The organism is Alphaproteobacteria bacterium, assembly GCA_040905865.1.
Taxonomy (GTDB): domain Bacteria; phylum Pseudomonadota; class Alphaproteobacteria; order UBA8366.
On record JBBDQU010000066.1, the window covers coordinates 1 to 56205 of the forward strand.

A 56205-nucleotide genomic window follows, 5' to 3' on the forward strand; every position below is an offset into this window, starting at 1 on the left:
GCCTGGTCCCAAGCGGAAAGGGGCCGCAATATTGCGTTTTTCCGCAGCCTGTTAAGACCGGCCGGTGGCGGGGGAAAGACCGGTGAGCAAGGCTTTCACCAGGGAAACCGAGGTCGAGGAGGTCGAACCCGATGCCGGACCGGCGATCCCGAAGGGCGTGAAGAATTACATCACGCCGGAAGGTTTCGAGAAGATGCGGGCGGAGCTGAAGCAGTTGCTCAGCGAAGAACGGCCGAAGGTTGTCGAGGTCGTATCCTGGGCGGCGGGCAATGGCGACCGGTCGGAAAACGGCGACTATATCTACGGCAAGAAGCGGCTGCGCGAAATCGACCGTCGTATCCGTTTTCTGCAGAAACGGATGGAAATCGCCGAGGTTGTCGATCCCGCGAAACAGACCAGCCGCGACCGGGTTTTCTTCGGCGCGACCGTGACCTATTGCGATGAAAATGATCGGGAACGCACGGTGCGTATCGTCGGCATCGACGAGGCGCGGCTGGAAAACGGCGAGGTGAGCTGGGTGTCGCCCGTCGCCCGCGCGCTGATGCGGGCCGGCGAAGGCGATGTCGTCCGGATGAAGACGCCGAATGGCGACATGGAAATCGAGATCCTGACGATCCGTTACGGAGACGGGTAGCGCCGGGTTACAACCTGTCGGCGCCCGCCCGCGCCGCGTAATAATCCCAGGCGCGTTCCATCGCCAGCGGCCCGATCAGCGCTTCCGGCGTTTTTTCGATCTCCCCGGGGCTGAGATACGTCACATTGCCCAGCGGCATGGTCTGTAGCTGCAGTTTTGCATTCACATGGGTATAGACGGCGGCGAGCGTCACTTCCCGGATGCTGGCGCCGGTCACGGTACAGCCATGGCCGCGCATCAGCACGACCCGCGCATCGCCCAGCGCCCGCGCCATGTCGCGCGCCTGTTCCATATCGGTCACCAGCAGCGACGTATCGCCGAACCGGTCCGCGATATCCCATACGGGGACATGGGCGCCAATGACTCCGGTCGTGTGCACCAGCGGGCGCAGCGGCGTCTTCGTCACTGTGAAGGGGATGATTTCATGCGCGTGGTTATGGATGACCGCATGCACATCCGGCCGGGCTTCGTAAATGGCGCCATGGATATGCCGTTCGGCATAGGGTTTGCGGTCGTCCTTGCCGATACTGTCGCCGGTCAGGTGAAATTCCATGATGTCGGCGGCGGTTACCAGCGACGGGCTGCGCGACCGCGAAATAAAATACTGGTCCGGTTTTCCGGGATTTCGCGCGCTGACATGGCCAAAGGCATCGGCGATGCCTTCATGGGCCAGAATGCGGTTCGCGATCACGATATCGCGCTTGATTTCGGTAATCCTGAACATCCCGGTCGCCTCAAGAGACGGGCCCCGCTGGCCCGCCCGGCGCGGATGCTACCCCATCACCAGCCCGCCATCCACAAATAGCGTCTGGCCGGTCATGAACCGGCTCCATTCGGAAGCGAGGAACAGGACCGGGCCGGTCACGTCCTCCGGCGTCGCGATGCGGCGCAGCGGGGTCTGTTCGATGATGGCGTCCTTTACCGCTTCCTTCGTACCGCGGCTGGCATCGGTCGGATAGACCAGCCCGGGGGCGACGCAGTTGACGCGGACACCCAGGGGTCCCAGTTCCGCCGCCAGCGTGCGGCTGAACCCGACCAGCGCGGATTTGGCGGTGGTATATTCGTGATAGGGGACGACCGCGCGCGCGATGAGGTCGGTTGCGATATTGACGATGCTGCCCGTCGCCCGCCGCGTCATCACCGGCGACACCGCATGGCACAGGTTGAAGGTGGATTGCAGCGCGCTGTCGACCTGGTCGCGGTAATCGGTCCAGTCCAGTTCGTCGAATCTTTTACGGTTATCCGGATCGAAGGCGTAGGGACGGAAGGCATTGTTGATGACGGCATCGATCCGGCCGAACTCCTCCGCCACCGTATCGACCATTCGCTGCATGGCGGTTCCGTCGGTGACGTCGGCCTGAATTGCCAGGGCGTCGCCGCCCGCCGCCTTGCAGGCATCGACAGTGCGGTTCGCGGCATCCGCGTTCCGCAGGTAATTGACGACCACATTGCCGCCTTCCGCGGCGAAGGCCCTGGCGACGGCCGCGCCGATGCCGCGGCTGGCGCCGGTGACGATGACAGTCTGCCCGCGAAAATCCATCGTTTGCCGCCGCGCCGGACTATTTCGGCAGCAGGTCGGTGCGCACGACTTTGGTGATGTCGATGTCGTTCTTGATCAGGCCGAGCAACTTGAACGTCGCCGCCCCCTGCTCCAGCGGCTCGATATCGAACGCGCCGAGGCCGTGTTTCGCCGTCGTCGGCGAAATCGCGGACCGGTTTCGCAGCTTGATGATTCCCAGATTGACCTCTTCGTCCTTGCCGTTGATCGCGCGGGTCATCGCGATCTTCGCGGCCTCCACCGGTTTGGCGATCATCCAGGCCGCGCTGTCCCTGTATGCTTCCAGGAAACGGCGCAACAGATCCTTCTTCGTGTTGTACATTTCCTCGGTGACGACAAACAGGTCGCTGGGCAGGTTCAGATAATCGCGTACCTCGATTACATTGACTTCGCCCAGGCCCTTCATCCTGCCGACAAACAGGCCCGTATCGGTTGCCGACGTGGCGTCGACCTGTCCCTGGACGACCGGCGCGAAATTGAGCAGGCCGGTGACCTCGATAGTGACGTCCTCTTCCGACATGCCGGCCTGCGCCAGCAGGAGCTGCAGGTTCTGGCGGGTGCCGCTGTTCAGGCTGTAAACACCGACACGCTTTCCTTTCAGGTCCGCCGGTTTGGTGATGTTGCGGGATTTCGGGGAAACCACATTGAAGACGTTTTGCGGGTAAATATTATAGATCGCGATCAGCTTTTCACCCCTGTCCAACGCGATAAACAGGCTGGCGGGATCGGTGAAGGCGATGTCCGCCTGTCCCGACAGCATGTTGACGATGGCCGAACCGCCGCCGGTACCCGGCACGTAGACGAGATCGATTCCCTTCGCCTTGAAGAAGCCCTTGTCCGGTTCCGCCAGCAGGTTGGTGATTTCGCTGATCGCCGGGCTCCAGCCGGCAACGGTGACCGTGTCGAGCGCCTGGGCTGCCGCCGGCCCGGCCAGCGCCAGCATGGCGGAACAGACGATGAGGAAGGGGGTGCGCAGCAGCTTGCGGATCATTGTTCGGTTCCTGTCACATGTTTGCGAAGCAGCCATTTTTCGAACCAGATTGTCGCCTGAAAGAGGAGCATTCCAAGTATCGTTATGACGATCAGTACGGCGAACATCAAGGGCGAGTCCATCATCCCCTGCGAGGCGATGATCAGCGCGCCCAGCCCTTCACGCCCGCCGATGAATTCGCCGACCACCGCGCCGACCAGCGACAGCACCACAGCGACCCGGAACCCGGCCATGATCACCGGCAGACCGGCAGGGATTTTCAGCCGCAGCAGGGTCTGCATTCGCGTCGCGCCCAGCATGCGAAACAGTTCTCGCTTCTGCGGGTCGACATGCTGGATCGCGGTCAGCGTGTTCTCCAGCAACGGAAAGAAACAGATCAGCGCCGTGATGACCACGATGGAGGTCATGCCGAAACCGAACCAGATGATAAACAGCGGCGCCAGCGCCAGCTTCGGAATCACCTGACTGGCGATGATATAGGGATACAGGATTCGGCGCAAAAAGGCGGATTCGCCCAGCACGACGCCGCAGACAAACCCGACGATGCAGCCCGTGGCGAGCCCGAGCAGCATTTCCGCCGCCGTCAGCCAGATATGCGGCAGCAGGTAGCCGCTGGTCAGCCCGCTCCACAGCGTGTCGAGCACCGCCGACAGCGACGGCAGCACCAGTTCGGGAAAGCCGGAAACGCGGGAAAACACTTCCCAGCCAATCAGGAAGGCGACGAACAGCGCGGCGGAAATCAGCCTGTGTGTCATGCCGGTACATCCATCGCATGGCGGACATCCGCGCACAGCGCGGTGAAGTTCTGAGTGAACCGGATTTCCCCGTCGCGCGGCCGGGGCAAGGGGATCGTCAGGTCGCGGATCAGCCGCCCGCGATCCATCACCGCAACCCGGTCGGCCAGATACACGGCTTCACGGATGTCATGGGTCACGAACATTACCGTCGTGTTGCGCAGCCGGAACAGGCGCAGCAGGTCGTCCTGCAGTTCCTCGCGCGTGATTGCATCCAGTGCGGCGAAGGGTTCGTCCAGCAGCAGCACGGGGGGCTCCAGGATCAGCGCCCGGGCAATGGCGACGCGGCTCTGCTGCCCGCCGGAAAGCTGCGTCGCGTTGCGGTCGCCCAGTCCCGACAGTCCGACCAGCGTCAGCAGCGCCTCCAGCTTCTCCCGGTCTGCGGCGCCCGGCCGCCGTTTCAGCGAAATCGGCAGCAGGATGTTTTCCGCCACCGTCAGCCATTCAAGCAGGGTCGGCCGCTGGAACACGAACCCGATCTGTTCGCCCGGCTCGCGCACCGTCCGGCCCTGCAAGGTAATCGATCCGCTATCGGGTTGCAGCAGCCCGGCGACAAGTTTCAGCAGGGTGGTCTTGCCGCAGCCGCTGCGCCCGACCAGGCAGTGGAAATCGCCCTCGCCGATGGACCAGTCGAAACCGTCGACGATAAGTTCCGGCTTGCCGTCCGAATCCCGGTAGGTATGGGTGACGCCCCGCAGGCTTACGAAATCCATCTCGCCCGCGTCAGTCGGTATAGGGGGCGAAGGCTTCGGCGGCGGTCTCCGCCGAGCGTTCGACTTCGACCATGCTGATCAGGTCCAGCAGGTTAAACCGTCCGTCATGATGCCAGCCTGCTTCGGGCGCCGTCATGCTGCCCAGCGCGCAGATGCGCGTCACCCCTGCTTCGCCCAATATACCCGACAGCCGGTGCAGCTCTTCCGGCGCGGCGGCAATGCCAGCCGTCTGCAGGAAGGCTTTGAACGGCGCAACCAGCGGCGCGACCTCGTCCAGCGCATCGACCGCGACAATGCGGATCGTCCGGTTCAGCCCGCTGGGGTCCAGGGTCGTCGCGGCGTCGCTGTACACCGCGCACCAGCTACCGGTTTCGCCGGCAATCACATCCATTTCCGGGCGGGACATCGCCTCGGTTTCCGCCGCGTCGCGCCAGGCGGCAATGCCGCCGGCTTCCGCGATGGTCAGTTCCCGGCGCGGATACTTTGCCTCGAACCCGGCCAGCGCATGGGCGACATATTTTGTGAATTCGCGCGGCGATACCCGGCCGCCGCGTTCCACGAAGAACAGATGCGGCGAATAACAGCCCTGCTGGTCGTAGCGCACCACGTCATAGGCCGCCTGCCGCGCCACGCCCGGCGCCTTGCGCGTGTCCAGCGCGGCGCGGGAAATCATGCCGAAGCTGACCTTGTGCCCATGCGGCAGGTAACGCGTCGTGACCGGGATCCGCCGGCGCAGGTCGGACAGCGCCTCATTGCCGCCATAGGCGATCACGGTATCGGCCTGTTTCAGCAGCGCTTCCTCGCGTGCCGCGTCGCCGCCCTTCCACCATACGATGGCGAGGCAATTGGCGAGCCTTGGTTCCACTTCCGCCAGCAACCGCGCGAACCAGCCGGCGAACAACGGCTCGCCGCTCGGCAGTTTGCCGATGTTCCCCGCCTTGACCAGCAATCCGGCCACCAGGCTCCACAGCGGCAGGCCCGGCACATTCCCGGCCCAGACATGGACCAGCAGGCCGGGACCGACGGCTTTCGTAAAGCCGCCCTTCGGCGCGGGCTGGAATTCGTCCAGGACTTTCGGATTGGCGAAATCCTCGGCGATGAATTTCCGCAATTCCGGCTTGCGGAAGGTTTTCAGGTAACCGGTCAGGCCGAGCCGAACCATCTCCGCGTCATAGCCGCTGACCAGCGGCAGCAGCGCCTCGCATTTCCGCCGGTACGGATCGTTGCGATCCAGCAGCCGGGCGATGGCGCGGTCGATTACCTCGACGATTTCCGACACCGTCATGGCTTTCAGCACGTCACGGCTCGCCTGTTTCACCCGGGTGGCCAGCGCATCCATCTGCGCGTCGTCCAGCACGGGCACCTCGACCGCCAGCGCCGCATTGCCGCGCGCGAAGTTCAGCACCCGCCATTCGACGTCGGCCTCGGCAATGCCCGGAAGATACCCTGCCCGTTCGGTCAAACCGGTTATCCCCTCGCGGCTTCCAGAAAGGCGTCGACCGCCATGGAACAGCCCTTCGCTTCCGCGCCCTGCACCCGGCCCAGCAGCAGGAACCCTCCGTCGGCCGCGATCCCGGCGTCTTCGGTCAGGATGGCGGAAACGCAGTTGAAATGGGCCAGGTCGCAATGCACGATCACCCCGGTCTCGCCGCGCGGCAGTTCCGCCCCGGTCAGCGGGTTGATGATGCGGCTGCGGATCCAGTGCGGTCCGGATTTCACCGACGGCACGACTGCGTTGCCGTTGTCGTAGAACTGGGTGCTCAATTCGGTCATGCCGTACATGTTGATGCAGTTGCCGCGCGGCACGCCGAACGCCGCCGATAGCTGATCGTAGAAGTCATCCATTTCCAGTTCGCGCGACTGCCCCTTGAACCCGCCGGTATCGAGGATTCGGCTGCCGACCGGCAGTTTTGCACTGCGTCCCGATTCGCGCATTTCGTCCATCAGGTGCACGAAACTGTAGGTCGCGCCCAGCAGCGCATAGCGTTCGCCAGTCGTTTCCGCATGGTCCAGCGCGGCATACAGCGTGTCCGTATCCAGCCCGTCCGGCCCGATCAGGGAATGGCTGTCGACCGTGCCGAATTCGCGCTTTGCCAGCGCCAGGTAATGCGCCAGCGACGAATTCGGCATCATGCTCTCGTCCGGAAACAGGATGCCGATGCGTATTTTCGCGCGCCCCGCCATGAAGCGTTCGCGGAAATGCGTTACCATCGATGCGTCATAGACCCGCAGGTCCGGGTGGTGGCACTTGCCGCGCAGCTCGCCCCGGGTCGTGCCGCTGGTCATGAACACCGCCCCGGCGTCTTCCGCTGCGCAACAACTCAACGTCAGGTCCTTGTAGGCGTTGATCGGTACCGCGGGAATGTCGCGCCAGTCCTTCACCGTCCGCGCCGTCCGCCCGCGCTGCTGGCAGAACCGGCGATAGGGCTGGTTATTCTCGAACTGGTAGGCGAAGACGGTCAGCGCCATTGCGTTGAACGCATCGTCATCCGCGCCATCGCGGTCGATGAAGGCGAGCAACGCCTCAATAATTTGCGCTTCTGTCATGCGGATCGAACCTGTTGGCGGGAAATTGGCGCTAGATCAGATTCACAGGTTTGAATGGAACCGCAACCGGTTCCATTCAAACCTGATGTGCTACAGTACCCACTATCGGGCGGGAGGCTGCTCAATTCAAGCCGCCCAGCAATGGCACAAACGCCACGGGCAGGTTGCAGCTTTCGCGGACCTTGCCGGTTTCGGCGTCCTTTTCCATCACGACGAGCGACTGGGTCATGTCCTGACGGCCGAGCGGGATGACCATGCGGCCGCCGGGGCGGAGTTGATCGAGCAGCGCCGTCGGCAGTGTCGCCGCCGCCGCCGTGACAAGGATTGCGTCATAGGGCGCCTCCGCTGGCCAGCCATTGCCGCCATCGCTGTAAATCACCGTGACATTATCGTAGCCCAGCCGTTTCAGCAGCGCCTTTGCGTCGCCGGCCAGCGATGCGATCCGTTCGACCGTCACGACGGTTTTGGCAATTTCCGCCAGCACCGCCGCCTGATAGCCGCAGCCCGTGCCGATTTCCAGCACATGCGATTGCGTCGTCAGGGCGGCAAGCTCGGTCATGATGGCGACGATGTAGGGCTGGGAAATCGTCTGCCCCTGCCCGATGGAAAGGGGCCGATTCTGATATGCCAGGTGCCGCAGGTCGTCCGGCACGAATTCTTCCCGGGGCACCGTTTCCAGCGCGGCGACGACCGCCGGGGAAAGCCGGGTTATGCCCACGTAGCGTCGAGTCGCCGCCACCTCCCGCGCGATTTCGTCCAGCAGGTACCGGCGCGCCTGTTCGTTTGCATCGGTCATGATGGCGCTTTCCGTAGTATCGAGGCAAAGGTCTTGCGACTCACGGCATCGTAACACATATAGCGGTAGGTTTTGACAAGGGGGTGGATATAGAACGCCATGGCAGCAAAAGAAAAACCCGCAAAGAGCGCGAACAAGTCGGCGGGCGGCAAGAAGGCCGCCGCCAGCGGTGAAACGCATTCGTTTCAGGCGGAAGTCAGCCGCCTGCTGGATATCGTCGCAAACGCGCTGTACAGCGAAAAGGAAATCTTCATCCGCGAACTCGTGTCGAACGCGGCGGATGCCTGCGACCGTCTGCGCTACAGGGCGATTACCGAACCGTCGCTGACCGAAGGGGACCCGAATTTCCGCATCGCCATCGAGGTCGACAAGGACGCCCGTACGCTGACGATCAGCGATAATGGGCTCGGCATGACCCATGACGAGATGGTGGAAAACCTCGGCACCATTGCGCGGTCCGGAACGACCGCATTCGTCGAGCAGCTTTCCGGCGATGCGAAGAAGGATGTTTCCGTTATCGGGCAGTTCGGCGTCGGGTTCTATTCCAGCTTCATGGTCGCCGACAAGGTGGATGTCATCAGCCGCCAGGCCGGATCGGACGAGGCCTGGCAATGGTCGTCGGACGGCAAGGGCGCCTTCACCATGTCGGAGGCGCAGGCCGATGGGCGCGGCACCCGTATCACCCTGCACCTGAAAGAAGACCAGTCGGAATATGCCGATGCCTACCGGGTACGCAGCGTGGTCAAGACCTATTCCGACCATATCGCCTTCCCGATCACGGTAAAGGACGTCAAGGCCAAGGACGACGCCGACAAGGCTCCGGAAGCGGTCAATACGGCATCGGCGCTGTGGACCCGCCCGGCCAGCGAGGTAACCGACCAGCAGTACAATGAGTTCTACCACCACGTTTCCCACACGCCGGGCGACCCGTGGACCAGGCTGCATTTCCGCGCCGAGGGCGTGATCGAATATTCCGGGCTGCTCTATATCCCGGCGAACCGGCCCTTCGACCTGTATACACAGGAAAAGGCGTCCAAGGTGCGTCTCTACGTGAAGCGCGTGTTCATCACCGATAATTGCGAGGAGCTGGTGCCGCGCTGGCTGCGCTTCCTGCATGGCGTGATCGATTCCGCCGACCTGCCGCTGAATATCAGCCGCGAGATGCTGCAGAACAATCCGGTGCTGACGCGCATCCGCAACGGCATTACCAGCCGCGTGATGCGCGAACTGGAATCGAAGGCGGAAAAAGACGCCGAAGCCTATGGCGCCTTCTGGGACAATTTCGGCGCGGTATTGAAGGAAGGTCTGTATGACGGCACAGGCGACCGCGAGGCGTTGCTCGGCCTTACCCGCTTCCGTTCCACCCATGGCGACGGGCTGGTCTCGCTGAAGGACTATGTCGGCCGGATGAAGGAAGGCCAGACCGCCATCTACTACATCACCGGAGACGACCTGGATGTGGTAAAACGCAGCCCGCAGCTCGAAGGCTTCCGGTCGCGCGGGGTCGAGGTATTGCTCATGACCGACCCGGTGGACCAGTTCTGGGTGCCGATGGTCGGCCGGTTCGACGACAAGCCGTTCAAATCCGCAACCCAGGGCGGCGCCGACCTGTCATCGATCAGGAAGCCGGACGGCAAGGACGACGATAAAGCCGAGGACGCGCCCGCCGAGGAGGATATCGGCCGGTTGACCGCCGCGCTGAAACTGGCGCTCGGCAAGAACGTGAAGGATGTCCGGTCCTCCGACCGGCTGACCGAAAGCGCGGTCTGTCTCGTTGCCGGGGAAGGCGATCTCGACATGAACCTGGAACGCATCATGAAGCTGCACGGCCAGGTGTCGGAACGCGCGCCGCGGATTCTGGAAGTGAATCCGTCGCATCCGCTGATCCGCCAGCTCGCCGAGCAGGCCAGGGCGGATTCCGGCAGTATGGAGGATTCGGCCTTCCTGCTGCTCGACCAGGCCCGGATACTCGAAGGCGAGCAATTGCCGGACCCCGCCGCATTCGCGCGGCGGATGTCGGCGGCAATGGCGAAAGGATTCGGCGCGTGACCGGCTGACGGCCGTCCCGTTCGCGGTATGCCGGTTCCCCGGGTACCGTTTTTGGCGTAGACTGTTCCGCCAATACGTGACGGAGTCGCCATCATGCGCCTTACCCGTATCGGGTCATGCCTTGCCGGCGTGGCGCTGTTACTGTGGTCCGGCATTGCATCCGCAGACCCGGACTGCACCTGCCGTTATCGCGGCGTATCCTATGCCGTCAGCAGTTGCGTGTGTATCGATACGGGCGAAGGCCCGCGCCTTGCCTGTTGCGGCATCGTTCTGAACAATACGTCCTGGTCGTTTACCGATCAGGCCTGCCCGGTTACACGGCGGGATCCGCCGGGCGGCACCGGATCCGTGGCGCTGTCGCGAATGTCCGACTCCCCGCGTCAGTCGCGCGGAAAGGTGACCGCTTCGATCTTGTTGCCCTCCGGGTCCAGGATGAAGGCCCCGTAATATTCCGTCATCGCGCCCTGCCGGGGCCCCGGATCGCCGTCGCTGGTCCCGCCGCCGGCCAGTGCGGCGGCGAAGAATGCGTCGACCGCTTCACGGCTCGGCGCCCGCAGGCAGATATGGGCGCCCGTTTCCGCCGGCTCCGACGATTTGCCGGGCCGCGTATTCAGCCAGAATTCGGGATACTTCTTGCCGAACCCGACGGTCCCCTCCCGGTCCACAAGGCGGGTCAGCCCGATGGTCGCCAGCAACGTCTCGTAATAGGCCGCGCATCTGGCAAGGTCATGCACCGCAATCGATACATGGTCGATCATCCGGCGGCGCCGTCAGACGTTGCCGCGCGCAGCGATCCGGTCGGCTCGCGCAATCAGGCGCTGGGCGCGGATCACCACCGGGATGTCGATCATCTTGCCGTCCAGCGACCACGAACCCCGTCCCTCTGCAATCGCCTTCTTGTCACCCTCGACGACCCGCCGGGCATAGGCGACCGCTTCCGGTTTCGGGCTGAATTCCTCGTTCAGGACCGCCACGTTGGCCGGATGGATGCAGGATGCGCCCTCGAATCCGAATTTCGCCGAATGGCGGACCACGGCGCGATAGGCGTCCGCATCGCTGAAATCGGCGACGGTGCCGATCAGCCCCATCGGCGTCAGCCCGGCGGCCCGGGCGGCGAGCAGCGACTGCTGCTTGGGGTACTGGTAGACCTCCGGATCCGGTTCGAAACCGCAGTCGAGCGCGAAATCCTCCCCGCCCAGCAGGACGGTCGCGACGCGCGGGCTTGCCCTGGCGATGGCGTCCATGGAAAAGAACGCATTCGCCGTTTCCACCATCGGGATCAGCCGCGTCGTGCCGACGCGCATCCCGCGCTTGGCTTCCAGGCTGTCGACCAGTTCCGCCAGCAGCCTGACGTGGTCGGCGCTTTGCACCTTCGGCAGTTTCAGGGCCGTGACCAGCGGCGAAATGGCTGCCTCGATATCACGCACCGCCAGTTCCAGTTCCCGGTTGATGCGGACCAGAACATCGGCGCCGTTGCGCGCGACCTTCACCGCCGCTTCCAGAATCAGCGTGCGGGCGTGGTCTTTTTCCGATGGCGTGACGCTGTCCTCCAGGTCGAGGATGACGCCGTCGGCGCCGCGCGTATGCGCCTTGTCCACGTAGCGGTCGACATTGACCGGTACGTATAGAAGCGATCGCCAGACCGGATTGTCGTTCACCGTTGCGTTCATATTATTCTCCCCAGTTTTTGTGGGCGTCACAGGACGCCACGTTCTTTCAGTGCCGCGACTTCCGTTGCAGAAATGCCGATACGACCCAGGATTTCCGCGTTGTGCTGGCCCAGCGAAGGCGCCGGGCGGGCGAATCCGCCCGGCGTGCGCGACAGTCGCGGCACGATATTGTGCATCGGGACCGTGCCCATGTCCTCGTCCGGCAGATCGACGTTGATCTCGCGCTCGCGGAAATGCGGGTCTTCCATGATCTGTGCGATGTTGTAGACGGGCGCCACGGTAACGTTCTCGCGGTCGAAAACCTCCATGCATTCGTCCAATGTCCGCGCGCCGATCCAGCCGCCGACGATTTCATCGACCTCATTGCGATTGGCGACGCGGGCGGTGTTGTTGTGGAATTTCGGGTCGCTGTTCATGTCGTCGCGGCCGATGACGCGGAAAATGCGTTCGGCCATCGACTGGATGGATCCCGACATGGCGAGCCATTTGCCGTCACTGGTCGCGTAAACATTGCGCGGCGATGAGGTGTTGGACCCGCTGCCAACGCGTTCGCGCACGTCGCCCGTCACCTTGTGCCAGGCCGCCTCCGCGCCGAGGATCGAATACATCGGCTCCAGCAGCGACAGGTCGATAACCTGCCCGTCGCCGCCCTTTACCTCGCATTCACGGATCGCGATCAGCACCGCCATGGCGCCATACAGGCCGGCGATCATGTCCGCCATGGCGAGCGGCGGCAGGACCGGCTCCCGGTCCTCGAACCCGTTGCGGTCGGCAAAGCCGGACATCGCCTCGACCAGCGTGCCGAAGCCGGGCCGGTGTTTGTAGGGGCCGGTCTGGCCGAAGCCGGACACGCGGACGAGTATCAGCTTCGGATTGCGGGCATGCAGTACGTCCGGGCCAAGGCCCATTTTCTCCAGGGTGCCCGGACGGTAATTTTCGATCATCACGTCGGCCTGTTCGACGAGGCGCAGCAGGATGTCCCTGGCGTCGGCTTCGCGAAGCTCCAGCGAAACGCTTTTCTTGTTGCGGGCATAGACCTTCCAGTTGACCGGGATATTGTCGGTCAGCCAGTGGCGCAGCGGATCGCCCTTGCCGGCGGGTTCGATCTTGATCACCTCGGCGCCGTAATCGGCCAGCTGCAGGCTGACCATGTTGCCCGCCACCAGTCGGGACAGGTCCAGCACGGTTTTGCCGTCCAGCGGCCCCTTGAAATTCTCGTCGAAACTCGGCACGTCATATCCTTTCCGCAGGTGATCCCGGCAATCAAGGCGCTACACACCGTCCGCCGCAAGCAGAAAATCCCGGAACAGCCGTACTTTGTTCATGCCGCCCCTGGCCCGTGGCCAGGTCAGGTAGTAGCGGCGGCCGCTCGGCACGCGCAGGTCGAATGGCGCGGTCAGCCGCCCGGATTCAATGGCCTGGCCGACCGCCAGAACCGGTGCGATCGCGATGCCCTGACCCTGAATGGCGGCCTCGACCGCCATTGCCGCATCCTCGAAGACAGGCCCTGCAAGGCTGTCGGCATCCCGCAATCCGGCCGCGGCGAACCAGCGCGGCCAGGCATCCGGGTGGCTGGTCGAATGCAGCAGCGTCGACCGCGCGACCGCCGCCGGCGTCCCGGGAACCGGAAAATCCGGGCTGCAGACCGGTATCAGGGATTCAAGGCCGATTTCGCGCGATTCCAGGCTGGCGCTGTCCGTATTCTCGCCCAGCACCGCGATGTCGATCCCCGATCCGTGCAGCGCCGCCGCGGTTTCCAGAACCCGCAGATGCACCGATAACGCCCGGTGGGTACGCTGGAAATCGGCCAGCCTGCCGATCAGCCAGCGGCTCGCCACTGATGTTGCGCCGACCGTCAGTACCGCGTCTTCCGGGCGGCGGATCATCCGCGCCGACGCGGATTCGATCCGGGCCAGCGCATCGCGGATATCGGATGCGTAGTGTTGCCCGGCATAGGTCAGCGCAATCGAGCGGCCGACCCGCTGGAACAGCTTCTGGCCCAGATGGTTTTCCAGGGTCGCAACCTGCCGGCTGACCGCGCCCTGGGTGACGCCGAGTTCCTGCGCGGCGCGGGTGAAGCTCAGCAGCCGCGCCGCGCTTTCGAAGGCGCGCACGGCATTCAGCGGCGTGCGAAACGGTCGGTCGAACGGATCCATGGAAATCCATGATATTTTCTCATAAGTTAGTCGCCAATCTTTTGCTTGTCGATGTACCCTGTGGTCGGACACATTCCCGGTTCCGGTTCCGAAAACGAGGGCTCGCCCATGCCGCCGCGCAAACGCACGACCAAACCCGACCGCATCGCCTTTATCGAGGCGCGCTGGCATGCGGATATCGTCGACCAGGGGCGCAACGCCTTCATCGCCGCGCTCTGCGCGCGGGGAATGAAGGAGGAATCGATCGACCTGTTCGACGTGCCGGGCAGTCTTGAAATTCCCCTGATGGCGAAACGCGTCGCCGAGACCGGAAAATATGCCGCCATCGTTGGCGCCGGACTGGTCGTGGATGGCGGTATCTACCGGCATGAATTCGTGGCGCAGGCGGTGCTGAACGGGATCGTTCAGGTGTCGCTGGAAACCGGCGTACCGGTCATTTCCATGGTGCTGACGCCGCACCGGTTCCACGAGCATGACGAACACAACCGGTTCTTCCGCGAACATTTCAAGGTCAAGGGCGTGGAGGCGGCGGCGGCCTGTATCGACATGCTGGCGGGGCTGGCCACGGTGAAATAGCCGCCGCCCTATCACTTTGCTTAGGTTCTTGTGGCAGATCCCGCGACCGAAGGGGGCGCCGCTCCGGCCAGCCCGATACCGCCCGCGACGGCGGCGGCGCCCGCCAGATGATAGAGATGCAGAGTCTCGCCCAGAAACGCCACCGACAGGGCGGCGGCGAAGACCGGCAGCATATGGGCCGTCAGCGCCGTCCTGCTGGGCCCGACCAGTGCAATCGCGCGATTGTAGCAGAGATAGGCGGCGATCGAGGCGAAAACGGCGATATAGCCGACCACTGCGAAGGATGACGGGGTCGCCGGCATGACCCGGATCGTCAGGTGCTCCCACAGGTAGACGGGCAGCGTCATCGCGACGGCCATCGCCATCATGCCGGTCAGCATCGTATTGGGATGCATGTCGGGGGGTTTGCGCTTGATCAGCACCGAATAGAACGCCCAGGACACAACCGCCCCGACCATCCAGATATCGCCCCGGGTGAATTGCAGGCCCAGTACCGTGCTGAGATCGCCTTTGGCGACGACGATCGCCACGCCCGCCAGCGACAGCGCCGTTCCGGCAATCTGCAGCGGATGCAGCCGGTCGCCCAGCATGAACCGCGCGACAACCGGGACCAGGGCGGGGGTCATGGCGTAGATCAGCGCGGCGTTCAGCGCCGTCGTCGTGTTCAGCGCGACATACAGGAAGGTATGGAAAATCAGGCCGCCCAGCAGCGCCAGCAGGGCCAGCCATCGCCAGTGCCGGCGGATCAGCGGCCATTGGCGGCGCGTCAGCGCGAGGGTAAACGGCAGGAACAGCGCGAAGGCCAGGACCCAGCGCCAGAAAGACAGGCCGACCGGCGGCACATCCGCATGGAACGCGCGCGCAACGACGATGTTGCCGGCCCAGAACAGCGCGGCGCAGGCCATTAGCGGATAGGCGATTGCATTGGGGTTGCGATCCGTCATGGCCGCACGCTAATGCCCGATTCGGTGTTCAGCAATCTCGGACCTTTCAACGAGGCCCCTGCAACGCCATATTGCCGGACAGCGCTACCGCAACCGACAGGCTTCAATCATGGAATATATACTGCAACTCGCCGCCAACCCTGGGGCGTGGGCGGCGCTCGCGACACTGATCGTGATGGAGGTCGTGCTCGGCATCGACAACCTGATCTTCATATCGATCCTCACCAACCGCCTGCCGGAAGCGCAGCGTCCCCTCGCACGGCAGATCGGTATCGGCCTGGCCCTGGTATTGCGGCTGGCCCTGCTTGGCCTTCTGTTTGTCATCGTCGGGTTGACGGCGCCCGTCTTCGAACTGTTCGGTCAGGAATTCTCCTGGCGGGACATGATCCTGATTGCCGGCGGGTTGTTCCTGGTCTGGAAGGCGACGACTGAAATTCATCACAATGTCGATCCGCAGGCGAAGGAAGGCGAGGCGAAGGTCGCCCGCGCCGCCTTTGCCATCGTCATCGCGCAGATCCTGGCGCTGGATCTTGTCTTCTCGCTCGACAGTATCCTGACGGCGGTCGGGATGACCGAACATCTGCCGATCATGTTTGTGGCGGTTATTGTCGCGGTCGCGGTCATGTTGTTTGCCGCCGGGCCGCTCGCCGCCTTTATCCACGACAACCCGACCGTCGTCATGCTGGCGCTGGGCTTCCTGATGATGATCGGCACGGTCCTGATCGCCGAAGGTTTCGGGGCGCACGTGCCCAAGGGTTATATCTATGCGGCAATGGCCTTCTCCGCCCTGGTCGAGGGGCTGAACATGATGGCACGGCGGGCGCGCCAGAAGCGGGGTGTTGCGGTCGACCAGGACTGATACGGTTTTCCTGCCGCGATAATCGCGGCGTGACGAATGGCCTGCGCCTGTTAAACTCCACCATCGGTATCCGGGGAGAGACGGGTTTGCGCACGCAGGTCGGCATTGTCGGCGCGGGACCGGCGGGGCTGTTGCTGTCGCAGCTTCTGCACCTGCAGGGGATTGCGTCCGTGGTGCTGGAGCGGCAGACCGCCGCCCATGTACAGGGACGTATCCGCGCCGGGGTACTGGAAGGCGGTACTGTCGAACTGGCGCTGCGCGCGCAATGCGGCGACCGTATGATCCGCGAAGGGCTGGTGCATGAAGGCGCCGGTCTGTGCTTTGGCGGCGCGCGCCACCGTATCGATTTCGCCGCGCGCACCGGCGGCAAATCGGTTCTGGTCTATGGCCAGACCGAATGGACCCGCGACCTGATGGCGGCCCGCGCCGCGCTGGATGGAACGGTCATCTACGAAGCCGAAGACGTCGCCCTGCAGGATATTGAAGGCGATGCGCCACGTCTGATCTGGCGCAAGGATGGCGCAGCACATGAAGTTGCCTGTGACTTTATTGCCGGCTGTGATGGGTTTCACGGTGTCAGCCGCCATGCGATTCCGGCCAGGGCGCGGCGGCGGTTCGAGAAAACATTTCCCTTTGCCTGGATAGGGCTGCTGTCTGATACGAAGCCGGTTTCCGACGAGCTAATCTACATCAACCACGATGACGGGTTTTCGCTCTGTTCGATGCGGTCCAGGACACGCAGCCGCTATTACCTGCAATGCCCGCTGGACGAAAAGGTCGAGGACTGGTCCGACGACCGTTTCTGGAGCGAACTGTCCCGCCGTCTGCCGGAAGACCGTGCAGGCGGGCTCGAAACCGGGCCGTCTCTGGAAAAGAGCGTCACGCCGCTGCGCAGCTTCGTGACGGAGCCGATGCGCCACGGGCGGCTTTTCCTCGCCGGGGATGCGGCGCATATCGTACCGCCGACCGGCGCAAAGGGCCTGAACCTCGCGGCATCGGATGTGCGCTACCTGTCTGAAGCCCTGACCGGGTTCTACCGGGACAATCGCACGGACCTGATCGACGCCTATTCGGCGACCTGCCTGCGCCGGGTGTGGAAGGCGCAGCGCTTTTCCCACTGGCTGACCGGGTTGATGCACCGGTATCCCGACGCCGGCGATTTCGACCGACGCCTGCAACTGGCGGAACTCGATTACATCTCCCGCTCCCCCGCGGCGCAGACCGCGCTGGCGGAGAACTATGTGGGGTTGCCCTTCGAATAGCCCAGGCGCGCCGGACCGCATGGAAGCCGCAAGCCGTACCCGGATTCGTGGCCTTCGATTCGTGGCCTTCGCTTGGTTCCCGGGGCGGGATATGGCATTCTGAGTGCCGGTAACAAAGCGGGAAGGCGGCGCCATGACAGACGACTCAGGCCACGATTCAGAGCACGGGGCAGACGACCTTCATCTGCAGATCGCGAATGCGCTGATCAATTTTGCGAATGACCGGATCGGGGAAGGCCATGATCCCATGGAAGTCGCCATGGGCATGCGCAATGCCGCGGCGAATTTTACGGCGTTTGCAGTAACGGGCCATAACAGCGCGGATTACACGATAGAAACCGCGGCCGACGAATTCCACCAGCTTCTGCATCATTACGAGGACCGGCACAAGGAACAGGCGCGTCCGATGACGTCGCTGGAGCAACTGGTCGAACGGGTGAAGAACGAGTAGTCGCCTTGTTCATGGCTGGCATGCCATACCATGTCTATGTACAAGCGGGATACTGGGTTATTGGTTCGATACGCCCCAAAGGCATGATTCGGGGGCCCGGAAATATTTTAGCCAACAGGCGGGGCAAGTAGTGATGACCGGCGTAGAAATACTTTTGAACGGCTTCCGGAAATTTCGCGAAACCTATTACGAAAAAGCGCCCGAGATATACCGGGACCTGTGGCGCAACGGGCAGCGGCCGCGGTTCGCCGTTGTCGCCTGTTCGGATTCGCGGGTCGATCCGGCGATCGTGCTGCAGACGGAGCCCGGCGAAATTTTTGCGGTGCGCAATGTGGCCGCCCTTGTGCCGCCCTATGAGGAAGCCGGCGCCTATCACGGCACCAGCGCGGCGCTTGAATTCGCAATCGACGGGCTGCATGTTGAACATGTCATCGTAATCGGGCATGCGCATTGCGGCGGCGTGGAGGCGATGGTTCGCAATCAGGAACCGGGTCCGTCGACCGGCGGCATGTTCATCACGGCGTGGACCGATCTGTTACGCAAGGCGCGCGAACGGGCGCTGGCGGTAGACTCCACGCTCTCCGGCGACGATCTTGTCGATGCGTCGGGACGCCAGGCGGTGCGGCTGTCGCTGGAAAACCTGGACACATTTCCCTTTATCCGCAAGGCAGTGGCGGAGAACCGGGTTAGCCTGCATGGCTGGTATCTCAATATTTTCGATGGCAAGCTGGAAATATGGAATCCGGAGCACAATGTATTCGAATCGCAACATTAGATCAGGTCGTGGTTTGTTGGAATCGCCTGTGGCGACCCAAAGATCACGTGAATCTGACGTGCTCTAGTGTGATGGCAAGGTTTTGACAGCAATCCCCGATATCATGCTGGTCCGGCCGGAAGCCGGTTTCGAGCGGCCGCTTTCCGAAGGCGGCCGGCGGCTGGTTCTGGAGTCGAAATACCAGCCGGCGGGCGATCAGCCGCAGGCGATCAGGGAACTCTGCGCCGGGCTGGAAGCCGGGGAGCGCGACCAGGTGCTGCTCGGGGTTACCGGTTCCGGCAAGACCTTCACGGTCGCGCATGTGATCCAGGAACTGCAGCGGCCGGCGCTGGTGCTTGCGCCCAACAAGACGCTGGCGGCGCAGCTCTACGGCGAGATGAAATCGTGTTTTCCGAACAATGCGGTCGAATATTTCGTTTCGTACTACGATTATTATCAGCCCGAAGCCTATGTGCCGCGCACCGATACCTATGTGGAAAAGGAATCCTCGGTCAACGAACAGATCGACCGGATGCGCCATTCCGCGACACGGGCATTGCTGGAACGCGACGACGTCATCATCGTGGCCTCGGTGTCCTGCATATACGGTATCGGCGCGGTGGAGACCTATTCCAACATGGTGGCGGAGGTCGAGGTCGGCATGCAGCTCGACCCGCGCGACCTGCTGAAGCAGCTTGTCGAATTGCAGTACCGGCGCAACGACACGGCCTTCATGCGCGGCGTGTTCCGGGTGCGGGGCGATACGATTGAAATCTTCCCGGCGCATTACGAGGACCGCGCCTGGCGGGTGTCCCTGTTCGGCGACGAGGTCGAGGCGATCCACGAATTCGACCCGCTGACGGGGGAAAAGATCGGCTCGCTGGAAACGATCCGGATCTATGCGAACAGTCACTATGTAACGGCGCGTCCGACCCTGTTGCAGGCGATTGTCGGCATCAAGGAGGAACTGAAACAGCATCTTGCAATGCTGAATGCGCAGGGCAAGCTGCTGGAGGCGCAGCGGCTGGAACAGCGCACCGTATTCGATCTGGAAATGATCGAGGCGACGGGCGCCTGCGCCGGGATCGAGAATTATTCGCGCTACCTGTCGGGCCGCAAGGCGGGCGAGCCGCCGCCCACCCTGTTCGAATACCTGCCGGACAACGCGGTGCTGATCGTCGATGAAAGCCACGTCACGGTGCCGCAGCTGGGCGGCATGTACAAGGGCGACTATGCGCGCAAGTCGACCCTGTCGGAATACGGCTTCCGGCTGCCGTCCTGCATGGATAACCGCCCGTTGAAGTTCGAGGAATGGGAAGGCATGCGGCCGCAGACGATATTCGTGTCCGCCACCCCCGGCCCGTGGGAGCTGGAGCGCACCGCCGGCGCCATTGTCGAGCAGGTCGTCCGCCCGACCGGGCTGATCGACCCGGTCTGTCATATCCGCCCGACCGAAAACCAGGTCGATGACCTGCTCGCCGAATGCCGCCTGTGCGTGGAAAAAGGCGAACGCGTGCTGGTCACGACCCTGACCAAGCGCATGGCCGAGGACCTGACCGAATACATGATCGAGGCGGGGCTGAAGGTGCGCTATATCCATTCCGACGTGGAAACGCTGGAGCGGATCGAGATCATCCGCGACCTGCGGCTCGGCGTCTTCGACATCCTGATCGGCATCAACCTGCTGCGCGAAGGGCTGGATATCCCAGAATGCGCCCTTGTCGCGATCCTGGACGCGGACAAGGAGGGCTACCTGCGCTCCCGCACGTCGCTGGTGCAGACAATCGGTCGCGCGGCGCGCAATATCGACGGGCGGGTGCTGCTCTATGCGGACAGGATGACCGGTTCGCTGCAATACGCGCTGGACGAAACCAATCGCCGCCGCGAACGCCAGCAGGCCTACAACGCGGCAAACGGGATCACGCCGGAATCGATCCGCAAGGATATCGGCGATATTCTGGAATCGGTATACGAGCGCGACCATGTCACGGTCGATATCGGCGATCCGAAACTGAAACACCTCGTCGGCATGGACCTGCGCACCTATATCGAGGCGCTTGAAGCGCGCATGAAGGCGTCCGCGGCGGAACTGGAATTCGAGGAGGCGGCCGCCTATCGCGACGAGATCAAGCGGATCGAAACCCGCGACCTCGACATGCCGGCCGATTCCGCGCCGATCAATCCGAAGATCGCGGCGTCCATTCAGTCCGTTCCGCGGGGCATCATGCCGAAAGGCCGCCCGGGCGGAAAGAAGGGCACGAAGCGCATGCGCCGGGGGGTGTGACCGTGGCGGAACGGTCCTATATACGGCCTTGTGCGGCTGTGGGCCGGCACCCTATCCTGCGGCCATGACAATACCGAAAACGGCACTGGTTACCGGCGCGGCCCGGCGCATCGGCAAGGCGATCGCCTGTGACCTCGCGGCGTGGGGCTGGTCGGTCGTCGTGCATTACAACCGTTCGGCGGAAGACGCCGACGCGGTCGTCGCCGAAATCGGGCGCCGGGGCGGAACGGCGATTGCCCTGCGTGCCGACCTCGCCGTGGAGGCGGAGACAAAGCGGCTGATGGTCGATTCGGTCGCCCGGTTCGGTCCCGTCGGATGCCTGGTGAACAATGCATCGCATTTCGAACGCGACGGCATCGCGGATGCGACGCGGGCAAGCTGGGACGTGCATCTGGAGTCCAACCTGCGGGCGCCGTTTGTCCTGTCGCAGGATATGGCCGCGGCGCTGCCGGCCGGCGAGGAGGGCGTCATTGTCAACATCCTTGACCAGCGGGTCTGGAACCTGACGCCGTATTTCGTGTCGTACACGCTGAGCAAGACCGGATTGTGGACGCTGACCCAGACACTGGCGCTTGCACTGGCGCCGCGCATCCGGGTCAACGGAATCGGTCCGGGGCCGACCTTGCGCAATGAACGCCAGACCGAGGAACAGTTTCGCCGCCAGCAGGAGTCGGTGCCGTTGCGGCGCGGCGCGTCGTCGGAAGAAGTCGCCCGGGCGGTCCGCTTCATTGTCGAATCGCCATCGATGACCGGGCAGATGATAGCGCTTGACGGCGGGCAGCATCTTGGCTGGCGGCAGCCGCTGGGCGACGGACCGGTCGATGAGTGAATTCGCAAATGTCCGGTATGATTATACAACTAAACATCTATAAACGAAGACTGTGCAGAACAGTATTCAGCTCAGGTTGTGCACATTCGCGCTATGCGACGGTGTTTTCACTCTCCCAAAGCGTTGTAACGGAACGGTAACTATTTGGTTACATTCAAGTTATAAAAATATCAATCAAATCAATTGTTTAACATATTGCTCAATTATTAGGCAATGAGGTCAAGGCACTGCAATAGCAGGCCGAAGGCCTCCCGACAGGGTGTTTTCCACAGGGATATGCACATATACCGGGGATATCCGTTCCGACAGCGTCATGCAGATTCCGGGTTGCCGCGGAAGCGTCGGAAAATACTGAATTATGTTACAATGCGGCCATGCGGTTACCATGTGTTACTTGAGAAATGACAGTCTGTGAAATGACGGATGAAGCTGACCCGGCGCCTGGCAACAGGGCGATGCGGCATCAGGGCCTGGCCGCCGGCGCCGAGGTGATTCGCGGTTACCTGAAAACGCTGCCGGTAGCGCCCGGCGTCTACCGCATGATCAACGAACGCGGCGATGTGCTGTATGTCGGCAAGGCCCGGCAGTTGCGCAACCGCGTCGCGTCCTATACGCGCCCGGCGCAATTGCCGATCCGGCTGCAGCGCATGATTGCCGAAACAAAACGCATGGAGTTCGTGACGACCCATACAGAGGTCGAGGCGCTGCTGCTTGAATCGAACCTGATCAAGAAATTGCTGCCGCGCTATAATGTGCTGCTGCGCGATGACAAGACCTTCGCCCATATCCTGATCACCGGCGATCACGAATTCAGCCAGATCGTGAAACACCGGGGCGCCCGCAACCGGCCCGGCGCCTATTTCGGGCCATTCGCCTCGGCCGGCGCCGTCAACCGGACCGTAACGTCGTTGCAGCGCGCCTTCCTGCTGCGGAACTGTTCGGACAATATATTCCGCAACCGGACCCGGCCCTGCCTGCAGTATCATATCAAGCGATGCAGCGCGCCCTGCGTGGGCCGGATCGGCAAAGAAGATTATGCGGCCATGGTCGATGCGGCGCGAGATTTTCTCACGGGCCACAGCGGTGCCGTGCAGGCCCGGATGGCGAAGCAGATGGAAGCCGCCAGCGAGGCCATGGAATACGAAACCGCCGCGAAAATCCGTGACCGGATTCGCGCGCTGACCCAGATTCAGGCGCATCAGGATATCAATGTGCCGGACCTGGACGATGTCGATGTGATCGCCCTGCATATGGAGGGCGGCCAGTCCTGCGTGCAGGTCTTCTTCTTCCGGAACGGCCGGAATTACGGGAACCGGGCCTATTTTCCGTCGCATGACCGGCATCAGGACGCGTCGGAGGTTCTTGCCGCCTTCGTCGGTCAGTTCTATGCGGACAAGCCGCCGCCAAAAGCCGTTCTGTTGAGCCATGATCTGGCGGAACGCGATCTGCTTGCCGAGGCGCTGTCGGTGCGGGCATCGCACAGGGTGCAGCTGATGACGCCGAAACGCGGCGCGAAACGGAACCCGGTCGACCATGCGATTGCCAATGCGCGCGACGCGCTGGGCCGCCGTATGGCGGAAAGCGCGTCGCACCGCAAACTGATGGATGCCCTGGCGGAACGGCTCGATCTGGACGCATCGCCGGAACGGATAGAGGTCTACGACAACAGCCATATCCAGGGCAGTAACGCCATTGGCGCAATGATCGTCTGCGGTCCGGACGGCCCGATGAAGAACGCCTACCGCAAGTTCAATATCAGGACCGTCGGCGGCGACGGCGACGCCGAGGGCGGTGACGATTATGCGATGATGCGCGAGGTTCTGACCCGCCGCTTCCGTCGGGCGCAAAAGGAAGATCCGGAACGGCGCGACGGCCAGTGGCCGGATCTTGTGATCGTTGATGGCGGACGGGGCCAGCTCGGCATTGCCAGCGAGGTGTTCGCGGAACTCGGCATAGACGATGTCGCGCTGCTGGGCGTGGCCAAGGGGCCGGATCGCAATGCCGGCCGCGAACAGTTCTATCGGCCGGATGGCCGCGTCTTCATGCTGGCCCCGCGTGATCCGTTGCTCTACTTCATCCAGCGCCTGCGGGACGAGGCGCACCGCTTCGCGATTACCGCGCACCGGGCGCGGCGATCCCGGGGCATTTCAGCGTCGCCGCTGGATGATGTCGCCGGAATCGGGGCGAAGCGCAAGAAGGCATTGCTGCTGCATTTCGGTTCCGCCCGCAGCGTTGCGCGCGCCGGACTGGCCGACCTGGAAGCGGTAAGCGGCATCAGCAAGGCGGTGGCGGAGAAAATTTATGGCCATTTCCACAGTGATCAGTAGAATGTATATGCAGCCGCTGGCCTGAAAAAACGCTTCCGCCCTGAAAGATGGCAACGTGATTAGCAAACTGCCGAACCTCCTGACGCTATCGCGGATCGGGGCCATACCCGCAATTGTTGCGTTGTTCTGGATCGACGGCGATACGGTGCGCTGGGTGATGCTCGCGATTTATGCCTTCGCCTGTATCACGGATTTCTTCGATGGTTACGCAGCGCGGTCGATGGGCACGATTTCCAGCTTCGGGCGGTTCATGGATCCGGTGGCCGACAAGCTGCTAGTCGCGTCGATCATTTTCATGCTGGTAGCCTTCGACCGCATCGTCGGGATGGCGATCCTGCCGGGGCTGGTTATCCTGTGCCGCGAACTGCTTGTGTCGGGACTGCGGGAATTTCTGGCGGAAATAAAGGTTGGCGTCCCCGTCAGCGGACTTGCCAAATGGAAGACCTTCATCCAGATGTTAGCACTGGGCTTCCTGATTGTCGGCGATGCCGCGCCGGATGTTATTCCAGCGGTAATTATCGGCGATATCGGATTGTGGGTCGCTGCGACCCTGACCATCGTAACGGGGTATGATTATCTCAAGGTCGGTCTGGTGCATCTGAGGACGGAATCGGCGCCACCGCCGAAAAAGGCGCCGGCGCAAACGGCGAAGAACAGCACGGGCTAAGGCCCGGTCCGTAGCGGAGTAGCTTGGTATGAAGGTATTCGGACTGTCCGGGTGGAGCGGCAGCGGCAAAACGACGCTTGTCGTGAACCTGATTCCGGTGCTTCTGTCGCGGGGTATAAGCGTGTCCACGGTGAAGCACGCCCATCATGACTTCGACATCGATAAACCTGGCAAGGATTCGTATGAACACCGGCAGGCCGGCGCCACCGAGGTCATGATCAGTTCCGCCCGGCGCTGGGCGCTGATGCATGAGCATAAGGGAGGACCGGAACCCGATCTGGACGAGATCATCGTGAACATGACGCCGGTGGATCTGCTGCTGGTCGAGGGCTACAAGCGACATGCGCACGCCAAGCTGGAGGTGCATCGCCCGGCGAACGGCAAGCCGCTGCTTTGCGTGAATGACCCCTGCATTGTCGCCGTTGCCTGCGACGTGGCCCTGACAGGGCTGGCGCTGCCGGTACTGAATTTGAACGACGTGCCCGGTATCGCGGATTTCATTCTTGCCGCGACCGGGTTACGGGAGACCGTGACCCATGGCGCAGCTTAGCGACGACTGCTTTGCGTTCGGAGGCGAATTGACGCCGCTGGACCAGGCGCTGGCGGCGCTGAATGACCGTACTGTCGCGATTGCCGGTGTTTCGACGGTGCCGCTGGCGCATGCGGTCGGCCGTATCCTGGCCGAGGACATCGTGTCGCCGATGAATGTGCCGCCACACGCCAATTCGGCCGTGGACGGCTATGCGGTTTATTTTGCGGACCTGTCGCCGGACCTGGAAACCCGGCTTGCCGTTACCGGCCGCGCCGCGGCGGGGCATCCGCTACCGCATCCGGCGCGGCGTGGCGTGGCGACCCGGATTTTTACGGGTGCGGCGATGCCCTCCGGCGATGGCGACGCAGGCCCGGATACCGTCATGATGCAGGAAGACTGCCAGCTGGACGGCGATACGGTTGTGATCCGGCCCGGCATCAAGACGGGGGCCAACCGGCGGGCGGCGGGCGAGGATATTCGCGCCGGAGAGACAGTTTTGGCCGCCGGGCGGCGGCTTCGCCCGCAGGAGGTCGGCGTCGCGGCGTCGCTGGGCCGAACGTCGCTGGATGTATACGACCCGCTGCGCGTCGCGGTTTTTTCCAGCGGCGACGAATTGCGCGACCCGGGCGGTCCGGGGCTGGACCCGGGCGCAATTTACGATTCGAACCGTTACATGCTGACGGCGGCGCTGTCGCGGCTTGGCTGTAGCGTAACGGACCTGGGCATCATCCGCGACAGGGTCGGTGCTATTCGCGATGCGCTCGCCGCCGCAGCCAGGGATCACGATCTGGTGATTACATCGGGCGGCATGTCGACCGGCGAGGAAGACCACATCAAGGCTGCGGTCGAGGCGCTGGGAAAGCTGCATTTCTGGCGTCTGGCGATCAAGCCCGGCCGGCCCGTGGCGCTCGGTCAGATCAACACGCCGCGCGGCCCGGTGCCGATCGCCGGATTGCCGGGCAACCCGGGCGCCGCGATCGTGACGTTTCTCATGGTGGCGCGGCCGCTGATTCTGCGTCTTGCCGGGGCCGTGGATACGGCGCCGATCACGTTCCGGGTACGGGCCGGGTTTGAGCATCGCAAGAAAATCAGCCGCCGTGAATTTGTCCGCGCCCGCATTGAAACCGGTTCCGACGGTTTTCCCGAGGCGTATAAAAACGGCCGTAGCGGGGCCGGCGTCCTGTCCTCGCTGGTAGGCGCGGACGGCCTGGTCATGCTGCCCGAAGACTTGACCGCGCTGGAGCCGGGCAACATGGTAGACTTCCTGCCATTCACGGAGGTCATGCCATGAAGATTCTGTATTTTGCGTCGTTGCGGCAGCGCACGGGTACCGGTGAGGAGGATATTTCGCTCCCGGATGGCGTGCGCGACGTGGCGGGGCTGATCGATTGGCTGAAAGGTCGCGGCCCGGAATATTCGGATGCGCTGGCGGATACCAGCGCAATTCGTGTTGCCGTAAATCAGGAATTTGCTACGCTGGAGACAGCGCTCGAAGGCAACGAGGAAGTGGCCCTGTTTCCGCCTATGACCGGAGGTTGATATGACCGTACGGGTACAGCGTGACGATTTCGATGCCGGCGCGGAAATTGCGGCGCTGACCAGGGGCAATACACAGATTGGCGCCGTGACGAGCTTCGTGGGCCTTGTTCGCGACATGCACGGCGCTGCGGGATCGGGCGCGATGACCCTGGAGCATTATCCCGGCATGACCGAAAAAATGCTTGCCGCAATCGATGACGAGGCGAATGCTCGCTGGCCGCTGGAAGCCAGCCTGATCGTCCATCGTTACGGGCGGTTGACGCCGGGCGACCGGATCGTTCTGGTCGTTGTCGCCAGCCCGCACCGGGCCGCGGCGTTCGACGCCTGCCATTTTCTGATCGACTGGCTGAAAACCAGGGCGCCGTTCTGGAAGCTGGAGGAAACCGGGACGGGCGAGGCACGCTGGGTGGAAGCCCTGGAGAGCGACGATGTGGCGGCGGAACGCTGGGCTGCGAAATCCCGGAAGGGGGCGGCGGAATAGCGATGGCCGAGATCATCAACCTGCGTGAGTTCCGCAAGAAAAGGGCCCGCAACGAGAAAGCCGCCGAGGCGGCGCGCAGCCGCGCCCTGGCTGGCCGCACGATGCCTGAAAAGAAACGGGACCAGGACGCCGCCGACCGCGCGAAATCGGATCTCGACAGCAAGAAGCTGGACGGTTCCGATCCCGACCCCGGCGAGACAGCGTAATCCACGACGACATGGCCTGGCAGAAGGCGATCTGCTCTAGGCGGCGTTGAGCGTCGCGGGCACCTCGCTGCGGACTTCGATGTCGTAATCCTGCATCAGCGTCCGGGTCATGTCGCCGGGCGTGAAGCGGTACTCGCCGATTTCGCGGACAGGTGTTACTTCGACGGCGGTACCCGTTAGAAAGACTTCCGATGCGCCGGCGAGTTCTTCCGGCCTGATATGCCGCTGTACGATCTCATACCCGCGTTTCCTGGCAAGGGCCGATACCGTGCGCTTGGTAATGCCGTCGAGGAAGCAGTCCGGTTCCGGCGTGTGCAGTTTGCCGTCTTCCATCAGCATGAAAATATTAGCCCCGGTCGCTTCGGCGATATAGCCGCGATAATCCTGCATCAGCGCGTCTGCATAGCCTTCGCGTTCCGCATCGTGCTTTGACAGGGTGCAGATCATGTACAGCCCGGCCGCCTTGGTCTTGCAGGGAATTGTCGCCGGGTCGGGGCGGCGCCATTTTGCCCATTTCATGCGGATTCCGGCCATCCGGTCGGCGAAGTAATCGGGCCATTCCCATGCGGCGATGGCCACATGTATCTGTGTTTTCTGGGCCGAAACGCCCATCATCTCCGCGCCGCGATAGGCGATCGGCCGGATGTAACCGTCCTTGATGCCCTGCCTTTCCACGACCAGTCTGCAGGCGGCATTGATTTCATCGACCGTATAGGGAATCTTGAAATCCATGGTCCGGGCGCCGGCGAAAAGCCGCTCGGTATGTTCGTTAAGCTTGAAGATACGGCCGTCATAGGCGCGCTCGCCCTCGAACACGCAGGATGCGTAATGCAGCGCATGCGTCAGGACATGGACATTGGCATCCTTCCAGGGAACCAGGCCGCCATCCATCCAGATAAATCCCGGGCGGTTATCGTAGCTCATATCCATCGATTTCTCCCTGATCGATCCGTTTCATGCGAATATTTGATCGGATCATGGCCTGCTGGAATCGCCTCTGACGATCCAACAGCCCAGTAAATTTACCGGCAACATGAAATAAAGTAACATGTTGTCGGAAAACCGGCCGACTTTGTAACATTCGCACGATTTTTGTGTCAAACATGCTGCCATAATATACGCGGCATCATACAGGAGTATACCGGTGGATAGCGCGGCGCCCACAACTGCAACCCCTTCATATCTGCGCGATGAGGAGCTGCGCCAGGGTATCGAAATGATGTTCTACGCCTATCGCGACTTCACGGCGGAACCGGATGCCATTCTCCAGCAGTTCGGTTTCGGCCGCGCGCATCACCGCGTGATTTACTTCGTCGGCCGTTATCCGGGTGCTTCCGTGTCTGCACTGCTCGCCATCCTCAAAATCACGAAGCAGAGCCTGAACCGCGTTCTGGGACAACTGGTGCGCGAAGGCTTTATCGTGCAGGTACAGGGTGTCGAGGACAGGCGCCAGCGGTTGCTGGAACTGACGGTGAAAGGACGCGCCCTGGAGATGCAATTGACCGCCAACCAGCGCGAACGGTTTTATCGGGCATACAGGGAATCGGGCGCGGACGCGGTGGAAGGTTTCCGGAAGGTCATACTGGCGCTGATATCGGGGAACGAGGATCGCCGGCGGTTCGCCCCCGACGGGGATCCGGACAGGTAGGCGGATGAAGCAAAACAGGCAGATTGCCGGGATGCATGTGCGATGATGCCGGACGAACCTCATATCCTTGTCGTCGACGACGACAAGCGCTTGCGGGACCTGCTTCGCAAATACCTGATGGACAATGGCTTCCGGGTTACCGTCGCCATGGAGGCCATCGACGCGCGGGCGCGCCTGCAGGCAATGGAGTACGACCTTATCGTGATGGACCGTATGATGCCGGGTGAAGACGGGCTGGCGTTGACCCGGGCGATCCGCGAAGGCAGTGCTGTCCCGATACTGATGCTGACCGCGCTGGACGGGATAGACGCGCGCATCGACGGGCTGGAAGGCGGTGTGGACGACTACCTGACCAAACCTTTCGAGCCCCGCGAACTGCTGCTCCGGATCACGACGATACTGCGCCGCGTTCGACCTTCCGCGACGGATCGGAAGGAAATCCGTATCGGCGAGTTCCTGTTCGACCCCAAACGGGAGGTGCTGTCCAGCGGCGGCAACGCAATCCGGCTGACCGCGTCCGAAGCAAGCCTTCTGGCAGTCCTGGCCGAAAACGCAGGTACCGTTCTGAGCCGCGAAGATTTGACGCAGCTTTGTGAAATCGATGGCAGCGACCGTATGATCGACGTTCAGGTAACGCGGCTGCGCCGCAAGATCGAGCCGGATGCCAGAATGCCGCGATATCTGAAAACGGTGCGCGGACGGGGGTACGTTCTGTGGCCCGACTAAATCGCTGGAATCCCGCCCTGCTGGTAAAGCGGGTTCTGCCGCGCACCCTGTTCGGCCGGTCGCTCTTGATCATCGTGTCGCCGCTGATCCTGTTGCAGCTGATTTCCGCGCATATTTTCTATGATCGCCACTGGGAATCGATCACGCGCCGGCTGTCCAGCGCCATCGCCGGCGATATCGCGATGGTCATGGAGGAATTGCGCGAGGATCCCAGCCCGGAAGGGCAGGCGCTGCTGTTCTCCAAAGCTCTCCGGACCTTCGGTTTTGCCATAACCATGCATCCGGGCGCCATCCTGCCCAACGAAACCCTGCCGGTGGAAAACGAGCGGATCGACAAGGTCCTGACGATTTCGCTGAAGCAGTTGATCAACCGCCCTTTTCATATCGACACATCCTCCTACAAGGAACAGGTCGTCATCGAAATCCAGCTGGCCGAGGGAGTCATGCGGGTTGTGGCGCCGGGCAGCCGGCTGTTCAGCTCGACAACCTACATCTTCATCCTGTGGATGGTCGGTTCGTCGCTGATCCTGTTTGCGGTTGCGTCCGTGTTCATGCGCAATCAGATCCGCCCGATCCGGCGGCTGGCCCGCGCCGCGGACAGTTTTGGCAAGGGGCGGCCGGTGGAGGAAGATTTCCGTGCCGGCGGCGCAATGGAGGTCCGGCAGGCCGCGAGCGCCTTCAACCTGATGCGGGAACGCATCCGTCGCCAGATTCGCCAGCGCACGGATATGCTTTCCGGCGTCAGCCACGATCTGCGCACGCCGTTGACCCGCATGAAGCTGCAACTCGCCATGTTTGGCGACAGTCCTGAAGTGGAAGGGCTGAAGGCTGACGTGGTCCAAATGGAAAAGATGGTGGAAGGCTACCTGACTTTCGCACGTGGCGAAGGGGACGAACCGGCGGTCGAGACCGACCTCAGCAGCCTTGTCGAAGATGTTGTGAACGGATGGCGGCGCAATGGCACGGTCATCGATGCGCATGTAGAGGGCCGGTTGCAGGCCTGGTTGCGGCCCAATGCGGTGAAGCGGTGTCTTGAAAACCTGATCGCGAATGCAAACCGCTATGGCGAGCATATCTGGGTCAATGCCGGCAAGCGGGGGGCCGAAACCGAAATCTCCATTGACGATGACGGCCCGGGCATTCCCGAGGAAATGCGCGAAGATGTGTTTCGTCCCTTCCTGCGGCTGGACGAATCCCGCAACCCCGAAACCGGCGGGACGGGTCTTGGCCTGGCGATCGCGCGCGATATCGCCCGTGCCCATGGGGGCGATATCGTGCTGGAAACGTCGCCGCATGGCGGTCTTCGCGCCCTTGTCCGGCTGCCGATCTGAGACCGGCCGCGTATTGCCGGCGGCGTGATTATATTGAGGGATGACGTTAACCAATAAATCATCCTTTAATTAATATAGTCCGGTTATGGGACATAGGGTTCCGCTGCGGCCAAACCCCTGGAAAACGATACCAAATTGCCCACCTGGAACGTAAATATCCCCGAAATTCTCGACAGCCACAAACTATGGCTGGTTAACAGCGATGGCGGGCGGCAGGCGGACCTTTCGCGCCGGGAGTTGATGGAGGAGGATTTTTCGCGAAAGTCGCTGGATCGGGCGAATTTTGTCGGCGCGATCCTGAAGAACGCTTCCTTCGTGCAGGCAAGCCTTGTGGAAGCCGACATGTTCGGCGTGAACCTGCTGAATGCGGATCTGCGCAACGCGAATTTTACCAAGGCCATCCTGAAGGGCGCGATGCTGCGCGGCGCAAATCTCGAAAACGCGAATTTGAACGCAGCCGACCTGCGCGGCGGTATCATACTTGAAGCGGATGGGGCGAGCACGCTTGGGCGGGACAGAACCGACATCAGCGACTGCTTCATGAACTATGCGACGATGCGCCGTACCCGTATGTCCGGCGTGGATCTGCGCGGGTCGCGCCTCGTGGGCGCCAGTCTCGAAGGCGCCTTTCTGTTCGGCGCCGACCTGTCCGGGACCAACCTGACCAATGCCGACCTGCGCGGCGCCGACCTGTCGGAGGCCCGGCTGGCCGGAACCAGCCTGGAGCGGGCGGATCTGCGCGGCGTGCAACTGCGCAACGCCATTTTCGACGCGACCGACATGCGCGGGGCGCGGATGGATACGGCCCTGGAAATGGTTATCGACCTGAACCGGTGCACGATTGGCGAATCCGTCACGGCAATTTCCTTTGGCGATTTTCCGGCGCAATTCCGGGCGGCGCTGCACCAGCACGAATCCTGGGTCAAGAGCGGCGGGGCGACGGGCCGGCCGGCTGTCCTGTCCGGAATGAACCTCGAGAATTTCGACCTGTCCGGGCGAAATCTTAGCGGGATAAAGCTGCGCGGCGCGCGACTGCGCGGTGCGAACCTGACGGGCTGCATCCTGATGCTGTCCGATCTCAACGGCGCCGACTTGCGCAATACAAACCTGGAGGCCGCCAACCTGACCGGCGTCAGCCTGACGGAAGCCAATCTCTCGGGCGCCAGGATGCAGCGTGTTGTCCTGGGCGCGATCCCCTTGCGTGCGAAGGATGGAAACGCCACGGGCAGGATCCAGCGCGTGAGCCTGAAGAATGCCATACTGGCGGATACCGATCTTGCCGGGGTCGATTTTTCGGAATGCAACATGGATGGCGTGAAGTGGGAATAGAGCGCATCACACGTGCGGACGGTCACCCGGAAGGTCTTTCGGCTTCAGGATAAGCAGCGTCATCGGGCCGATAGCCGTGACAAGGGCAACCGATGCAAACGCCAGCGCCCAGGCTGTTACGCCGCCTCCGGCCAGATCGAGGATCAGCCCGACGGCCAGCGGTCCGATAAAGCCGCCTGCATAGCCCATCGTCGAATGAACCGCGAGCGTCGCGCCCCGCTGACCGGGCAGGGCGCTACCGGCGGCGCCGGCGGTCAAGGACGACGAATCGGCCCAGATCAGCATGCCGTACAGAATGCAGAGCACGGCGGCGAATTCATACGAAACCGCAGGCGCAAAGCCGATAGCCAGCGCCATGGCCATCGAAGCCAGCATGACGATGAACACGAAGCGGCGGCGGCCGATCCGCATGGCCAGTTCGTTGCCGGACACGCTGGCCCAGACGCCGAATAGCGCAAGCGCCGTGGCGATGGCTGTCGGCGAAATCACAGGCGCGCCGTCGCCCGATCGGGCGGCCGCGAAGAACAGGAACGTCACGACCCAGGTGCGCAGGACGCTCATTTCCCAGGTATGGACCAGATAACCCAGCGAATAGGCCAGCGCGGACCGGTTTCGCAGGACTGGCAGGAAATTCAAAAGCGCGGTGTGTCCGCCGATCCGTCTCTGCGGTATCCGAGATGGCAGCAATGCGGCCATAATCAGGCATGCCAGCAGCGCACCGGCGCCGCCGATGGCGATTGCCCATTGCCATCCGAACCAGGCTGCAGCCATACCCGCCACCACAAACGAACAGGCGCCGCTGACGCCAACGGCGGCGGCGTGAAACGATACAGCCCGGGACTGGCGGGGGCCTTCGACAAGGTCGCTGAGCGCCTTGAGGCCCGGCATATAGGTTCCGGCCCAGCCGATACCGGCCAGGATACGGAAAAATACGGCGGACCACAGACCCTCGGCGAGCAGGGCGTAACCGAACAGCGCCATTGCCGTCAGGGCCGTGGAAAACAGGTATACCCGTTTTGGATCGACCCGGTCGGTCAGCGAAACCAGTACCGGGACCGTCAGGGTATAGGCGGCATAAAACGCCCCGACAATCCATCCCGCTTCCGTATTGGTCAATCGCCACGTATCGATGAACGCCGGCAGCAGCGCCGCCACCGCAAACGCGCCAATCTGCGCCAGCGCCTGCGAAACACATATGACGGCAGTGATTCGGCCTGGTGTCATCAAGGAGCGCTCCCGGCACGGAGCGCGCGGCTGCGTTGCCTGTTTTCCCGATAAAGCTGCCTATTCAGTAACGCAAATCAGTCGTGCCGCAAATTAATTCCCAGCCAGGGCAACCGGAAGGCCGGTAACGGCGGCGCCACACGCGAATGTCGGGTCAGGCGCGTGCCCGGCCGAGCGCGCCGCCGATTTTTTCGACCGCCTTCAGCCCGCTTCCCGTCAGGACGACGGCCACGGTCTCGTTCGGGCCTATGGTGCCGTCCGCCAGCAGCTTGCTGAGCCCGGCGCATGCGGTGGCGCTGGTGGGTTCCACGAAATAGCCCATCTGGCCCAGGTTACGCAGTGCGGCGACGATTTCGTCTTCTTCGACGGTTGTAATCGAACCATCGGATTCGTGCACGGCGTCCAGGACTTCGCGCAATCGCACCGGCGTCGCGGAGGCGATGCCGTCCGCAATGGTCGGCTTGGCCGGAAAACGGGTTGCGTCGCGGACGCCTGACTGAAGCGCCGCGTGATAGGGCGCGCAGTTGGCGGCCTGGATGGCGTGGATGCGCGGTAGCCTGTCGATCTGCCCGCAGGCGAGCAATTCCGCGAAGCCGATATGGCTGCCCATGATGTTGCTGCCCTGGCCAAGTGGGGCCACGACACAATCCGGCGCCCTGAACCCGAACTGTTCCCAGAGCTCGAAGGCCAGAGTCTTGGTGCCTTCCAGGAAAAAAGGCTGGTGGTTATGGGCCGCATAAAACGTGTTGGCCGCTTCCGCCAGCGCAGCATCCGCGACGTCATCCCGGCTGCCGTCAATGGCGGTGACATCGGCGCCCATCGCCGCCATCTGGATTTTCTTCGCTTCGGGGGCGGCGGCGGGGACGAAAATCCGGCAGGCAAGGCCAAGCGCCGCCGCGTAGGTGGCGGCGGATGCGCCGGCATTGCCGGATGAGTCCTCCAGAATTGCCGATACGCCCGCCTGTTTCAGATAATTCAGCATGACCATCGTGCCCCGGTCCTTGAAGGAGCCGGAAACCATCAGATAATCCGCCTTGAAGTGTACGCGTACGCCTTGCCACGATGCGGCGAGCAACGGCGTCCACCCGGCGCCCAGTGTCACCGCCGGTGGTCCCGGCAGGCGAACCGCTTTCGCATAGCGCCATAGCGAATGTTCGCTCACGACGATATCGTCAGGGCTCAACCCCGCACCCGGTGTCAAGTTGACGTAGCCGCCGTCATCCGGCGCCTTCCACAGCGGTTCCGTCGTGGGCCAGATTGCGCCGGTGCGCGGGTTGATGTAGCGCGCGGGGACGGTGTTCATTTCATCAGGCTCCGGCTTGCCATTCAGTTCCGGATCAGGGCGGCGACATGTACCGAAGTTTCGCCTACACCCATTGCGGCGCCGCTTGCCGCGCAAACGCCAATCGCCGGGGCAAGCATGCGTCTATTTCGAGGCGCAGGAAATGCACTGGGCGGCATGCGGCAGAATCGCCAGCCGCTTCTCGTCAATCGCCTCGCCGCAGGTTGCGCAATCCCCATAGGTATCCGCCGCGATGCGGGCCAGCGCGGCCTTGATCTGCGCGATTTCATGCAGGGCGGAATCTTCCAGGCCTTCGAGAACTTCATCGCCTTCGGCTTCGGTTGCCTGTTCGGCGAAATCCGGGTCCGCGGGTTCCCTCAGATCCTCTTCGATCTCGTGCACCCGCGCCTTCAGAAACGACATTCGTTCTTCAAGCTGCGCCTTTATCTTCTGTGTGTCCAACATGACTCCATACCTGTATCGGGTGTTGCCAACTCATTGCGCGACCGTAGCTTATTTTCGCGGTTTGTTGGAAAATTTCCTCGATTGGATCATCACGCCCACAGGCCGGGCGTGTCGATCAGTATTTTCTGGTTCAGCACCGTGCGGTTGGTTCGGCGAAAGGCACGGTGCGCAACAAGCAGCAGGACGATATCGGCGCGTTCGATCGCGGTGGCGGCGTCGACCAGCGTCACATTGGGCTTGCCGGCCAGAACGGCGGGCAGCTTCTCGATATGCGGCTCGACCACCAGAATTTCGCCAACCGACATTCCGGCGAGTTCCGCCGTGATTTTCAGCGCCGGGCTTTCACGCAAATCGTCGATGTCGGGTTTGTACGACAGGCCGAGGCAGGCGATCACCGGGCTCTTGAACCTGTCCGCATGCGCGGTCACTTTGGCGATGACATGCCCCGGCTTGTCGTCGTTGACCAGGCGTGCGGTGCGGATCAGGCGGGATTGTTCTGGGGCGGAGGAAACGATGAACCAGGGATCGACCGCGATGCAGTGCCCGCCGACACCCGGGCCGGGATTGAGGATATTGACGCGCGGGTGCCGGTTCGCCATACGCAGCAATTCCCAGACGTCGATATCGAGATGATCGCAGATCAGCGACAGTTCGTTCGCGAAGGCAATGTTGACATCCCGGTATGAATTTTCCGTCAGTTTCGCCAGTTCCGCCGTATTGGCGTCGGTGACCAGGCATTCTCCCTGCAGGAAAATATGGTAGAAATCGACGGCTTTCGCGGCGCATTCCGGCGTCATGCCGCCGATAATACGATCATTGTCCACGAGTTCGATCAGCACACGCCCGGGCAGCACCCGTTCCGGGCAATAGGCGACATTGATATCGGGGTTTTCCTGGCCTTTCGCCGGAAACGTCAGGTCCGGACGCGCCTTCGCGAGCCATGCGGACAACTGCGCCGTTGTGCCGACGGGCGAAGTCGACTCAAGAATGACCAGCGTGCCGGATTCGAGGACGGGCGCAATCGCATTCGCGGCGGCCTGAACATGTTTCAGGTCCGGCTCGTGGCCGTCCTTGAACGGCGTCGGCACGGCGATAACAAAAACGGATGCCGCTTCCGGGGTCGTCGTCGCCCGCAACCGGCCCGTCGCGACGGTACCCTGCACCAGGATGTCCAGGTCAGGTTCGGTAATATGCACGTTGCCGGCGTTGATTCGCCTGACGACGTCGTCGTTGATTTCGACGCCGACGACCTCGACGCCGCGGCTTGCCAGGACCGCCGCGGTGGGCAGGCCCACATACCCCAGTCCGACAACGGAAACTTTTTTAATTTCTGTATTCACAGCGTAACCTTTCGACTATGCGTTCCGCGGCGCGCCCGTCGCCGAAGGGGTTATGGGCGCGGGCCATTCTGTCATATTCCGATTCCGAATCGAGCAGTTGAGTGGCGTTGGCGACGATCTGGGCGCTGTCGGCCCCGACCAGCCTCGATGTCCCGGCCTGAACCGCTTCCGGGCGCTCCGTTTTATCGCGCATGACCAGAACGGGTTTGCCGAGCGACGGGGCCTCCTCCTGGATGCCGCCGGAATCGGTCAGGATCAGATAGGACCTGTCCATAAGGTAGACGAACGGCAGGTAGTCCTGCGGCGGCAGCAGATGGACGCGTTCCGCATTGCCCAGGATACGGCTTACCGGTTCCTGGACATTGGGGTTCAGGTGCACCGGATAGATGATCTGAACGTCGTCGCGCTCCGCCAGCGTCGCCAGGGCCCGGCAGATATTCTCCATGCCGGGGCCGAAACTCTCCCTGCGGTGGCCGGTCACGAGAATGAGCCTGCGAGCCGGGTCGATGACGGAACCGAAGCGTTCCGCGAATTCGCGGCCTCTCGGACCGGTACGGACTTCCTCCACCACGTCGAGCAGGGCATCGATAACCGTATTTCCCGTGACCTCGATTGAGTCGGGCGGGATGCCTTCCCGCAGCAGATTGTCGCGGGATGCCGTCGTCGGCGGAAAGTGCAGCCGGGCCAGCGCGCTGGTCAGCTTGCGGTTCCCTTCTTCGGGCCAGGGCGCGTACATGTCGCCGGTGCGCAGCCCGGCCTCGACATGGGCAACCGCAACCTTGCTGTAATAAGCCGCCAAAGCAGCGGCGAAGGTAGTCGTCGTGTCGCCCTGGACGACGACGTAGTCGGGCGTGAACCTGCTGATGACCTCCAGAACGCCATCCAGCGCCGCGGCGGTGATCCCGGCCAGTGTCTGCCGGTCGCGCATAAGATTGAGGTCGTCATCGGGGACGATGCCGAACAGGTCGAGAACCTGGTCGAGCATTTCACGGTGCTGGGCGGTAACACAGACCCGGGCCTCGATATCCGGCGCCGCGGCGAGGGCCTTGACAACTGGCGCGAGTTTTATGGCTTCAGGCCGGGTCCCGAAAACCGTAAGTACTTTCATCGGAAACTCCGAACGACTTTGGTTGAGGATATGCGGTGCTTCACGGTCAGTCAGGCACGCCCCAGGACCCTGTCATAAACGGCCTGATAGCCGCTTACACTCGCGGTCCAGTTCCTTTCCTCTTCAACGAAACGCCTGCCAGCATCAAGAATCGTCGGCAATGTATCGCGGGATGTTGCTATTTGCACGATTTTTTCCGTCAGGTCCCTTTCGTCGCCGGCCCGGAACATGAACCCGGTTTCGCCGTTCCGGATCAACTCCTTGTGGCCGCCGACATCGGATGCCAGAAACGCATTTTTTTGCGCCATGGCTTCCAGCGGCTTCAGCGGTGTCACCAGATCCGTCAGGCGGGTCGGGTGCCGCGCATAGACGAGCAGATCGACCAGAGTATAGTAGCGATTGACCTCCGCCTGCGGCACCCTGCCGGTAAAGATGACCCTGTCCGAAACGCCCAGCCGGGACGCCTGCGCCTTCAGGGCTTCTTCCATCGGGCCGCCCCCGACAAGGAGCAGCATCACATTGTCCAGCCTGGCGGCAATGTCGGGCAGCGCGCCGACGACGAGGTCAAGCCCTTCATAGGCATAGAACGAGCCGATGAAGCCGAGCACGAATTTCCCGTCGAGGCCGAGGCCGGCCAACAGCGCGTCATCCCGCGGCGTATCGGCGACGAAACTTTCTATATCGACCGCGTTCGGGATCAGGGAAATTTTCGACGCCGGGATACCCCGCGCGATCAGGTCTTTCCGCAGCCCGTCGCAGATCGTTGTGACCGCATCCACATTGCGAGCGGCGTAAGTTTCGAGGCCACGCGTCAGGCGGTAGCGCAGGCTTCCTTCGATCGTATCGCCGGCGGTTACCGCGGCATCTTCCCAGAAGGCACGGATTTCATAGACGACGGGCAATCCGTGGCGTTTTGCGGCCCGCATTGCCGGAATGGCGTTCAGGGCGGGTGAACTGGCCTGTATGATGTCGGGTTTTTCCTGTTCGGCCACCTGTTCGATAACTCGGGTCGTCAGGCGCATCTGGTCAAAATCGCGGATCACCGGCAGGCGCGCCACCAGACCCTGTTTCTGGAACGTCCGGTGATATTCGAAACCGCCGAATGTCTCCACCGGCGCTTCGGCCGCCGTATGGCGGGGCGTCGTCACATGGACGGTTTGCCAGCCGCGTTTGCGCTGTTCGCGCAATATCGCCATGGACCGGAACACATAGCCGCTGTGGAGGGGCAGCGAATGATCGTAAACATGAAGGATCTTGATGCTCATTGCAGATCCCTGGGGTTCTGTCGCGTTGCCGGTTCGACAGACGCCGGAACTGATTTTGTTGAAAGCACGGGCATTACGGAACTGGTTCAATCGGGAATCTGCAACATGTCGGAGGCCACGGCGCGAACCCGCAATGCGGTTCGTTCAGTGATAAGGATAGGCTGAAACCGTTACGATGTAATTTACAATAAATGCCGTTGCCGCGCTTGCTTTTTGTTTTCCTGTCCGAATTACGGCCGCAGTCGTTGGCGCCGCAAGATTTACCTGCAGCGCCAGTCCCTGTTCCGTTGCCGCAGGGTCAGTGCGCCATGAATACAGGCAGGTTGCCTTCGTCCAGGATATACCGGGTGACGCCGCCGAAGATGTATTCGCGCAAGCGGCTGTGGCTGTATGCGCCCATGACAAGCATGTCCGCGGTCGAGTCGGTCGCCGCCTCCAGAAGGACTTCGCCGACCGGCCGGTCATTGACCTCCACAACGCGCGTTTGGCTGGAAACTCCGTGCCAGGCCAGATATTTCTTGAGTTCATCGCCGCCGGGGCCCGGCAGATCGCCCTCGTTTCCCGTGACCACCGTGACGGACCCGGCAGCTTTCAGAAAGGGCATGGCGGCGCCGACCGCACGGGCGGATTCGGCGCTGCCATTCCAGGCAATCATGATCCGGTCGCCGAGGCTGCTTCGCGGTGTCGGAGACGCCAGTAACAGGGGCCGCCCGCTGTGCAACAGAGCGGCCTCGAAGGCGACTTCATTTTCGACCGTTCCCTCCGATGAATCGCGCGACGCGATGACGAGATCGGCCAGCCGCCCGCAGGCTTCGGTGTTCTGGTCCGCATTGCCGACGATTTCGCGCCAGGAGCAGGTCGCAGCGGTCGATCCGGACGGCGCATCGGCGAGGGTGATCGCTTCGCGATCGCGCCAGGCATCGAACGCTGACCGCGCCTTGTGTGACCGGTTGACGTTTTCTTCCTCCGCCCGCTGGATAGATTCATCCACCAGCGCGCCGGAAATACCTTCACCCATATACGGTATCGCATCGCGCGGGTCGGTTCGCAGGAATGTCGTGTCGACATGGGCGTTGAACCGTTTTGCGACGGCGGCGGCGGTCGCAAAAACCGTATCGTCCGCCTTGCCGCCGGTTAAAGGCGCGAATATTACCCTGATTGTCATCTCACTGCTCCTTATTAATCTTCTGCTTCGGAATTACCGGGGAACGGGCCGGCACACCGCGATGATCTATATCATGCGACGCGAACTCTATGATGGTAATGCTAATTTGCGAGCTTGACGAGCTTGGCCTGTGCCGACCGGACAGGTTCGCCATCGCGAATGCGCGTAAAGACGAGGTCCATGCCGGCGCCGCTCATGGTGCGGGCGTAACTCTGCATTTCATAGGTGCCGTCGCCGGAAATGGTCAAGATATAGGTGGTCATTGTGTGCTCTTCGATTCGGGCCCAGACATAGGGGTTCCCCGCCAGGGGATCTCCCGACGGGGTGCCCCGAAACACGCCTGGCTGGCCCGCCGGCGAAAAGTTGACCGTCTGCGCCTTTCGCTTGATCTTCGGGTCGTTCGGGCTGCCGCCGCGGATGACCGTCGTCCAGGTGACGCTGAATCCGCCGCCGCTCGGCCCGATGACTACATCGAGGTCCCGAACCGTGCTGCCGAAATACAGGCTGTCGCGGTTTTCCGCATAGCCGCTGCCCTGAAAGGTTCCGTAAAACGTTTCGGGCGACAGGTTTTCGGCACGGGCGACGCCGAGCGACGCCAGAAAAAGGCCCGCGGCGATTACCGGCCACAGCACACGAGGATATTTCACGATCGGGGATCTCCTTCGCCGTTGGGACTCATGGCCAGCGGACTTCCGGTGGCATTGACATCAGGATAGCCTCGGTATTGCCGCCGGTCATCAGGCCGAACCGCGTGCCACGATCATACAGAAGGTTGAATTCCACGTAGCGGCCGCGCCGGATGAGCTGGTGCTCACGCTCCGCATCGGTCCACGGTTCGTTCATATGGCGGCGAACAATCGGCACATAGGTCTCGATAAAGGCGCGTCCGACATCCTGCGTGAAAGCGAAATCGGCCTCCCAGTCCCCGGTGTTGAGCCGATCATAGAATATCCCGCCCACGCCGCGCGGCTCTTTGCGGTGCTTCAGGAAAAAATACTCATCGCACCACTTCCTGAACCGGGGGTAGTACGCCGGATCGTGCCGGTCGCAGGCGCCTCTCATGCCTGCATGGAACGCGGCGGTGTCCGCGTCGTCCGGCACCATCGGGGTCAGGTCCGCGCCGCCGCCAAACCAGCCTTCCGCCGTGACGATATGGCGCGTGTTCATGTGAACCGCCGGTACCCGCGGGGAGCGAAGATGCGCCACCAGTGAAACTCCGGATGCCCAGAAACTTCCGTCTTCCGCCGCGCCGGGAATTTCCTTGCGGAACGCCTCGGAGAATGTGCCCGTCACGGTGGAAATATTGACGCCGACCTTCTCGAAGACCCGCCCCCGCATGACCGACATTTCGCCGCCGCCGCTCTGGATACCGCCACTGTCTTCGGCGTTGCGGTTCCAGGGGGTGCGCTCGAAACGACCCGGCGCGGCGCTGTCGCCGGTCATCGCGTCCTCGATTGCCTCGAACTCCGCGCAAATCCGGTCGCGCAGTTTGGCGAACCAGGTGCTGGCCCGGTTCTTTTGTTCGTCACGCATCGCCTGTTCCGTCGTCTCCTGCATGGCGTGGAAATCCGTCGGTTTGCCGCATCGCCTCACCCAACACCATCGCCGCCGCCAACGCAATGTTCAACGACCGGGCGGCCGGCGCCATCGGTATCCGCAAGCGGGCATCCGCCATGTCATGGACGTAATCGGGCACGCCGGCGCTTTCGCTGCCCAACAGCAGCGTGTCATCCGGGTGAAACGCGAAATCCGTAAAGGCGGTTGTCCCCTTTGTCGTCAGAAGGACGAGCCGACCCCGGGGGGCACGACAATAAGCCTCCCAGGAGGCATGCCGCTCCATTGCGACTCCATCGAGGTAATCCATGCCCGCGCGCCGCAGCCGGGCACTGGACCATACAAAGCCGCAGGGTTCGATGATGTCCGCTGCGATACCGGTACAGGCGGCGAGCCGCAGGATCGTACCGGTATTCTGGGGTATATCCGGCTGGAAAAGGGCTATACGCATTACGGTTCCGAATTAATGGACGATGCCGCGGCCGCGGCAGGCGTGACCGATCCGGATACGGACTGTCTTGGCGTTCCCGCCTTTTCATTCATTGCGAATCGCATTATAGGACACGGGGCTGGTGGGTCACGTTCGCGTTTCAGGCGTTGTTAACGACTTCACAAGGATACTCTGCGACCTACTGTCGCGGGTTGCGCGAGATTGTTGCGTTATTTTTGCTTCGTGCAGCAAGTCGGTTATGATGGCCGCGATTTGGCGTGTAGATCGTTCCGGTTAAGCGGGCGATGTATGATGAGGGGGAAAGCATGGCGGATAATGCGGCGACGTCGGGCGACGAAGGCGTCGAACGGCGTGATTTTCTCGTGCTTGCGGCGGGCGCGATGGGCGTGGTCGGCACGGCGAGTTTTGTATGGCCGCTGATCGATTCCATGAACCCCTCTGCGGAAGTGCTGGCGCTTTCCACCGTTGAGGTAAATCTGGAACCGATTCCTGCCGGGCAGGCAATTACGGTCGTCTGGCAGGGCAAGCCGGTATTCGTCCGGCACCGGACTGAAGAGGAAATCAAGCAGGCAGCGGAAGTCGTGGTAGCGGACCTGCGCGATCCGGAGCCTGATTCCGCGCGGGTGGAAAGGCCGGAATGGCTGGTCATGATCGGGTTGTGCACCCATCTCGGCTGCATTCCGCTGGGACAGAAATCGACGGATCCGCAAGGCGAATTCGGCGGCTGGTTCTGCCCGTGTCACGGATCGCATTACGATACGGCCGGTCGTATCCGAAAGGGCCCGGCGCCGACGAACCTGCCGGTTCCGCCGTATTCGTTCGTCAGTGACACAACAATCCTTATCGGGTAGGGGGAGTCGATGCGTTCCGATTCACAGTGGAAGAACCCGGTGATCCGTTGGGTCGACGATCGTCTACCGATCTTCACGTATATGGACCACGAGTATCAACAGTTTCCGATGCCGAAGAACCTGAACTATTTCTGGAACTTCGGTGCGCTCGCCTCGATTGTCCTGGTGGTTATGGTCGTGACCGGGATCATTCTTGCGATGCAATACACGCCGCATGTCGATCATGCCTTTGAAAGTCTGGAGCGTATCCGGCGCGATGTGAATTACGGTTGGCTGATCCAGTACATTCACATGAACGGGGCGTCGATGTTCTTCATCGTCGTTTATATTCATATGTTCCGAGGCCTATATTACGGTTCCTACAAGGCGCCGCGAGAGCTGTTATGGATGCTGGGTGTCGTTATCCTGCTCCTGATGATGGCGACGGCATTTATGGGCTACGTGCTGCCCTGGGGCCAGATGAGCTACTGGGGCGCGACGGTCATCACCAACCTGTTCTCGGCCATTCCCATCGTCGGCGACGGGATCGTGACATTGCTGTGGGGCGGGTTTTCCGTGGAAAATCCGACGCTGAACCGGTTTTTCTCGCTGCATTACCTGCTGCCGTTCGTCCTGTTTGCGGTGGTCGGGCTGCATGTGGTGGCGTTGCATGTCTCGAAATCGAACAATCCCGACGGGATCGAGATGAACGGGCCGCAGGATTCGGTGCCGTTCCATCCGTATTTCACGGCCAAGGATTCGGTCGGAGTGGGTGTCTTCCTGTTGGTTTTCGCCTTCTTCGTGTTCTACGCACCTAATTTCTTTGGCGAACCGGACAATTACATCGAAGCGAACCCGCTGCAGACGCCGCCGCATATCGTGCCGGAATGGTATTTCCTCCCCTTCTACGCGATCTTGCGGTCGATTGATTTTGACGTACTGTTCATTCCGGCGAAGCTGATGGGCGTGCTGATGATGTTCGGATCGATCCTGATCCTGTTCATTCTGCCCTGGCTGGACACGGCGAAGGTTCGCAGCGCGAAATACCGGCCGATCTACAAGTTCGTGTTCTGGGTCTTCGTCATCGATTGTCTGGCTCTGGGATGGTGCGGGGCGCAACCGGCGGAGGGCATTGCGCTGATCGTCAGCAAGGTATCGACCTTCTACTATTTCTTCCATTTCCTGATTGTGATGCCGGTGCTTGGCAAGATCGAGACGCCTTTGCCGGTGCCGACAAGTATCAGTCAGGCCGTCACCGGCGGCGGTGGCGGCGCCGCAGCAGGGTCTACGGCTGCCAAGATGGAGAAATCGTAATGCGCAAGGCGATTGTTACCCTGATCTCGGCGGCGGTGTTCGGTGCGGCCGGCCAGGCCATGGCTGTTGGCGGAGTCGAAATTCCAGAACAGGACTGGTCGTTCGAAGGCCCGTTTGGAACATATGACCGGGCGTCGGCTCAGCGCGGCTTGCAGATATACAAGGAAGTCTGCGCCGGCTGTCACAGCCTCAACATGCTCTATTACCGGAACCTGATGGATATCGGATACAGCGAGGCGGCAGTCAAGGCGTTTGCCGCCGAACACGAAGTCCAGGACGGACCGAATGACGAAGGCGAAATGTTTATGCGGCCGGCCCTGCCGTCCGACCGTTTGGTGAAACCGTTTGCGAACGAACAGGCGGCCCGCGCGGCCAATGGCGGGGCGCTTCCGCCGGATCTTTCGCTTATGGTCGAAGCCCGTGTCGGTGGTCCCGATTATCTTTACGCATTGCTGACCGGTTATACCGATCCGCCTTCAGACGTAACGGTAATGGAAGGCATGAGCTACAATGCCTATTTCCCCGGGCACCAGATTGCAATGTCGCCACCTCTCTTCGAAGGTGGCGTCGAATTCGCCGACGGCACGGCGGCAACGGTGGAACAAATGGCAAGGGACGTCACGACCTTCCTCGCCTGGGCGTCGGAGCCGAATATGGAAGAGCGCAAGGCGATGGGATTCAAGGTGATGCTGTTCCTCATCGTATTCTGCGGGCTGCTGATTGCCGTAAAACGCAAGGTCTGGGCGAACGTCCACTAACACCCGGTCATTGCAAAATATTAAAGGGTCGCGAAGCAGTTCGCGGCCCTTTTTTTATTGGCTGTCCCGAATTGGCGGCAACGGTAAGTACAGAGGGGGGGAATCCGGCTCAAGAGGAGAGGGTCACATGGCGTGACCTGAGGGAGTGAACCGGATTCCCCGACCGGCCAGGCAGAAAGTGTGGCTAGCACCTTCGGTTACGCGCCCATGCCGGTTTCTTGGCTATTGTTCAACGTGTTGTCCGTTGCGGGCTCCTTTCGTCAATTCGACAGTATCGGGACCGTACCAACTGAATTATGCTAATGCAAGTGATTATCATTAACGAAAAAGAATAAATCTGGATTTATTGCCGTCCGGGGCCCGCACCGGGTTAAGGTGCTCCCGGGGGGAAACGGAATAGAGGAATGGGCGTATGAAACTGGGATTGATTCCGGCGGAATTCAGCGGTCGGTATACCATCGATATGGCGTTGGTCCGCGAAGCGGAAGACCTCGGTTTCGATTCGGTCTGGACGTCTGAATCCTGGGGGAACGATGCGGTAACCCCCGCATCCTGGATGCTGGCGCTGACAACCCGGCTGAAGGTGGGAACGGCGATCATGCAGATGCCGTCCCGGACGCCGGCCATGGCGGCGATGACGGCCATGACGCTGCATGACCTGTCCGGCGGCCGGTTCATACTGGGTATCGGGCCTTCCGGGCCGCAGGTTATCGAAGGATGGCACGGTGTTCCGTTCGGCAAGCCGATCGCCCGCACCCGCGAATATATCGACATCGTCCGCGCCATTCTCGCGCGTGAAACGCCGCTTGAGCATGACGGCGCGCATTACCAGATACCCTATCGGGGCGCGGGCGCTACCGGCCTGGGCAAGCCGTTACGCAGCATCATGCATGGCGATCCCGCCCTGAAAATCTATACAGCGGCGATTACGCCCGCCGGACTTCGCGTCGCCGCCGAAAAGGCGGATGGCGTATTCCCCATCTTCATGGACCCGGAAAAATTCAATGTTCTGGAAACGCCGTTGAACGAGGGCTTCGCGGCGGCGGGCCACGGCAAAACACTCGATAACTTCGATCTGGCGCCATTTGTCGCCATACAGGTCGGGAACGACCTGGATGCCTGCCGGTTGCCGATCAAGCAGAACATGGCGCTCTATATCGGCGGCATGGGGGCGCGCGACAAAAATTTCTATAACGATTATGCTGGAAAGCTGGGTTACGAAGCCGCCGCTGCAAAAATTCAGGACCTTTTCCTGGCCGGAAAAAGAGCTGACGCAGTAGCTGCTGTCCCCGATTCGCTTGTCGATGCCGTGGCGCTGGTCGGTCCAAGGGAACGTATCGTCGAACGTCTGTCCGTCTGGAAAGACGCGGCGGCAAGAGGCCAGGTCACAACCCTGGTCGCACGACGCCCCTCCCGGGAGGCAATGCGGATCCTTGCGGAGACGCTGCTTTAACCGGGCAAGCGGACATCGCCCGGAAAAATCGCCTTTTCCGCCACAACCTCGACCGCCACCAAAGATAGCGAAAATGGAAACTTGCTCGTAAATAGATTGACCTGCGGTCAAAAAGCCGGACGATAGCAGAATCGTTGGCTGGAATTCCGGCCGATCACAAAGCCGGTTTTCAACGCCTGTGCAACACGTCGAAATACCGTTTGAGGTTGAAACCCATTCCTATCGCTGGATAGTGCTGGGCGGCGTCTGGCTGCTCTATTTCAGTTTCGGCCTGATCGCCGCCGGCATGGCGCCGATCGTGCAACCGATAAGCGCCGAACTGGGTCTCGACTATGCCCAAATGGGCTTCATCATGGGCGCGTGGCCCCTGCTCTATATCGTCTCGGCGATACCCTGCGGCACGCTTCTGGACCGAATCGGCCCGGGACGCGCGCTGCTGATCGGCATAGCATTCATTGCCGCGTCCGGCGCGTTGCGCGGCGCGGCTACCGGAGAGTACAGCCTGTTCCTTGCCGTCGCCGTTTTTGGCATGGGGGGCCCGATAATATCGGTCGGCGCGCCCAAACTGGTCAGCCTGTGGTTTGCATCGGCGGAACGCGGGCTGGCAATGGGGATATATATGACGGGGGCCAGCCTCGGCGCGGTGTCCGGTGTGGCGTTGACCAATAGCGTATTCCTGCCGCTGATGAATGGCGACTGGCGCGCGGTCATGTTCTGTTACGCCGGATTCGCCATTGCGTGCGGCGCCGTATGGTTGCTGGTCAATCTGAACCTGACCTGTCGGTCCGTGGAGGGCCGGTGCGAACAGGTCACCCAAGCGTCATCGTTTGAAAACGTCACCGCTCTCTTGCGCCTGCCGTCGCTGCGCCTGGTCCTGCTATTGGGAATGGGCATCTTTTTCTTCAATCAGGCGCTGGGAAACTGGTTACCGGAAATCCTGCGCAGCCGGGGCATGGCGCCTGCCGAAGCCGGGTTCTGGGCCGCAGTTCCGACAGCAATCGGCATTATCGCCGCCCTGACAATTCCCCGCTTCGCCACCGGTAGCCGTCGCATTCCGATCCTGGCGCTGGTGTTCCTGTCGGCCGCGGGGGCGACATTGCTGCTGCGCGCCGACCCGGGTCCGATACTGCTCTCCGGGCTGATACTTCAAGGCATTGCCCGCGGCGCCATGACGACGACAACGATGCTGCTGTTGATCGAACTTCCCGGCATCGACAGCCGGAAAACCGGTCTAGCGGGGGGAATGTTCTTTTCCGCCGCCGAAATCGGCGGCGTGCTTGGCCCCGCGACGATCGGTTACGTCTCGCATGCGACGGGCGGATTTTCGATGCCGTTGTTCTTGATGACAGTGGACGCCACCGTAATGCTGGTGTTGCTGTTCTTGCTCATGGGAACAATGCGCCGGACAGCGATACGACTGTAAATGAGGCGCCCCGGGCAGGGGATCCGGGGGAGGGATTGTCCGGGGCGCCAATGACGGTTGCCCGCCTATTATCGATTAAGATGGGGTCTCTTGCACCTCCTGCAAAGAGGTCGCCAAAAAAATATACAATTAGATATTGCAGTCAGCGCCGTGGCGGATTCAGCCTTGCCGCTTCCGCCATCAGGGTGACCGCCGCATCCTGTTTGGTGCGCACCGTCAAACCGGTAGCCTCGCATTCATCCCAGGCCTTGTAGCGCTGCCTGATGCGCGCCGGCGGCCCGACCAGCGCCTTGGCGTCGACCCATTCGTCGGGCACTGCTTCGGCGGCTTCCTGTTTGCGGCCGTCGAGATACAGTTCCTGAATCCGGTCGGCGGCGTCGGCATAGCCCCGGCGGATCATCATCTCCTTGTGGAAGTTCTTGTCCTTGTGGCCCATCCCGCCGATATACAGCGCCTCGCGCGGTTTCAGCCGGTCCAGCGCCGCCTGCACATCCTCGTCTATTTCCACATGCACCGAAGCCTGAATTTCGAAATTGTGGAATCCCTTGCCGTTGCCGGCCCGCTCGAACCCCTGCTCCAGCCAGCCCCTGTATTCGTGGAAGGTGCCGGGCGCGTATCCCAGCGGGATCCAGCCATCGGCGATTTCGCCGGTCAGGCGGACAGTCGCTTCGTTGCCCGATCCGATATAAATGGGAATATCCGGATTCATGTGCAGGATGGATTGCAGCGGCTTGCCGACGCCCAGCGCACCCTCACCGGTATAGGGCAGGCTGATCTGCTTGCCGTCATGGGTGACGGGCGCTTCGCGGCGGAATACCTGGCGCATGATCGCGACGTAATCCTTCAGCCAGTAATAGGGGCGGCCCCAGGGCTGTCCGTACCAGCCTTCGACGATCTGCGGACCGGAAACGCCCAGGCCGGCAATGAACCGCCCGCCGCCCGCCATGGCGTCGATGGTGCCTGCGCTCATCGCCGCATTCGCGGGCGACCGGGCCGATACCTGCATGATGGCGGTACCCAGCTTGATGCGCGACGTCACCGCCGCCAGATAGGCCAGCGGCGTGACCGCGTCCGACCCGTAAGCCTCCGCCGTCCAGACCGAGTCGTAACCCAGCCGTTCGGCAAGTTGCACACGCTCGACCGGCAGTTCCATGGTGGGGCCGGAATATCCGACGGAAAGGCCCAGTTTCATGCCCTTTTCCTTCGCGTCAGCTACTCTTGAGCCAGTTGGCGGACTGCTGCTTGTATTCGGCGGCGCGGGTGACCTGGTCCATCAGCTCCCTGCCGGCAACGCCCTTCAGTTCCTTCGGCGGCGTACCGTCGCGCAGCGCCTTCAGCGTATTGTAAACCGCCTGCACCCCCGCCATGATCGGCATATGCCCCTGCAGGGCGATCCGGACACCTCGCGCGCCGAGGTATTCCTTGTCGCTCAACGCATCGTTGATGCTGCCGAGAAAGATCGGGATATTGAGCGCTTCGGAAATCGCATCCAGCTGATCGCGGGTGTTGACGCCGGTGAAGAATACGGCATCGACGCCCGCCGCTTCATAGGCCTTGCCCCGGGCGATCGCGTCTTCCAGTCCTGTGATGGAAACAGCACTGGTGCGTCCCGCGATGACGAGGTTCGGGTCCTGGCGCCCGGCGAGCGCCGCCTTCATCTTGCCGACGCCTTCATCGATGGAAATCATCGTCTGGCCGCTGGCGCCGTAGGGCGTGGGCAGGACAGTGTCTTCGATCGTCATGCCCGCGACGCCGGCGGTCTCCAGTTCCTCCACCGTGCGTTTCACGCTCAGTGCATTGCCGTAGCCATGATCCGCATCCACCATCAGCGACAGGTTCCCGGCGCGGTTGACCCGGTAGGCCTGCGCCGCGAATTCGGTCAGGGTAAGGACGATCAGGTCGGGGGCGCCGAGCACGGAAAGCGAACCGGTGGATCCCGCGAGCATGCCGACCTCGAATCCCAGATCCTCGGCTATCCGCGCGGAAATGGCGTCGTAGACGGATCCCGGATGAACGCATTTGTCGCCATTGATAAGTTTCCGAAATCGCTCACGTCTGTCGGTCCAGTTCATCTGTCGGCCTCTCCCGTCCATGTTGCAAAAACATCGCCTTTCATAACGGCGATGTCATTCGGGCTGCACGTTATCACCCGAATTCAGCGCAAACCAGTGCCGTGCCGCACCGGCCCGCTTGGCGCTTGCCGCTACCCCGCCGCATCCATTACGGTTGCGCTGCGGCGGACGGTTCTGTCCGGTTGCGACAATCGGAAATCAGGGGGGCTGCGGGATGCGTTGTGAGGTCGTCGCTATCGGTACGGAACTGCTGCTGGGGCAGATTGTCGATACAAATTCGGCATGGATCGGTGAACAACTGGCGCTGGCCGGGATCGATTCGCTGTACCAGACCAAGGTCGGCGACAATTTCGATCGCATGGTGTCGACCATCCGTCACGCGCTGGAACGCAGCGATGCAGTGATCTGCTGCGGCGGGCTGGGGCCGACCCAGGACGATATCACCCGCGAGGTCATCGCCCATATCATGGGAGTGCCGCTGGAGCGCGACGAGACCATTGTCCAGAAAATCCGGGATTATTTCGAAGGGCGCGGCCGGCCGATGGCGGAAAACAACAAGCGGCAGGCCGATATCCCGGTTGGTGCGTCGATCATCGCGCAGATGCCCGGCACGGCCCCGGGCCTTGTGGCGCCCGTTGGAAACAAGGTCATCTACGCGACCCCCGGCGTGCCGCGCGAAATGCATGAAATGATGCTGGGGACGATTCTGCCCGACCTGCAGCGCCGTTCCGGCCTTGCCTCGGTGATCCGCAGCCGCGTCATCCGCACCTGGGGCAACAGCGAATCCGGCCTCGCCGAGGTTCTCGCCGACCGGATCACGGAGCTGGATACCATCGGCAATCCGACGCTGGCGTTCCAGGCGAGCGGTATCGAAGGCATCAAGGTCCGCATTACCGCCAAGACGGGCGATGAGGCGACAGCGAAGAAGATACTGGATGAGGAAGAGGCCCGTATCCGCGCCATGCTGGGGAACATCATCTTCGGACTCGACGACGAGTCGATGGAATCCGTTGTCCTCCAACGATTGCGGGCGCGCGGACTGACGCTGGCCGCGGCGGAAGCGATTACCGGCGGCGTCCTGGTGGAGCGCATGAGTACGCTGGACCCCGCCATGGCGACTTTCCGCGGCGCCATGATATCCGCCCGCTTCGACGATGCGGCGTCCTATGGTATATCCGGCGCGGAACGGGCCAAAAGATCGGCGCGCTTTGTCCGGGACGAATTCGAAACCGATATCGGTATTACCGTCAACCTGGCGCAGGAAGGGGAAGGCGAGCGCCCGAACACCGCCTTCCTGCATATCGCGACGAAGGACCACGATTTCGGCATGGCGACGACCCTGCCCGGCGACCGCTACAGGCTGCGTACCTTCGGGGTCATTGAACTGCTGAACTACCTGCGCAAGACCCTCGACGCGCAATAAACCCTACCAGCCCAGGTCGCTGCGGATTTTCGCGAATTGTTCGAGCTGCCTTTCGCCGTCTCCGGCAAAGCGCAGCACAAAATATTCAACCCCGGCATCGGCGTATCCGGCCAGCCATTCCGCCGCACCCGCGGCTGATCCCGCATAGATCGCGGAGCGCTTTTTCATAACCTCCGGCGGGCGGTTGTAATAATGCTCGAAGAAGGTATCGAGCCGTTCGACGGCGCGGGCTTCAGTTTCGTCCAGGGTCACCGTCACGTAGCAGGCGCCGGTGACGTCTGCCGGGTTGCGTCCGGCTTCTTTCGCAAACGCCTGAACTTTTCCGAAATCGGCCTCCCAGCCCGCCGCGGTCGGGGTGGACGGGAACCAGCCGTCGAATTCGCCGCCGGCACGCTTCATCGCGGCCTCGACCGAACCGCCGATCCAGATCGGCGGCCCGCCGGGGCGCGACGGCGTCGGGGCCAGCACGCCCTGCCGGACCGGCCAGCGACCGTCCCAGTCGACCGGCTCACCGGTCCACAGCGCCCGGCACAGGCGCAGCCCTTCCAGCATCGTGCCGACGCGCTTTTCGAAGGGGACGCTGGCGGCGGCAAATTCCGCGCGGATATTGGGCACGTCCGTCGCGATGCCGACGCCAAGGATCAGCCGGCCTTCGGATATCTGGTCGACCGTGGCAACCTGATGGGCCAGCATGACCGGGTTGCGCAGCGCCGGTAACAACACGGCGGTGCCGAGTTCGACATGCTTTGTCCGCGCGGCGACACCGGCCAGCAGCGAGATCGGTTCGTGACGGGGACGCGCCAGCACCGAATCGCCGACCCAGATGGAATCATAGCCAAGGTCTTCTGCTTTTTCGGCCGCGGCCAGCATGGACGCGACTTCCGGCCTGCCTTCCATGATCCGTTCGCGGGTTGGCAGCAGGTAGCCGAGCTTCGGAGCCATGGCGAATTCCTCGTATTGGTTGCGGTTGCCCTATTCTTGCCGGGCGGGACTGTCCGGTCCAGCCGTGAAGGCAAATCCTTCATCGGCCCATCCGGTCATCCCGCCGATCATTTCCTTCACCGGGCGGCCCAGCCGCGCCAGGCGGAGCGCCGCCCTGTTGGCGCCGTTGCAATGCGGTCCGGCGCAGTAGACGACAAACAGCGTCTCCGGGGGCCATTCCGCCATGCGACGCTCCGTCATCTTGCCATGCGGCAGGTTGACGGCGCCGGGAATATGGGATTTTGCGAACAGGGCCGGGCTGCGCACATCCAGCAGCACGAAATCCGCCACGCCGCGCGCCATGCTGTCCTGAACGTCCCAGCAATCGGTTTCAAATGCCAGCCGCGCCTCGAAATGGCGCAGGGCATCGGACGACGGCGCGGCCGGAATTTCCGATACGGGGCTTGCCATGGGCATCTCCTCAAAGCCAGTGAATTCGTCGAACACACATACCCGACCTTGTGGTTGTGTGCCAGCCAGCGGCAGCGGCGTTCAATGCGGTTAGCGGTTGTAGGCTCGCGCTATCTGGAATAGAAAGTCGTCGATGGGGCCATATATTCAAATAAGTCACACAAATATCGACGTGTGCGGGAACGGTTGCGGGCGCAAAAATGGACCAGGAGAATATGGCAAAGGGTAAGGTTGAAGCACCTGTTGAAGTATATGACGATATGTATGAAAGCGAAACAGCATACAGCCGTCCATACAACAAGTCCCTATATTACCCTATGTTTCTGAAAGTACTGGAAGAGTTAAAGCGGCTTTCCACGACAAACGTCCTTGAAGTCGGATGTGGCGGCGGCATTTTCGCGCAAATGCTTATCGAGCACTCGGATATTCAGTATCGAGGCTTCGATTTCAGCGTGAACGGCATTAAAAAAGCCATGGAACGGAATGCGGGATCCGATTTGTTTTCGATCGGAAACGCGCTGGATGAGGCTAGTTATTTCGGACCATTTGATACGATTGTCTGCACTGAAGTTCTTGAGCATATTGAACGCGATCTGGATGTCGTGCGTCTATGGCCACACGGCGTTAATTGCGTCTGCAGCGTCCCCAACTTTGACTACCCCACACACGTCAGGGTTTTTAAAGATGAAAGCGACGTGTTAAATCGGTATGGAGAACTGATCGACATCGACAGCATTACTCGGGTTGCCCGGCCATTATTTAAGGGTCAGACATTGCAAGGATACTTTCAGGAGTTGCGCTGGAAACGCGATAAGCCTGCACGTTTTCTGGCGATGCTTGGATACAAGGTATTCGAGAATTACGCGGGGTGGTTCGTTTTTTCGGGCAAAAGAAAATAGCTGTATGGAAAGCGTGGACAGTGATGGTATTGCCTGACTGTTGCCGCGCAGACGGCTCTACTCTTCCGGACCCAGCAGGATGAAGATCGAATGTCGCAATTGGCCGGTCACCGATTTCGACAAATGCCCCTTGCCCGTCGTGTCCTCGACCAGAATCACCTCGCCGGCGCCGATTTCCCGAACCTCTCCGTCACTCGCGGTGATCTGCACGCCGGCATCCAGATTGACGATATATTGCCGCCAGGGCGCTGGATGCCAGTCGAGGTCGTAGTCACCCGGTGTCTCGCGGAAGATGATGCATTCTACCGGTATCCTGTCCGAAAGCCGGCTCGTGCGCCGCTTTGACGTCCACTCGACCTCGATATCGCGAAAATGCGATTCGCCATTTTCGTCCGCGTAAATATTGTGAATCCGCATGGTTTCCCCCAAAGACCGATTTTCCGTTCCCGCGACGTTAACAGGCAGCTTTCGGCTTACCTATGCCCGGTCCGCAAGATGCGCCGTACAGCAACCGTGCGGACCTGCCGTAAGATCGCCAAAGCCTGCGATTCAGCCGCCGGCGACTCCCTGGGTGTTGACGAAGACGGCATAGAGCGACTGGCTGGCGGCCATGAACAGCCGGTTGCGGTGCAGGCCGCCGAAGCACACATTGGCGCAGCGTTCCGGCAGGGCGATGCGGCCGATCTTCGCCCCGTCCGGGGCAAAAACCAGCACACCGTCCCGTTCGGGGCTGCCCATGCCCCAGCCGCACCACAGATTGCCGTCCATGTCGCAGCGCATGCCGTCGGGCGTGCCGCCGGGGCCGGCATCGATATGCACCCGCTTGCCGGATAGCGTCCTGCCGTCCGGCCCGACATCATAGGCGAGGATCTTGCGGGTCGGTTCGCCGCGCGATTCCACGATATGCAGGATCGATTCGTCGGGCGAAAAACACAACCCGTTCGGGCCCAGCACGTCGTCGGCAACGATCATCGCCTGTCCCGTTTCGGTATCGAGCCGGTATACGGCCTGCCGGTTTTCCGATTCCGCCCTGTGGCCTTCGTAATTGCCCAGGATGCCGAAGACTGGGTCGGTGAACCAGACCGAGCCATCGGATTTCACCACCACGTCGTTCGGCGAATTCAGCGGCTTGCCCTGCCAGGAATCCATCAGCACGGAGATCGTGCCGTCATGTTCGGTGCGGACCATGCGGCGGCCGCCATGCTGGCAGGTGACCAGCCGGCCCTGCCGGTCGCGGGTGTTGCCGTTGGAAAAATCGGTCGGACGGCGGAACACGCTGACCGCGCCGGTTTCCTCCTCCCATTTCAGGATGCGGTTATTGGGAATATCGCTCCACAGCAGGTAGCGGCCATCGCCAAACCAGACCGGACCTTCCGACCAGCGGCACCCCGTGTACAGCCGCTCCACCGGGGCGTTGAAGATGGCGTATTGCCGGAAGCGTTCGTCCAGGACCTCTATCGCGGGGTCCGGGTATCGCGGAAGGTCGCGCCAGCCCGCGCTGGGATTGGCGCCTGGCATCAGCCGCCTTCCACGCCCTGCGTATTCACGTATACGGCATAGAGCGACCGGCTGGCCGCCATGAACAGCCGGTTGCGTTTCGCGCCACCGAAACAGACATTGGCGCAGCGTTCCGGCAGCGAGATATGGCCGATGGGGTCGCCGTCCGGCGCGAAGATTCGCACGCCGTCCTCTTCGGCGTTTCCCATACCCCAGCCGCACCACAGATTGCCGTCGATGTCGCAGCGCATGCCGTCCGGCGTGCCGGTGCCGGCATTGATGAAGGTCCGCTTGTTGGCAATGGATTTGCCATCGACCGAAACGTCATACGCCAGCAGCTTTCGTGTCGGATTGCCGCGGGATTCGACTACGTAAAGGATGCTCTCATCGGGCGAAAAGCATAGCCCGTTCGGTCCGGCGATATCGTCCGCCAGAACAGTAACCGCACCGGTCTGCCCGTCGATCCGGTAAATCCGCTCCGGCAATTCCTGTTCGCCCTTGATCCCGGTGTAATTGCCGAGGATCCCGAAAGGCGGGTCGGTGAACCAGATCGATTCATCGGATTTGACCACGACATCGTTGGGGGAGTTCAGTTGCTTGCCCTCGAAACGGTCCATCAGTACCGTTATGGCGCCGT

General features: G+C 62.0%; 57 protein-coding genes and 1 pseudogene (1 of these 58 only partly in view). 27 read left to right on the forward strand and 31 right to left on the reverse strand.

Features of this window, described 5'->3' with window-relative positions; translation table 11 throughout:
• The first annotated feature begins 82 nt into the window (after positions 1-82).
• Positions 83-634, forward strand: coding sequence for a transcription elongation factor GreB (gene greB, locus WD767_14485; protein MEX2617300.1), 552 nt, complete (start codon positions 83-85; stop codon positions 632-634).
• A 7-nt stretch (positions 635-641) separates the two neighbouring features.
• Here greB and WD767_14490 read toward each other — a convergent pair whose 3' ends face one another.
• The 8 genes from WD767_14490 to WD767_14525 all read right to left on the reverse strand — a co-directional run bounded on the left by WD767_14490 (position 642) and on the right by WD767_14525 (position 8033).
• Entirely contained in the window at positions 642-1358 is a 717-nt protein-coding gene (locus WD767_14490; protein MEX2617301.1) for a class II aldolase/adducin family protein, read from the reverse strand.
• A gap of 48 nt (positions 1359-1406) precedes the next feature.
• On the reverse strand, positions 1407-2174 hold the full coding sequence (locus tag WD767_14495; GenBank protein MEX2617302.1) for a 3-oxoacyl-ACP reductase: 768 nt from the start codon (positions 2172-2174) through the stop codon (positions 1407-1409).
• A 19-nt stretch (positions 2175-2193) separates the two neighbouring features.
• Positions 2194-3183, reverse strand: a complete 990-nt coding sequence (locus WD767_14500) for an ABC transporter substrate-binding protein (protein MEX2617303.1) — start codon at positions 3181-3183, stop codon at positions 2194-2196.
• Complete coding sequence (locus tag WD767_14505) at positions 3180-3938, reverse strand: ABC transporter permease (GenBank protein ID MEX2617304.1); 759 nt, start codon at positions 3936-3938, stop codon at positions 3180-3182. The genes WD767_14500 and WD767_14505 overlap by 4 nt, the downstream gene beginning before the upstream one ends.
• Positions 3935-4690 (reverse strand): ABC transporter ATP-binding protein, encoded by a 756-nt coding sequence (locus tag WD767_14510; GenBank protein MEX2617305.1) that lies wholly within the window; start codon positions 4688-4690, stop codon positions 3935-3937. Before WD767_14510 ends, WD767_14505 begins: the two co-directional genes overlap by 4 nt.
• A 10-nt stretch (positions 4691-4700) precedes the next feature.
• Positions 4701-6152 carry an acyl-CoA reductase gene (locus WD767_14515; GenBank protein MEX2617306.1) on the reverse strand — a complete coding sequence of 484 codons (1452 nt, stop codon included), beginning with the start codon at positions 6150-6152 and terminating at the stop codon, positions 4701-4703.
• Positions 6153-6157: 5 nt separating this feature from the next.
• The gene (locus WD767_14520; protein MEX2617307.1) at positions 6158-7237 is read right to left on the reverse strand and encodes a long-chain fatty acid--CoA ligase; all 1080 of its coding nucleotides are present in this window, start codon (positions 7235-7237) and stop codon (positions 6158-6160) included.
• 121 nt (positions 7238-7358) lie between these two features.
• On the reverse strand, positions 7359-8033 hold the full coding sequence (locus WD767_14525) for a protein-L-isoaspartate(D-aspartate) O-methyltransferase (protein MEX2617308.1): 675 nt from the start codon (positions 8031-8033) through the stop codon (positions 7359-7361).
• Between the two features lie 99 nt (positions 8034-8132).
• Here WD767_14525 and htpG point away from each other — a divergent pair, with 99 nt between their 5' ends.
• On the forward strand, positions 8133-10082 hold the full coding sequence (gene htpG / locus WD767_14530; protein MEX2617309.1) for a molecular chaperone HtpG: 1950 nt from the start codon (positions 8133-8135) through the stop codon (positions 10080-10082).
• Between the two features lie 380 nt (positions 10083-10462).
• On the opposite strand, the gene WD767_14535 is transcribed toward htpG, so the two are convergent.
• From WD767_14535 to WD767_14550, 4 genes are read right to left on the reverse strand one after another with little or no spacing between them, the layout of a single operon-like run.
• Positions 10463-10840: a VOC family protein gene (locus tag WD767_14535; protein ID MEX2617310.1), complete on the reverse strand. Its 378-nt coding sequence runs from the start codon at positions 10838-10840 to the stop codon at positions 10463-10465.
• 12 nt (positions 10841-10852) lie between these two features.
• The gene (locus WD767_14540; protein MEX2617311.1) at positions 10853-11752 is read right to left on the reverse strand and encodes a CoA ester lyase; all 900 of its coding nucleotides are present in this window, start codon (positions 11750-11752) and stop codon (positions 10853-10855) included.
• A 26-nt stretch (positions 11753-11778) separates the two neighbouring features.
• Entirely contained in the window at positions 11779-12984 is a 1206-nt protein-coding gene (locus WD767_14545; protein ID MEX2617312.1) for a CoA transferase, read from the reverse strand.
• Positions 12985-13023: 39 nt separating this feature from the next.
• The gene (locus tag WD767_14550) at positions 13024-13908 is read right to left on the reverse strand and encodes a LysR substrate-binding domain-containing protein (protein ID MEX2617313.1); all 885 of its coding nucleotides are present in this window, start codon (positions 13906-13908) and stop codon (positions 13024-13026) included.
• A 108-nt stretch (positions 13909-14016) separates the two neighbouring features.
• On the opposite strand from WD767_14550, the gene WD767_14555 reads away from it, so the two are divergent.
• Entirely contained in the window at positions 14017-14484 is a 468-nt protein-coding gene (locus WD767_14555) for a 6,7-dimethyl-8-ribityllumazine synthase (GenBank protein MEX2617314.1), read from the forward strand.
• 20 nt (positions 14485-14504) lie between these two features.
• Here the strand turns inward: WD767_14555 and WD767_14560 are convergent, their stop codons facing one another.
• Positions 14505-15428 (reverse strand): DMT family transporter, encoded by a 924-nt coding sequence (locus tag WD767_14560; protein ID MEX2617315.1) that lies wholly within the window; start codon positions 15426-15428, stop codon positions 14505-14507.
• 109 nt (positions 15429-15537) lie between these two features.
• On the opposite strand from WD767_14560, the gene WD767_14565 reads away from it, so the two are divergent.
• The 13 genes and pseudogenes from WD767_14565 to WD767_14625 all read left to right on the forward strand — a co-directional run bounded on the left by WD767_14565 (position 15538) and on the right by WD767_14625 (position 27619).
• Positions 15538-16287, forward strand: coding sequence for a TerC family protein (locus WD767_14565; GenBank protein ID MEX2617316.1), 750 nt, complete (start codon positions 15538-15540; stop codon positions 16285-16287).
• An 86-nt stretch (positions 16288-16373) separates the two neighbouring features.
• Entirely contained in the window at positions 16374-17549 is a 1176-nt protein-coding gene (gene pobA / locus WD767_14570) for a 4-hydroxybenzoate 3-monooxygenase (protein ID MEX2617317.1), read from the forward strand.
• 133 nt (positions 17550-17682) lie between these two features.
• The gene (locus tag WD767_14575; protein ID MEX2617318.1) at positions 17683-18000 is read left to right on the forward strand and encodes a hypothetical protein; all 318 of its coding nucleotides are present in this window, start codon (positions 17683-17685) and stop codon (positions 17998-18000) included.
• 133 nt (positions 18001-18133) lie between these two features.
• On the forward strand, positions 18134-18775 hold the full coding sequence (locus tag WD767_14580) for a carbonic anhydrase (protein ID MEX2617319.1): 642 nt from the start codon (positions 18134-18136) through the stop codon (positions 18773-18775).
• A 103-nt stretch (positions 18776-18878) separates the two neighbouring features.
• On the forward strand, positions 18879-21038 hold the full coding sequence (gene uvrB / locus WD767_14585; protein ID MEX2617320.1) for an excinuclease ABC subunit UvrB: 2160 nt from the start codon (positions 18879-18881) through the stop codon (positions 21036-21038).
• A 64-nt stretch (positions 21039-21102) separates the two neighbouring features.
• The gene (locus tag WD767_14590) at positions 21103-21867 is read left to right on the forward strand and encodes an SDR family oxidoreductase (protein ID MEX2617321.1); all 765 of its coding nucleotides are present in this window, start codon (positions 21103-21105) and stop codon (positions 21865-21867) included.
• Positions 21868-22346: 479 nt separating this feature from the next.
• Positions 22347-24194 (forward strand): annotated as a pseudogene (uvrC, locus tag WD767_14595) (excinuclease ABC subunit UvrC).
• Positions 24195-24249: 55 nt separating this feature from the next.
• On the forward strand, positions 24250-24861 hold the full coding sequence (gene pgsA / locus WD767_14600; GenBank protein MEX2617322.1) for a CDP-diacylglycerol--glycerol-3-phosphate 3-phosphatidyltransferase: 612 nt from the start codon (positions 24250-24252) through the stop codon (positions 24859-24861).
• A gap of 28 nt (positions 24862-24889) precedes the next feature.
• Positions 24890-25411, forward strand: coding sequence for a molybdopterin-guanine dinucleotide biosynthesis protein B (gene mobB, locus WD767_14605; protein ID MEX2617323.1), 522 nt, complete (start codon positions 24890-24892; stop codon positions 25409-25411).
• On the forward strand, positions 25398-26684 hold the full coding sequence (gene glp / locus WD767_14610; GenBank protein MEX2617324.1) for a gephyrin-like molybdotransferase Glp: 1287 nt from the start codon (positions 25398-25400) through the stop codon (positions 26682-26684). Before mobB ends, glp begins: the two co-directional genes overlap by 14 nt.
• Entirely contained in the window at positions 26681-26932 is a 252-nt protein-coding gene (gene moaD, locus WD767_14615; GenBank protein ID MEX2617325.1) for a molybdopterin converting factor subunit 1, read from the forward strand. The genes glp and moaD overlap by 4 nt, the downstream gene beginning before the upstream one ends.
• 1 nt (position 26933) lies before the next feature.
• Entirely contained in the window at positions 26934-27413 is a 480-nt protein-coding gene (locus tag WD767_14620; protein MEX2617326.1) for a molybdenum cofactor biosynthesis protein MoaE, read from the forward strand.
• 2 nt (positions 27414-27415) lie between these two features.
• A complete protein-coding gene (locus tag WD767_14625; GenBank protein MEX2617327.1) occupies positions 27416-27619 on the forward strand; it encodes a DUF4169 family protein in 204 nt (67 codons plus the stop codon).
• A 36-nt stretch (positions 27620-27655) separates the two neighbouring features.
• Here WD767_14625 and WD767_14630 read toward each other — a convergent pair whose 3' ends face one another.
• Complete coding sequence (locus WD767_14630; GenBank protein MEX2617328.1) at positions 27656-28543, reverse strand: branched-chain amino acid aminotransferase; 888 nt, start codon at positions 28541-28543, stop codon at positions 27656-27658.
• 292 nt (positions 28544-28835) lie between these two features.
• Here WD767_14630 and WD767_14635 point away from each other — a divergent pair, with 292 nt between their 5' ends.
• The 4 genes from WD767_14635 to WD767_14650 all read left to right on the forward strand — a co-directional run bounded on the left by WD767_14635 (position 28836) and on the right by WD767_14650 (position 32653).
• Positions 28836-29267, forward strand: a complete 432-nt coding sequence (locus tag WD767_14635; GenBank protein MEX2617329.1) for a MarR family transcriptional regulator — start codon at positions 28836-28838, stop codon at positions 29265-29267.
• A 42-nt stretch (positions 29268-29309) separates the two neighbouring features.
• Entirely contained in the window at positions 29310-29993 is a 684-nt protein-coding gene (locus WD767_14640; protein MEX2617330.1) for a response regulator transcription factor, read from the forward strand.
• Complete coding sequence (locus WD767_14645) at positions 29981-31324, forward strand: ATP-binding protein (protein ID MEX2617331.1); 1344 nt, start codon at positions 29981-29983, stop codon at positions 31322-31324. The genes WD767_14640 and WD767_14645 overlap by 13 nt, the downstream gene beginning before the upstream one ends.
• Positions 31325-31459: 135 nt before the next feature.
• Positions 31460-32653, forward strand: coding sequence for a pentapeptide repeat-containing protein (locus tag WD767_14650; protein ID MEX2617332.1), 1194 nt, complete (start codon positions 31460-31462; stop codon positions 32651-32653).
• Positions 32654-32659: 6 nt separating this feature from the next.
• Here WD767_14650 and WD767_14655 read toward each other — a convergent pair whose 3' ends face one another.
• The 10 genes from WD767_14655 to WD767_14700 form a co-directional block, all read right to left on the reverse strand.
• A complete protein-coding gene (locus tag WD767_14655) occupies positions 32660-33877 on the reverse strand; it encodes an MFS transporter (GenBank protein ID MEX2617333.1) in 1218 nt (405 codons plus the stop codon).
• A gap of 154 nt (positions 33878-34031) precedes the next feature.
• Positions 34032-35180, reverse strand: coding sequence for a pyridoxal-phosphate dependent enzyme (locus tag WD767_14660; protein ID MEX2617334.1), 1149 nt, complete (start codon positions 35178-35180; stop codon positions 34032-34034).
• Between the two features lie 123 nt (positions 35181-35303).
• Positions 35304-35624 (reverse strand): TraR/DksA family transcriptional regulator, encoded by a 321-nt coding sequence (locus WD767_14665; protein ID MEX2617335.1) that lies wholly within the window; start codon positions 35622-35624, stop codon positions 35304-35306.
• 89 nt (positions 35625-35713) lie between these two features.
• On the reverse strand, positions 35714-36964 hold the full coding sequence (gene wecC, locus WD767_14670; GenBank protein MEX2617336.1) for a UDP-N-acetyl-D-mannosamine dehydrogenase: 1251 nt from the start codon (positions 36962-36964) through the stop codon (positions 35714-35716).
• On the reverse strand, positions 36948-38072 hold the full coding sequence (gene wecB / locus WD767_14675; GenBank protein ID MEX2617337.1) for a UDP-N-acetylglucosamine 2-epimerase (non-hydrolyzing): 1125 nt from the start codon (positions 38070-38072) through the stop codon (positions 36948-36950). Before wecB ends, wecC begins: the two co-directional genes overlap by 17 nt.
• Before the next feature lie 50 nt (positions 38073-38122).
• Positions 38123-39331: a TIGR04063 family PEP-CTERM/XrtA system glycosyltransferase gene (locus WD767_14680; GenBank protein ID MEX2617338.1), complete on the reverse strand. Its 1209-nt coding sequence runs from the start codon at positions 39329-39331 to the stop codon at positions 38123-38125.
• Positions 39332-39635: 304 nt separating this feature from the next.
• The gene (locus tag WD767_14685; protein MEX2617339.1) at positions 39636-40502 is read right to left on the reverse strand and encodes a universal stress protein; all 867 of its coding nucleotides are present in this window, start codon (positions 40500-40502) and stop codon (positions 39636-39638) included.
• A 101-nt stretch (positions 40503-40603) separates the two neighbouring features.
• A complete protein-coding gene (locus WD767_14690; protein MEX2617340.1) occupies positions 40604-41149 on the reverse strand; it encodes a hypothetical protein in 546 nt (181 codons plus the stop codon).
• Positions 41150-41177: 28 nt separating this feature from the next.
• On the reverse strand, positions 41178-42059 hold the full coding sequence (gene hemF / locus WD767_14695) for an oxygen-dependent coproporphyrinogen oxidase (protein MEX2617341.1): 882 nt from the start codon (positions 42057-42059) through the stop codon (positions 41178-41180).
• Positions 42028-42507, reverse strand: coding sequence for a tRNA (cytidine(34)-2'-O)-methyltransferase (locus WD767_14700; GenBank protein MEX2617342.1), 480 nt, complete (start codon positions 42505-42507; stop codon positions 42028-42030). The genes hemF and WD767_14700 overlap by 32 nt, the downstream gene beginning before the upstream one ends.
• A 305-nt stretch (positions 42508-42812) precedes the next feature.
• Between WD767_14700 and petA the strand changes: the two genes are divergently transcribed.
• The 5 genes from petA to WD767_14725 all read left to right on the forward strand — a co-directional run bounded on the left by petA (position 42813) and on the right by WD767_14725 (position 48285).
• Positions 42813-43358, forward strand: coding sequence for a ubiquinol-cytochrome c reductase iron-sulfur subunit (gene petA, locus WD767_14705; GenBank protein ID MEX2617343.1), 546 nt, complete (start codon positions 42813-42815; stop codon positions 43356-43358).
• 9 nt (positions 43359-43367) lie between these two features.
• Positions 43368-44651, forward strand: a complete 1284-nt coding sequence (locus WD767_14710) for a cytochrome b N-terminal domain-containing protein (GenBank protein MEX2617344.1) — start codon at positions 43368-43370, stop codon at positions 44649-44651.
• Positions 44651-45409 carry a cytochrome c1 gene (locus WD767_14715; protein MEX2617345.1) on the forward strand — a complete coding sequence of 253 codons (759 nt, stop codon included), beginning with the start codon at positions 44651-44653 and terminating at the stop codon, positions 45407-45409. Before WD767_14710 ends, WD767_14715 begins: the two co-directional genes overlap by 1 nt.
• 412 nt (positions 45410-45821) lie before the next feature.
• Positions 45822-46862 carry an LLM class F420-dependent oxidoreductase gene (locus WD767_14720; GenBank protein ID MEX2617346.1) on the forward strand — a complete coding sequence of 347 codons (1041 nt, stop codon included), beginning with the start codon at positions 45822-45824 and terminating at the stop codon, positions 46860-46862.
• Between the two features lie 178 nt (positions 46863-47040).
• Complete coding sequence (locus WD767_14725; GenBank protein MEX2617347.1) at positions 47041-48285, forward strand: MFS transporter; 1245 nt, start codon at positions 47041-47043, stop codon at positions 48283-48285.
• A 142-nt stretch (positions 48286-48427) separates the two neighbouring features.
• Here the strand turns inward: WD767_14725 and WD767_14730 are convergent, their stop codons facing one another.
• Both WD767_14730 and WD767_14735 read right to left on the reverse strand, forming a co-directional pair.
• Positions 48428-49477: an LLM class F420-dependent oxidoreductase gene (locus WD767_14730; GenBank protein ID MEX2617348.1), complete on the reverse strand. Its 1050-nt coding sequence runs from the start codon at positions 49475-49477 to the stop codon at positions 48428-48430.
• 16 nt (positions 49478-49493) lie between these two features.
• The gene (locus WD767_14735; protein ID MEX2617349.1) at positions 49494-50357 is read right to left on the reverse strand and encodes an isocitrate lyase/PEP mutase family protein; all 864 of its coding nucleotides are present in this window, start codon (positions 50355-50357) and stop codon (positions 49494-49496) included.
• 214 nt (positions 50358-50571) lie between these two features.
• Between WD767_14735 and WD767_14740 the strand changes: the two genes are divergently transcribed.
• Positions 50572-51780 (forward strand): CinA family nicotinamide mononucleotide deamidase-related protein, encoded by a 1209-nt coding sequence (locus WD767_14740; protein ID MEX2617350.1) that lies wholly within the window; start codon positions 50572-50574, stop codon positions 51778-51780.
• Positions 51781-51783: 3 nt separating this feature from the next.
• Here WD767_14740 and WD767_14745 read toward each other — a convergent pair whose 3' ends face one another.
• A complete protein-coding gene (locus tag WD767_14745; protein MEX2617351.1) occupies positions 51784-52722 on the reverse strand; it encodes an LLM class flavin-dependent oxidoreductase in 939 nt (312 codons plus the stop codon).
• 30 nt (positions 52723-52752) lie between these two features.
• Positions 52753-53172 (reverse strand): rhodanese-like domain-containing protein, encoded by a 420-nt coding sequence (locus tag WD767_14750; protein ID MEX2617352.1) that lies wholly within the window; start codon positions 53170-53172, stop codon positions 52753-52755.
• Positions 53173-53387: 215 nt separating this feature from the next.
• On the opposite strand from WD767_14750, the gene WD767_14755 reads away from it, so the two are divergent.
• A complete protein-coding gene (locus WD767_14755) occupies positions 53388-54071 on the forward strand; it encodes a class I SAM-dependent methyltransferase (GenBank protein MEX2617353.1) in 684 nt (227 codons plus the stop codon).
• A 57-nt stretch (positions 54072-54128) separates the two neighbouring features.
• On the opposite strand, the gene WD767_14760 is transcribed toward WD767_14755, so the two are convergent.
• From WD767_14760 to WD767_14770, 3 genes are all read right to left on the reverse strand, one after another.
• Entirely contained in the window at positions 54129-54488 is a 360-nt protein-coding gene (locus tag WD767_14760; GenBank protein ID MEX2617354.1) for a hypothetical protein, read from the reverse strand.
• Positions 54489-54620: 132 nt separating this feature from the next.
• Entirely contained in the window at positions 54621-55589 is a 969-nt protein-coding gene (locus WD767_14765) for an SMP-30/gluconolactonase/LRE family protein (protein ID MEX2617355.1), read from the reverse strand.
• A protein-coding gene (locus tag WD767_14770; GenBank protein MEX2617356.1) for an SMP-30/gluconolactonase/LRE family protein crosses the window boundary here: on the reverse strand, positions 55589-56205 show its 3' portion. The gene runs 352 nt beyond the window's last position; 617 of the gene's 969 nt are visible here — the last part of the coding sequence; its start codon lies beyond the right edge, outside the window — the gene reads right to left on this strand; its stop codon occupies positions 55589-55591. Before WD767_14770 ends, WD767_14765 begins: the two co-directional genes overlap by 1 nt.

What these genes read in the sequence shown, in the direction of transcription:
- WD767_14490 (MEX2617301.1), bottom strand. Translation starts at nt 1,358, where the DNA reads ATGTTCAGGATTACCGAAATCAAGCGCGATATCGTGATCGCGAACCGC.
- WD767_14495 (MEX2617302.1), bottom strand. Translation starts at nt 2,174, where the DNA reads ATGGATTTTCGCGGGCAGACTGTCATCGTCACCGGCGCCAGCCGCGGC.
- WD767_14500 (MEX2617303.1), bottom strand. Translation starts at nt 3,183, where the DNA reads ATGATCCGCAAGCTGCTGCGCACCCCCTTCCTCATCGTCTGTTCCGCC.
- WD767_14505 (MEX2617304.1), bottom strand. Translation starts at nt 3,938, where the DNA reads ATGACACACAGGCTGATTTCCGCCGCGCTGTTCGTCGCCTTCCTGATT.
- WD767_14510 (MEX2617305.1), bottom strand. Translation starts at nt 4,690, where the DNA reads ATGGATTTCGTAAGCCTGCGGGGCGTCACCCATACCTACCGGGATTCG.
- WD767_14520 (MEX2617307.1), bottom strand. Translation starts at nt 7,237, where the DNA reads ATGACAGAAGCGCAAATTATTGAGGCGTTGCTCGCCTTCATCGACCGC.
- WD767_14525 (MEX2617308.1), bottom strand. Translation starts at nt 8,033, where the DNA reads ATGACCGATGCAAACGAACAGGCGCGCCGGTACCTGCTGGACGAAATC.
- htpG (MEX2617309.1), top strand. Translation starts at nt 8,133, where the DNA reads ATGGCAGCAAAAGAAAAACCCGCAAAGAGCGCGAACAAGTCGGCGGGC.
- WD767_14535 (MEX2617310.1), bottom strand. Translation starts at nt 10,840, where the DNA reads ATGATCGACCATGTATCGATTGCGGTGCATGACCTTGCCAGATGCGCG.
- WD767_14540 (MEX2617311.1), bottom strand. Translation starts at nt 11,752, where the DNA reads ATGAACGCAACGGTGAACGACAATCCGGTCTGGCGATCGCTTCTATAC.
- WD767_14550 (MEX2617313.1), bottom strand. Translation starts at nt 13,908, where the DNA reads ATGGATCCGTTCGACCGACCGTTTCGCACGCCGCTGAATGCCGTGCGC.
- WD767_14555 (MEX2617314.1), top strand. Translation starts at nt 14,017, where the DNA reads ATGCCGCCGCGCAAACGCACGACCAAACCCGACCGCATCGCCTTTATC.
- WD767_14560 (MEX2617315.1), bottom strand. Translation starts at nt 15,428, where the DNA reads ATGACGGATCGCAACCCCAATGCAATCGCCTATCCGCTAATGGCCTGC.
- WD767_14565 (MEX2617316.1), top strand. Translation starts at nt 15,538, where the DNA reads ATGGAATATATACTGCAACTCGCCGCCAACCCTGGGGCGTGGGCGGCG.
- WD767_14575 (MEX2617318.1), top strand. Translation starts at nt 17,683, where the DNA reads ATGACAGACGACTCAGGCCACGATTCAGAGCACGGGGCAGACGACCTT.
- WD767_14580 (MEX2617319.1), top strand. Translation starts at nt 18,134, where the DNA reads ATGACCGGCGTAGAAATACTTTTGAACGGCTTCCGGAAATTTCGCGAA.
- uvrB (MEX2617320.1), top strand. Translation starts at nt 18,879, where the DNA reads ATGCTGGTCCGGCCGGAAGCCGGTTTCGAGCGGCCGCTTTCCGAAGGC.
- WD767_14590 (MEX2617321.1), top strand. Translation starts at nt 21,103, where the DNA reads ATGACAATACCGAAAACGGCACTGGTTACCGGCGCGGCCCGGCGCATC.
- mobB (MEX2617323.1), top strand. Translation starts at nt 24,890, where the DNA reads ATGAAGGTATTCGGACTGTCCGGGTGGAGCGGCAGCGGCAAAACGACG.
- glp (MEX2617324.1), top strand. Translation starts at nt 25,398, where the DNA reads ATGGCGCAGCTTAGCGACGACTGCTTTGCGTTCGGAGGCGAATTGACG.
- moaD (MEX2617325.1), top strand. Translation starts at nt 26,681, where the DNA reads ATGAAGATTCTGTATTTTGCGTCGTTGCGGCAGCGCACGGGTACCGGT.
- WD767_14620 (MEX2617326.1), top strand. Translation starts at nt 26,934, where the DNA reads ATGACCGTACGGGTACAGCGTGACGATTTCGATGCCGGCGCGGAAATT.
- WD767_14625 (MEX2617327.1), top strand. Translation starts at nt 27,416, where the DNA reads ATGGCCGAGATCATCAACCTGCGTGAGTTCCGCAAGAAAAGGGCCCGC.
- WD767_14630 (MEX2617328.1), bottom strand. Translation starts at nt 28,543, where the DNA reads ATGAGCTACGATAACCGCCCGGGATTTATCTGGATGGATGGCGGCCTG.
- WD767_14635 (MEX2617329.1), top strand. Translation starts at nt 28,836, where the DNA reads ATGATGTTCTACGCCTATCGCGACTTCACGGCGGAACCGGATGCCATT.
- WD767_14640 (MEX2617330.1), top strand. Translation starts at nt 29,310, where the DNA reads ATGATGCCGGACGAACCTCATATCCTTGTCGTCGACGACGACAAGCGC.
- WD767_14655 (MEX2617333.1), bottom strand. Translation starts at nt 33,877, where the DNA reads ATGACACCAGGCCGAATCACTGCCGTCATATGTGTTTCGCAGGCGCTG.
- WD767_14660 (MEX2617334.1), bottom strand. Translation starts at nt 35,180, where the DNA reads ATGAACACCGTCCCCGCGCGCTACATCAACCCGCGCACCGGCGCAATC.
- WD767_14665 (MEX2617335.1), bottom strand. Translation starts at nt 35,624, where the DNA reads ATGTTGGACACACAGAAGATAAAGGCGCAGCTTGAAGAACGAATGTCG.
- wecB (MEX2617337.1), bottom strand. Translation starts at nt 38,072, where the DNA reads ATGAAAGTACTTACGGTTTTCGGGACCCGGCCTGAAGCCATAAAACTC.
- WD767_14685 (MEX2617339.1), bottom strand. Translation starts at nt 40,502, where the DNA reads ATGACAATCAGGGTAATATTCGCGCCTTTAACCGGCGGCAAGGCGGAC.
- hemF (MEX2617341.1), bottom strand. Translation starts at nt 42,059, where the DNA reads ATGCAGGAGACGACGGAACAGGCGATGCGTGACGAACAAAAGAACCGG.
- WD767_14700 (MEX2617342.1), bottom strand. Translation starts at nt 42,507, where the DNA reads ATGCGTATAGCCCTTTTCCAGCCGGATATACCCCAGAATACCGGTACG.
- petA (MEX2617343.1), top strand. Translation starts at nt 42,813, where the DNA reads ATGGCGGATAATGCGGCGACGTCGGGCGACGAAGGCGTCGAACGGCGT.
- WD767_14710 (MEX2617344.1), top strand. Translation starts at nt 43,368, where the DNA reads ATGCGTTCCGATTCACAGTGGAAGAACCCGGTGATCCGTTGGGTCGAC.
- WD767_14715 (MEX2617345.1), top strand. Translation starts at nt 44,651, where the DNA reads ATGCGCAAGGCGATTGTTACCCTGATCTCGGCGGCGGTGTTCGGTGCG.
- WD767_14720 (MEX2617346.1), top strand. Translation starts at nt 45,822, where the DNA reads ATGAAACTGGGATTGATTCCGGCGGAATTCAGCGGTCGGTATACCATC.
- WD767_14730 (MEX2617348.1), bottom strand. Translation starts at nt 49,477, where the DNA reads ATGAAACTGGGCCTTTCCGTCGGATATTCCGGCCCCACCATGGAACTG.
- WD767_14735 (MEX2617349.1), bottom strand. Translation starts at nt 50,357, where the DNA reads ATGAACTGGACCGACAGACGTGAGCGATTTCGGAAACTTATCAATGGC.
- WD767_14740 (MEX2617350.1), top strand. Translation starts at nt 50,572, where the DNA reads ATGCGTTGTGAGGTCGTCGCTATCGGTACGGAACTGCTGCTGGGGCAG.
- WD767_14745 (MEX2617351.1), bottom strand. Translation starts at nt 52,722, where the DNA reads ATGGCTCCGAAGCTCGGCTACCTGCTGCCAACCCGCGAACGGATCATG.
- WD767_14750 (MEX2617352.1), bottom strand. Translation starts at nt 53,172, where the DNA reads ATGGCAAGCCCCGTATCGGAAATTCCGGCCGCGCCGTCGTCCGATGCC.
- WD767_14755 (MEX2617353.1), top strand. Translation starts at nt 53,388, where the DNA reads ATGGCAAAGGGTAAGGTTGAAGCACCTGTTGAAGTATATGACGATATG.
- WD767_14760 (MEX2617354.1), bottom strand. Translation starts at nt 54,488, where the DNA reads ATGCGGATTCACAATATTTACGCGGACGAAAATGGCGAATCGCATTTT.
- WD767_14765 (MEX2617355.1), bottom strand. Translation starts at nt 55,589, where the DNA reads ATGCCAGGCGCCAATCCCAGCGCGGGCTGGCGCGACCTTCCGCGATAC.